This window comes from Nonomuraea sp. NPDC051298 (assembly GCF_055586305.1).
Genome location: NZ_JBVJIM010000020.1, coordinates 57,672 through 115,080, shown reverse-complemented (window position 1 = coordinate 115,080; position 57,409 = coordinate 57,672). Strand labels below are relative to the sequence as shown.

The 57,409-nt window shown below is 67.3% G+C and carries 53 protein-coding genes and 2 pseudogenes (2 of these 55 only partly in view); 18 read left to right on the top strand and 37 right to left on the bottom strand.

What is annotated here, in order from left to right; all coding sequences use genetic code 11:
* On the top strand, positions 1–752 hold the end of the coding sequence (locus ACZ6S0_RS39875; protein WP_465924518.1) for a hypothetical protein. 1,225 nt of this gene lie to the left of the window's left edge; 752 of the gene's 1,977 nt are visible here — the last part of the coding sequence; its start codon lies off the left edge, out of view; it ends in the stop codon at positions 750–752.
* A gap of 237 nt (positions 753–989) precedes the next feature.
* Positions 990–1,163 (top strand): hypothetical protein, encoded by a 174-nt coding sequence (locus ACZ6S0_RS39870; RefSeq protein ID WP_465924517.1) that lies wholly within the window; start codon positions 990–992, stop codon positions 1,161–1,163.
* Positions 1,164–1,256: 93 nt separating this feature from the next.
* Here ACZ6S0_RS39870 and mobF read toward each other — a convergent pair whose 3' ends face one another.
* Complete coding sequence (gene mobF / locus ACZ6S0_RS39865; protein WP_465924516.1) at positions 1,257–5,783, bottom strand: MobF family relaxase; 4,527 nt, start codon at positions 5,781–5,783, stop codon at positions 1,257–1,259.
* A 188-nt stretch (positions 5,784–5,971) separates the two neighbouring features.
* Here mobF and ACZ6S0_RS39860 point away from each other — a divergent pair, with 188 nt between their 5' ends.
* Positions 5,972–6,442 carry a hypothetical protein gene (locus tag ACZ6S0_RS39860; RefSeq protein ID WP_465924515.1) on the top strand — a complete coding sequence of 157 codons (471 nt, stop codon included), beginning with the start codon at positions 5,972–5,974 and terminating at the stop codon, positions 6,440–6,442.
* Positions 6,443–6,501: 59 nt separating this feature from the next.
* On the opposite strand, the gene ACZ6S0_RS39855 is transcribed toward ACZ6S0_RS39860, so the two are convergent.
* The 20 genes from ACZ6S0_RS39855 to ACZ6S0_RS39760 all read right to left on the bottom strand — a co-directional run bounded on the left by ACZ6S0_RS39855 (position 6,502) and on the right by ACZ6S0_RS39760 (position 24,602).
* Entirely contained in the window at positions 6,502–6,870 is a 369-nt protein-coding gene (locus tag ACZ6S0_RS39855; protein ID WP_465924514.1) for a hypothetical protein, read from the bottom strand.
* A gap of 92 nt (positions 6,871–6,962) precedes the next feature.
* Positions 6,963–7,319 (bottom strand): hypothetical protein, encoded by a 357-nt coding sequence (locus ACZ6S0_RS39850; protein ID WP_465924513.1) that lies wholly within the window; start codon positions 7,317–7,319, stop codon positions 6,963–6,965.
* Between the two features lie 211 nt (positions 7,320–7,530).
* Positions 7,531–8,370, bottom strand: coding sequence for a hypothetical protein (locus ACZ6S0_RS39845; protein ID WP_465924512.1), 840 nt, complete (start codon positions 8,368–8,370; stop codon positions 7,531–7,533).
* A gap of 128 nt (positions 8,371–8,498) precedes the next feature.
* The gene (locus ACZ6S0_RS39840; RefSeq protein ID WP_465924511.1) at positions 8,499–8,951 is read right to left on the bottom strand and encodes a hypothetical protein; all 453 of its coding nucleotides are present in this window, start codon (positions 8,949–8,951) and stop codon (positions 8,499–8,501) included.
* A 105-nt stretch (positions 8,952–9,056) separates the two neighbouring features.
* Positions 9,057–9,452, bottom strand: coding sequence for a hypothetical protein (locus tag ACZ6S0_RS39835; protein ID WP_465924510.1), 396 nt, complete (start codon positions 9,450–9,452; stop codon positions 9,057–9,059).
* 363 nt (positions 9,453–9,815) lie between these two features.
* Positions 9,816–10,061, bottom strand: a complete 246-nt coding sequence (locus ACZ6S0_RS39830) for a hypothetical protein (protein WP_465924509.1) — start codon at positions 10,059–10,061, stop codon at positions 9,816–9,818.
* Between the two features lie 505 nt (positions 10,062–10,566).
* Positions 10,567–11,436 carry a hypothetical protein gene (locus tag ACZ6S0_RS39825; RefSeq protein WP_465924508.1) on the bottom strand — a complete coding sequence of 290 codons (870 nt, stop codon included), beginning with the start codon at positions 11,434–11,436 and terminating at the stop codon, positions 10,567–10,569.
* 268 nt (positions 11,437–11,704) lie between these two features.
* On the bottom strand, positions 11,705–12,658 hold the full coding sequence (locus ACZ6S0_RS39820; protein WP_465924507.1) for a hypothetical protein: 954 nt from the start codon (positions 12,656–12,658) through the stop codon (positions 11,705–11,707).
* Between the two features lie 129 nt (positions 12,659–12,787).
* On the bottom strand, positions 12,788–13,555 hold the full coding sequence (locus ACZ6S0_RS39815; RefSeq protein WP_465924506.1) for a hypothetical protein: 768 nt from the start codon (positions 13,553–13,555) through the stop codon (positions 12,788–12,790).
* 401 nt (positions 13,556–13,956) lie between these two features.
* A complete protein-coding gene (locus ACZ6S0_RS39810) occupies positions 13,957–15,045 on the bottom strand; it encodes a hypothetical protein (protein WP_465924505.1) in 1,089 nt (362 codons plus the stop codon).
* A gap of 172 nt (positions 15,046–15,217) precedes the next feature.
* The gene (locus ACZ6S0_RS39805) at positions 15,218–15,817 is read right to left on the bottom strand and encodes a hypothetical protein (RefSeq protein WP_465924504.1); all 600 of its coding nucleotides are present in this window, start codon (positions 15,815–15,817) and stop codon (positions 15,218–15,220) included.
* Entirely contained in the window at positions 15,814–16,257 is a 444-nt protein-coding gene (locus ACZ6S0_RS39800; protein ID WP_465924503.1) for a hypothetical protein, read from the bottom strand. The genes ACZ6S0_RS39805 and ACZ6S0_RS39800 overlap by 4 nt, the downstream gene beginning before the upstream one ends.
* A gap of 700 nt (positions 16,258–16,957) precedes the next feature.
* Positions 16,958–17,647 (bottom strand): hypothetical protein, encoded by a 690-nt coding sequence (locus tag ACZ6S0_RS39795; protein WP_465924502.1) that lies wholly within the window; start codon positions 17,645–17,647, stop codon positions 16,958–16,960.
* A gap of 622 nt (positions 17,648–18,269) precedes the next feature.
* Positions 18,270–18,641 carry a hypothetical protein gene (locus ACZ6S0_RS39790; protein ID WP_465924501.1) on the bottom strand — a complete coding sequence of 124 codons (372 nt, stop codon included), beginning with the start codon at positions 18,639–18,641 and terminating at the stop codon, positions 18,270–18,272.
* Positions 18,642–18,784: 143 nt separating this feature from the next.
* Positions 18,785–19,543 (bottom strand): hypothetical protein, encoded by a 759-nt coding sequence (locus ACZ6S0_RS39785; protein WP_465924500.1) that lies wholly within the window; start codon positions 19,541–19,543, stop codon positions 18,785–18,787.
* 148 nt (positions 19,544–19,691) lie between these two features.
* Positions 19,692–20,033, bottom strand: a complete 342-nt coding sequence (locus ACZ6S0_RS39780; RefSeq protein WP_465924499.1) for a hypothetical protein — start codon at positions 20,031–20,033, stop codon at positions 19,692–19,694.
* 306 nt (positions 20,034–20,339) lie between these two features.
* Complete coding sequence (locus ACZ6S0_RS39775; protein WP_465924498.1) at positions 20,340–21,140, bottom strand: hypothetical protein; 801 nt, start codon at positions 21,138–21,140, stop codon at positions 20,340–20,342.
* A 94-nt stretch (positions 21,141–21,234) separates the two neighbouring features.
* Positions 21,235–22,116 carry a hypothetical protein gene (locus ACZ6S0_RS39770; RefSeq protein ID WP_465924497.1) on the bottom strand — a complete coding sequence of 294 codons (882 nt, stop codon included), beginning with the start codon at positions 22,114–22,116 and terminating at the stop codon, positions 21,235–21,237.
* Between the two features lie 369 nt (positions 22,117–22,485).
* A complete protein-coding gene (locus ACZ6S0_RS39765) occupies positions 22,486–23,547 on the bottom strand; it encodes a DUF4007 family protein (RefSeq protein WP_465924496.1) in 1,062 nt (353 codons plus the stop codon).
* 677 nt (positions 23,548–24,224) lie between these two features.
* Positions 24,225–24,602, bottom strand: coding sequence for a DUF3427 domain-containing protein (locus tag ACZ6S0_RS39760; RefSeq protein WP_465924495.1), 378 nt, complete (start codon positions 24,600–24,602; stop codon positions 24,225–24,227).
* A gap of 153 nt (positions 24,603–24,755) precedes the next feature.
* Here ACZ6S0_RS39760 and ACZ6S0_RS39755 point away from each other — a divergent pair, with 153 nt between their 5' ends.
* Positions 24,756–25,328: a hypothetical protein gene (locus ACZ6S0_RS39755; protein WP_465924494.1), complete on the top strand. Its 573-nt coding sequence runs from the start codon at positions 24,756–24,758 to the stop codon at positions 25,326–25,328.
* Positions 25,329–25,398: 70 nt separating this feature from the next.
* Positions 25,399–26,943, top strand: coding sequence for an ISKra4 family transposase (locus ACZ6S0_RS39750; RefSeq protein WP_465924493.1), 1,545 nt, complete (start codon positions 25,399–25,401; stop codon positions 26,941–26,943).
* 1,491 nt (positions 26,944–28,434) lie between these two features.
* On the opposite strand, the gene ACZ6S0_RS39745 is transcribed toward ACZ6S0_RS39750, so the two are convergent.
* The 4 genes from ACZ6S0_RS39745 to ACZ6S0_RS39730 form a co-directional block, all read right to left on the bottom strand.
* The gene (locus ACZ6S0_RS39745) at positions 28,435–29,076 is read right to left on the bottom strand and encodes a hypothetical protein (protein ID WP_465924492.1); all 642 of its coding nucleotides are present in this window, start codon (positions 29,074–29,076) and stop codon (positions 28,435–28,437) included.
* Positions 29,077–29,394: 318 nt separating this feature from the next.
* Positions 29,395–30,156 (bottom strand): GP88 family protein, encoded by a 762-nt coding sequence (locus ACZ6S0_RS39740; protein WP_465924491.1) that lies wholly within the window; start codon positions 30,154–30,156, stop codon positions 29,395–29,397.
* Positions 30,153–30,395 (bottom strand): hypothetical protein, encoded by a 243-nt coding sequence (locus ACZ6S0_RS39735; RefSeq protein WP_465924490.1) that lies wholly within the window; start codon positions 30,393–30,395, stop codon positions 30,153–30,155. The genes ACZ6S0_RS39740 and ACZ6S0_RS39735 overlap by 4 nt, the downstream gene beginning before the upstream one ends.
* Before the next feature lie 283 nt (positions 30,396–30,678).
* On the bottom strand, positions 30,679–30,987 hold the full coding sequence (locus ACZ6S0_RS39730) for a hypothetical protein (protein ID WP_465924489.1): 309 nt from the start codon (positions 30,985–30,987) through the stop codon (positions 30,679–30,681).
* Between the two features lie 986 nt (positions 30,988–31,973).
* Between ACZ6S0_RS39730 and ACZ6S0_RS39725 the strand changes: the two genes are divergently transcribed.
* Entirely contained in the window at positions 31,974–32,276 is a 303-nt protein-coding gene (locus tag ACZ6S0_RS39725) for a hypothetical protein (protein ID WP_465924488.1), read from the top strand.
* The gene (locus ACZ6S0_RS39720; protein ID WP_465924487.1) at positions 32,273–33,700 is read left to right on the top strand and encodes a zeta toxin family protein; all 1,428 of its coding nucleotides are present in this window, start codon (positions 32,273–32,275) and stop codon (positions 33,698–33,700) included. The genes ACZ6S0_RS39725 and ACZ6S0_RS39720 overlap by 4 nt, the downstream gene beginning before the upstream one ends.
* A 68-nt stretch (positions 33,701–33,768) precedes the next feature.
* Here ACZ6S0_RS39720 and ACZ6S0_RS39715 read toward each other — a convergent pair.
* The 9 genes and pseudogenes from ACZ6S0_RS39715 to ACZ6S0_RS39675 form a co-directional block, all read right to left on the bottom strand.
* Positions 33,769–34,197, bottom strand: a pseudogene (locus ACZ6S0_RS39715) (DUF4184 family protein).
* Between the two features lie 751 nt (positions 34,198–34,948).
* Entirely contained in the window at positions 34,949–35,095 is a 147-nt protein-coding gene (locus ACZ6S0_RS39710; RefSeq protein ID WP_465924486.1) for a hypothetical protein, read from the bottom strand.
* Between the two features lie 42 nt (positions 35,096–35,137).
* Positions 35,138–35,485: a hypothetical protein gene (locus ACZ6S0_RS39705; RefSeq protein ID WP_465924485.1), complete on the bottom strand. Its 348-nt coding sequence runs from the start codon at positions 35,483–35,485 to the stop codon at positions 35,138–35,140.
* Between the two features lie 168 nt (positions 35,486–35,653).
* Complete coding sequence (locus ACZ6S0_RS39700) at positions 35,654–36,637, bottom strand: hypothetical protein (RefSeq protein ID WP_465924484.1); 984 nt, start codon at positions 36,635–36,637, stop codon at positions 35,654–35,656.
* A 274-nt stretch (positions 36,638–36,911) separates the two neighbouring features.
* On the bottom strand, positions 36,912–37,709 hold the full coding sequence (locus ACZ6S0_RS39695; RefSeq protein ID WP_465924483.1) for a hypothetical protein: 798 nt from the start codon (positions 37,707–37,709) through the stop codon (positions 36,912–36,914).
* Positions 37,700–38,131, bottom strand: a complete 432-nt coding sequence (locus ACZ6S0_RS39690; protein ID WP_465924482.1) for a hypothetical protein — start codon at positions 38,129–38,131, stop codon at positions 37,700–37,702. Before ACZ6S0_RS39690 ends, ACZ6S0_RS39695 begins: the two co-directional genes overlap by 10 nt.
* 680 nt (positions 38,132–38,811) lie before the next feature.
* The gene (locus ACZ6S0_RS39685) at positions 38,812–39,249 is read right to left on the bottom strand and encodes a hypothetical protein (RefSeq protein WP_465924481.1); all 438 of its coding nucleotides are present in this window, start codon (positions 39,247–39,249) and stop codon (positions 38,812–38,814) included.
* A 99-nt stretch (positions 39,250–39,348) separates the two neighbouring features.
* Positions 39,349–39,807 carry a hypothetical protein gene (locus ACZ6S0_RS39680; RefSeq protein WP_465924480.1) on the bottom strand — a complete coding sequence of 153 codons (459 nt, stop codon included), beginning with the start codon at positions 39,805–39,807 and terminating at the stop codon, positions 39,349–39,351.
* Positions 39,808–39,844: 37 nt separating this feature from the next.
* The gene (locus ACZ6S0_RS39675; protein WP_465924479.1) at positions 39,845–40,624 is read right to left on the bottom strand and encodes a hypothetical protein; all 780 of its coding nucleotides are present in this window, start codon (positions 40,622–40,624) and stop codon (positions 39,845–39,847) included.
* A gap of 325 nt (positions 40,625–40,949) precedes the next feature.
* Here ACZ6S0_RS39675 and ACZ6S0_RS39670 point away from each other — a divergent pair, with 325 nt between their 5' ends.
* A complete protein-coding gene (locus ACZ6S0_RS39670; protein ID WP_465924478.1) occupies positions 40,950–41,381 on the top strand; it encodes a helix-turn-helix domain-containing protein in 432 nt (143 codons plus the stop codon).
* Between the two features lie 247 nt (positions 41,382–41,628).
* Here the strand turns inward: ACZ6S0_RS39670 and ACZ6S0_RS39665 are convergent, their stop codons facing one another.
* Together ACZ6S0_RS39665 and ACZ6S0_RS39660 are read right to left on the bottom strand one after the other, a co-directional pair.
* On the bottom strand, positions 41,629–41,859 hold the full coding sequence (locus ACZ6S0_RS39665; protein ID WP_465924477.1) for a helix-turn-helix domain-containing protein: 231 nt from the start codon (positions 41,857–41,859) through the stop codon (positions 41,629–41,631).
* Positions 41,860–41,868: 9 nt separating this feature from the next.
* A complete protein-coding gene (locus ACZ6S0_RS39660; protein ID WP_465924476.1) occupies positions 41,869–42,237 on the bottom strand; it encodes a hypothetical protein in 369 nt (122 codons plus the stop codon).
* 1,013 nt (positions 42,238–43,250) lie between these two features.
* Here ACZ6S0_RS39660 and ACZ6S0_RS39655 point away from each other — a divergent pair.
* From ACZ6S0_RS39655 to ACZ6S0_RS39630, 6 genes are all read left to right on the top strand, one after another.
* Positions 43,251–47,840 carry an SNF2-related protein gene (locus ACZ6S0_RS39655; protein WP_465924475.1) on the top strand — a complete coding sequence of 1,530 codons (4,590 nt, stop codon included), beginning with the start codon at positions 43,251–43,253 and terminating at the stop codon, positions 47,838–47,840.
* Positions 47,837–49,066: a hypothetical protein gene (locus ACZ6S0_RS39650; protein WP_465924474.1), complete on the top strand. Its 1,230-nt coding sequence runs from the start codon at positions 47,837–47,839 to the stop codon at positions 49,064–49,066. Before ACZ6S0_RS39655 ends, ACZ6S0_RS39650 begins: the two co-directional genes overlap by 4 nt.
* A 420-nt stretch (positions 49,067–49,486) precedes the next feature.
* Entirely contained in the window at positions 49,487–50,185 is a 699-nt protein-coding gene (locus ACZ6S0_RS39645; RefSeq protein WP_465924473.1) for a hypothetical protein, read from the top strand.
* A gap of 451 nt (positions 50,186–50,636) precedes the next feature.
* Positions 50,637–51,539, top strand: a complete 903-nt coding sequence (locus ACZ6S0_RS39640; RefSeq protein ID WP_465924472.1) for a hypothetical protein — start codon at positions 50,637–50,639, stop codon at positions 51,537–51,539.
* Between the two features lie 110 nt (positions 51,540–51,649).
* Positions 51,650–51,898 carry a hypothetical protein gene (locus ACZ6S0_RS39635; protein WP_465924471.1) on the top strand — a complete coding sequence of 83 codons (249 nt, stop codon included), beginning with the start codon at positions 51,650–51,652 and terminating at the stop codon, positions 51,896–51,898.
* Positions 51,899–52,147: 249 nt separating this feature from the next.
* Positions 52,148–52,702 (top strand): NUDIX hydrolase, encoded by a 555-nt coding sequence (locus tag ACZ6S0_RS39630; protein ID WP_465924470.1) that lies wholly within the window; start codon positions 52,148–52,150, stop codon positions 52,700–52,702.
* Between the two features lie 168 nt (positions 52,703–52,870).
* On the opposite strand, the gene ACZ6S0_RS39625 is transcribed toward ACZ6S0_RS39630, so the two are convergent.
* A complete protein-coding gene (locus ACZ6S0_RS39625) occupies positions 52,871–53,059 on the bottom strand; it encodes a hypothetical protein (protein WP_465924469.1) in 189 nt (62 codons plus the stop codon).
* A 406-nt stretch (positions 53,060–53,465) separates the two neighbouring features.
* Between ACZ6S0_RS39625 and ACZ6S0_RS39620 the strand changes: the two genes are divergently transcribed.
* From ACZ6S0_RS39620 to ACZ6S0_RS39605, 4 genes and pseudogenes are all read left to right on the top strand, one after another.
* Complete coding sequence (locus ACZ6S0_RS39620; RefSeq protein ID WP_465924468.1) at positions 53,466–53,804, top strand: PadR family transcriptional regulator; 339 nt, start codon at positions 53,466–53,468, stop codon at positions 53,802–53,804.
* Between the two features lie 214 nt (positions 53,805–54,018).
* Positions 54,019–54,888: a hypothetical protein gene (locus ACZ6S0_RS39615; RefSeq protein ID WP_465924467.1), complete on the top strand. Its 870-nt coding sequence runs from the start codon at positions 54,019–54,021 to the stop codon at positions 54,886–54,888.
* 284 nt (positions 54,889–55,172) lie between these two features.
* A pseudogene (locus ACZ6S0_RS39610) lies at positions 55,173–55,682 on the top strand (class I SAM-dependent methyltransferase); the annotation flags it as partial.
* Between the two features lie 501 nt (positions 55,683–56,183).
* A protein-coding gene (locus ACZ6S0_RS39605; protein ID WP_465924466.1) for a polymorphic toxin-type HINT domain-containing protein crosses the window boundary here: on the top strand, positions 56,184–57,409 show its 5' portion. The gene runs 6,673 nt beyond the window's last position; 1,226 of the gene's 7,899 nt are visible here — the first part of the coding sequence; its start codon is at positions 56,184–56,186; its stop codon lies beyond the right edge, outside the window.

The window sequence follows — 57,409 nt, the reverse complement described above, 5'->3', positions numbered from 1 at the left end:
CGACCAAGACCCCGGAGGAACTCGCCCCCCACCGGCAACACATCGCCACGATCGCCCTCGGGCTCTGTCACGCCTTGGAAGCGCTCACCGCCCTGGCCAAGCATCACAAGGCCCACCTCGACGACTGGCTGAATCCTGCCAGACTCGCCTCGACGACGTCTGCGCTCACTTCACACCTGCCCTTCGTGGCGCAGGTGCGGGAACTCGTCGCTGCCTACCGCAAGCTCATCCTCTCGCAGAGCTACACCACCTCCCTGCTCGCAGACGTCGCCCTGTGGGCCCAGCCGCCGTACCAACGCCATCAACTGCTCGGGCCGCTGCTCGGCCTGCAACTGCGCGATGACCAGCGTTACCTCGACGACCTGTTTGCCGCCGAAGAGACCCACGTCGAGGTATCCGCAAGTGAACAGGCTGCGCTCGTGACCACGAACGGGCCATCGAACGGCGTCGAGGACACACTCTCGCCGGACATGACGCCAGTCGTCATGGGACCGGCAGGATGGGCCTTGCGCCGAATTGGCATCACCGACCACGACCTGCTGAGAGCCGCCGAGCGCCTCGATCGGACCGTGATGGACACGCTGCAGCCCACGCAGCAGACGCCCCATCCCTTGTCGTCAGCCGCTCACAGCGCCCTACACGAAGCCGTCGACTATCTCACCAGCCTGCCAGGGCGGCCGCCCGAGCCCTACACCGTGCCCGAGTCGGAGCCCTCTCAGAGGGCCGGCAGGTCATACCCTCCAGCAACCTGATCCCGAAGTACCACGCCGATGGCTGTCCGCGACGGTCGGGTTGGGCAGGCCAGGAAAGGCGATCCCCTCGCCTGATCCCGGGCCGGCCAGCAGCAGCCTTGACTCCGTATCGGCGGTGCTGCTCCAGTACGTCATCCCCTCATTCTGGGCGGTTCTGGTGCGATATCGGTTGCGCCTTGTCTCGCATGGCGTCACAATCACGTTCCATCATCGGCATCCCGATCACGGGAGGAAACCATGCGAGCGCTCAAGATCACGGCCGTCGTCTCCGGGACGACGCTGCTGATTGTCGTCGCCGGAGTGGCACTGCTCGCGCTGGGACTCATCATCGCTGCCGTGCTGCTTGGCATCGGCGCGATGGCTCCGGCCATGGGCGGCGTGCGGATCGGCGGACCGCGCCGCCGGTGGTAAGCCGACGCAGAGCAGGCCCGCCACCGGCCACCTGTACGACGGCCCGCGTGGTTCCACTGGCCCCGCCCAGCAGCGCTCGAAAGCGCACCTCACCTACGTCAGGGTGACGCCGTAGCGTACCGTCCCCGGCTCGGCCTCGTGGCGGCCTGCGGCTACCCCAGTACGCTCATCGGCTTCCGCCGCCTGTTCGTCGTCGAAGGCGCCGCTCATCCGATGGGCGGCGCGCTCCACGCTCTCCCGATTGGCCAGGTTGACGTCCATGTCGGTCCTGAGAGCGCTTTCCATCTGGAGATGATGCAGGCGCATCTCCAGATCCTGGAGCTGGTGAGTCAGCAGGCTGTGCTGCCGCGCGGCGCGGTCGGCATCGGCGGTATCCGCTCGACCTGCCCGATCCTCGACCGTCACCCACTGCTGCTGCCGGCGAGTCAACCGCTGACGGACTCGCTCGAACTCTGACGACGGCCCGGTCGCACGACGCAACTCCGCTCGGCGTGAACTCAGCGCCGCCAACCGTTGACCGTACGCGCCTATCGCGGTTTTGAGCTCACCGTCGTCTTCGTTGGTGATGTGGGTGACTGCGTCCAGTCGCCGCTGGCGCAATGACCGCTCCTCGACGATACAGTTGCTGATCTCGGCCTCCACTGCCGCGAGTTCGTCGATGGCGGCCACTCGCTCACGCAGGCGCTCCAGCTCGCGCCGGACGCCGAGCATGGCGGTCCCCTGGCCTGCCTCAGCCGCCCGGCGCAACGTAGCAGAGAACGCCGAGGCATCCTCGACGGCTTGGCGTACACGCGGCAGCGCCTGCTCGATGACCGAGATCTGTCGCTCGATCTCCCCGTCGGAAAGCGGACCGAACAGCCGCTGCTGCCAGTCCAACGCAGATCCTGGCATCCGCACCCACCCAGATCCGCGCCCGCGGTCCGCGCCTGGGGTGAGGCCCTCCTGCGGCAGGGGCGGGGACAGCTGACCGGTCACCATGTTCGGCAACTGGGCCAGCGCCACCTGCGTGGCTTCGTCGAGATCAGGGAGTGCAACGATCTGCCGCCGGGCACGTGGCGCCGCTTCAGGCTGCTGTTCCTGCTCCAGCAGGGCATGCACACGCCAGGCCAGAAGCCTGGGCAACGACCGCGCCCCAGCAAAGGGGTCGCCGCTGGCGGCATCGCGCAGGACCGTCTCCGGGTCGCCGCCCGACTCAAGCACCGCATCCAGCGCACCGGCCAAGACCGGCCAGTCCGGATCCAGCAGGATGGTCGACGCCCACGGTCCTGCAGCCGCCCGTACGACCTCGGCGAGCGGGTCCGGGCCAGCCAGGATCGGCGACATCGACTCCCCCCGCATCCGCGAGCCGGCGGCGTGGCCGTCGATCGGCTGGATCCGGTCACCGAGTTCGGTGATGACGAGGCTCTCGTTGTGGTCGTGCTCGATGCTGTCGGCAAAGGCGTTGAGCGCGCGGTCCAGCTCTTCCTCCAGCGAGCGCGGCATCCCGCGCTCGGCCTGCTTGTCCTGCCCCTCGAGCTCGGTGCGGGGCTGGAACAGATGCGCCTCGCGCACATCGCGACTTAACGCCGTGTAGGTGGCGTTGGCGTGCAATCCCACCCCGTACGTCAACGCGTAATCGGCACTCAGACCCTGCGTCTTGTGCACCGTCATGGCCATACCGTGCGACAGACCACCGGCGGCGATGTAGTCCGGAGTCACCCACTCGCGCACGAAGGTCGCACGGCCGTCCTTGCCCGCACGCCGCCATTCCACCTCCGCCCCGCGGGCGCGGTCAACGTTGACGATGATGCCGCGAAACCCGTTGAGGACGTCGGATTGAGCGCCTCGAGAGTCCCGTTCCCGATAGTCGTTTTGGCGAATGAGCACAATGTCGCCCAGCGCCAGCGCGAGCCGGCCACCATCGGCGAGAGCAAAGGTGACATCATCGCCGAGAAGCTCGCCCCCTGCGCGGCGGATGGCTCGGGCGGCGGCGTTGAGCTCGTCAACGTCCTTGTTGCGGCCGGCCAGCAACAGCACGTTGGCGATGGCGTCGTGGACGTGGGGATAGAGCTGGCGGCGTTCCTCCCACAAGGTGAGCATGGCGGCGAAGGCTTCTTCTCGCGTGCCGGTGGCGTGGACGCGGCCATGCTCGGCCCACACGCGCAGGGCCTGGCGGCGCTGCCCGTCACGCCACATCTGCAGCGCCTGGCGTTCGACCGGGTCCTGCTGACGGTAGTTGGTTTCCAGCAGCAGGCCGTCCACGAGGGTGTGCACAGCGGCGAAGCTGCCGCCCACCCCCGGCGATTGCAGTTGGGCCGGATCGCCGATGCCGACGACCTTTGTGCCCACCTGTGCGGCGTGCGCGAGCAACTCGGCCAACTGACGATCGTCGACCATGGCCGACTCATCCACGATGAGCACGTCCACCCCCGCAAGCCCCTGCCGCCTGCGAATCCTGTTCAGCCAGCTGGCGATGGTGAAGGACGGAATGCCGGTTTCGACCCGCAGATTGGAAGCCGCCACTGCGGCGGTCGAGGTGCCTGCGACCACCATGCCCTCGGCTTCCCACGCCATGCGGGCTACCTCCATCAGGATGGTTTTGCCCGCTCCGGCGACCCCGATGACGGCCTCGACACCGTGGCCCGCGCCCGTGACGCGCGCCAGAACCGCACGCTGCTCGGCGCTCAACGTGATGCCATGCGCCATCTCGTAGGCGTCCATGGCCATCGCGAGCGTGGCGGGCAAGACGACTGCGGTGGTGGTGGCATAACGTGCCCGAGCGGTGGCGATGATGGAGCGCTCGGCCGCCACAATGTCGGCCGTGGTGTAGCGGTCGGCGTGGCTGAAATGGTCCGCTCCTCGCGGCGCCAATCGCACGGTATATCTCCCGTGCCCGAGCACGAGGTCGGTCAGCCGTTCGGCCTCGGCCCGCTCGGCTACTCCGCCCGGCAGCGCGTCCATCACCGCAGCCAGAGCTTGAGCGTTCGTGAACGTTTTGCGGTGACCGGTCAACCCATCATCGGGGCGAAAGACCCAGGCGCACAGCTCGTCCAGGTCGCGCGGGGAGGCGCGCAGCGCGCCTGGCCGGTCCCTCGGATCAAGGGTGGGAGCCAGAACATCGGCCATGATCCGGTCCGGATCCTGGCCCGCCTGTCGTGCTTCGGCTTGCCAGTACGTACGCAGCGCCCGCGTGGAGGCGGCCACGGCATCGCGCACCTTGCTGCTTTTCAGCACCTCGGCCGCGGTGTGCTGCTGCTCGGCCGTAGCCGTGGCGATGTCAATACCCCAGGTCTCGAACAGGCGAAGAATCGCGGCGTTGCGCTTGCTGAACAGGCGAATCGTGGCGTCGGGGATGCCCACGATCTCCCACACGCCAGTGCGAGAATTCCGCTCCCAGATCATGCCCCACCGCTGATGCGTCAACTGCCGGATGCGCGCCTGCAGCAGCGCATCGACCGCCAGAATGTGGCGAAAAAGATCGCGGCCGCCACCGGCGACTGTCGACCACTTGCCGTCCAAGCCGAGCGCCATGTTGGCCACCGTGACGTGCGCGTGCAGGTGCGGATCGCCGATCGGCGCGCCATCGGCGGGCCTGGCTGCCCGGTGCACGTTGACCCATCCGATGAAGCCATTGGCGGCGACGCGGTCGGCCTGCCGGCCGTCGCCGTGATGGCGGCGCAGCCCGTAGCAGGTCCACTCCTCGGCCGCCTCCACCGCTTCGCGCACCGCCTGCATGAACACGTCCTCGACCTGGTCGCCGAGATCGCCGTCGGCGAAGGCCCACAAGATGCTGAATGCCTTCGGCACATTCAAAGTGAGGTCGTAGCCGCGATTGCCAACCACCACCGTCTCGTGTTCGTAGCGCAACGCCTCCTCCAGCGCCGATCGCCCATACACCGCGACCACGTCTACACCAGCGGCGTCGGCCAAGCGCAGGACCGTGCCCACCTTCACCCGGTGCGTCTCACCCAGCCGCTCGACCTGGCGGCTCATCTGCGCGAACGCCGCGCGCTTGCGCGCGCTGCCGAACATGGCCTCTGGCGCGATGCCGAGTACCGTGGCCCGGTCACGGATCGCCTCCAGCAATCGAGCAGCCGTCAATTTGGAGCGCGGATCGGCCGCCCGTTTCGGTGCGACCAGCACTTCCCCTGTCCGCGGATCGACGCCCCGCATCACCCGTCGGGCGGTATCGAAGTGCTCCGCGGTCAGCTCACCGCCGGCGGTGATGCCGAGATCCGCGCACCCTGAACCGATCCAGACCAGTGGCTTTTCCGTGTCGGCCATTCGATAGGCCACCTGTGCGTCATGCCCTTGCAAGGCGTCCAGCGCTGAGGGCGAATAGATCGATTTCAGATCAATGCCGGCGGCGGCGGCGATCCGCGCAGCCGTTCCCGCAATCATCCGAGCACTGTCGCCGTGCAAGTCAACACGAAGTGCAGCATCCGTGAACAGATGCCGCTGCCGATCGGAGGCGAGCAGATCGCCCACCTCCACACCCATCTGAATGGCCTTGTCACGCACTGCCTTGACCAGCGCAGCGGCCCTAATCTGCCCGGTCTCGGCGGCCCCGCAGCCATGAAGACCAGCTAATCGATATTCCACCTGAGCGTCCGACGGCCCGATGACGGTGATCCATGACATGCACCGTCACCTCCCCGGTGATCCTCCTCCTACGGTGCGGGAGCACACGCCCACGTATCGTCACGAAGTGACGATACCTTAGCACTCTACGTCTGAACTAGACTTCGAGTAATGATTTCCATCAGTGATCGTCTTCTGCTATCTGATCATGGGTTGCCATTCCTGGTGATTAGCGATCAAATGGCTTCATGACTGACGAAGTGAATATCAAGTCAGGCTCAGAGTTGAGACAGATCCTGAAAGATCAGGCTGCGCTTCAAGCGCGTCAGGCTGAGCTTGCCGTGACCGACTGGCAGGACGCGGTCACGAAGGAGAGGAAGCTTGGCCGAGCGGTCACGGCCGCGTTGGCCGCCCAGAAGAAGGGTGAACAGGAGAGCGCCACCCGCTTGGCGGCGGCCGTCCACGTGTACGGCAATCCCCAGGCCCTCCACGCACTTGTCGGGGTGCCGGTGGAGGCCAGCAGGGCCGCGATGAAGAACGCTGACCCAGCACGACTGGAGCAGCTCCTGCGCGATCTGGCGGAGCGGGCGGTACGGGGAGGGCCCGCCCGCAGGCGGTCGCAGCGTACAGGAGGGACATCGCAGGACGAGAGCGGCGAACCCGCGCCAGTGCACGAGCAACAGCCCCAGGCCGGCAGATGGCCTGGGGCTGTGCAGTGACGATATGGGGCCTGCGTGGGCGGCGAGAGTCCGCCCGCCCGGGGGCGGGCGGACTCTCCCTAGCTGTGGCTGGCGATTTCACGCGCCAGGTCGTTGTTGATCTCAGTGAGCCATTCGGTCAGGCGTTGAACCTCGGTACGGATCTCCCCACGCTTCGGGTCGCCCGGTGGGAGGTCGGCGTGTTTGAAGGTGACGAGTTGCAACAGGTGGAAGGTGTCGTGCGCCCGGTGTAGGTGTCTGTGGGTCCACTCGGGTTTGAATGCATAGGCATATTCGAGGGCCATGCACAAGTTCGAGTTGTCGAGGACCAGGTCGTCAGTGTCCTTGGTGAAGCTTTGGGAGATCATCACGGGGACGTCCACCCCGTAGAAGATCGCGAGTGTGAGGCTCGTTGCCTCGTCGATCAGGTTGTTGGTGTCCTTGCTCATACTTACGCCTTTGCTGGTCTGTGGGGGATGGTAGGGCGGGGCCGCTGGCGGGTGCCGGGTTGCGGCACGCGCCAACGGCCCTCAGACGTTGGCTAGGCGTAGCGCTTCAGCTGCTGCTCGACACGGTGGCGTGCGAGCCCCGCGCGCCGGTGGGCGAGGCGAAGGAGGGTGCTCGTGAGGGCGGCCAGGTCGGAGGTGAGGCCGTCGTTGTTGGCCAGCTCGGCCAACTCTCGGAAGGTGGCCAGCGCGCACACCGCCAGGTCTCGCACGTAGGCGTCTTCCATGGCCAACGCCTCGTCCATGGCCTGCATGTAGGCGTCGGAGTTGAGGTGGAGGCCATTGGCGGGCGGGTCGAACAGCTCCGCGTGGAGATTGTCGTGGCGGAGAATGCCGACGAGTGCTGTGCGGGCGTCGGTGATGATCTGGTGCTTGTCCAATCCGATTGTCATCGGTGTTGCGTCCCTCTCCGTGGGGGTGTGGGTGTGTGGTGTGTCGGTCGAGGTGCCAGCTCGACCTGACACCCATATTTTACTTGGAAATCCATGTTTATTGTGGTGATGATTTCCCGAACGCCGGACGACGGGGACGGGTCCGCCTTCTGAGGTCGATCGGACAGAGGACTGCCGTGCCTGCCCCGCGCGGGCGTGGTGCCGGGCGGGTTCAACGCGCGCGCAGGGTGAGTGCTCGCGCAAGCGGAGTGGCGAGCATCCACAGCACGGGATCGGCCATGCTGGCGCGGGACAGGAGCGGGGCGATGCTGGCGGAGTGCCCGGCGTGCTGCGCTTGTGCTTCTCCGAGCAGCATGTCCATCACCTGGCGGGCGATGTGCTCGGCGTTGGCGGTCAGCCATCCGAGCACCAGAACGAGATCGTCCAGGCTCAGGTCTGTTATGGGCCGCTGGCGGCCATACGGGTCGGTCCAGTTGTGGGTCTGGTACAGGCGGACCAGCCAGTCGGACGGGGTGGGAGCGGAGGCGAGGCGCGTGTTACGGCTGGGTCTGGCGGGCCAGAGCCCGTATACGGAGATCGCTCCGATCGGGTCGTGATTCCATACGCCATCACGGTGCATGATGTCGCCCGTCGGGTGATAGTAGCCGTGCCCGATGTCTAGACCGAGCGGCGCATAGAGCCGGTGGTCGGCGGGAACCAGCACAATCGCGTCCGGGTGGTGGAGCGCGACCTCGCCCAGGGCGGTGATGAACTGGGCTACGGTCGGTGCGCTGTCGATGGCAGTCCCATCCGCCCGGGCACAAGAGGTGACGGTGAGCGCGGCGGCGCGTTGTCCGTCCGCCTCATCGAAGGTGAGGACTCCCACGGGGCCACCGTGGGCTTCGGATGCCACGAGTCGGAAGTACCCCAGGCGGATTGCGGAAGTGAGCGGGTCGGCGTGCTCGCCGGTGTCGGAGGAAACCATGATGTGGAGATCGTGGTGGTAGTCCACGACGCTCAGCGTCGCGTGCAGTTGTGCCGTGGTGAAGGACGGAGGAATCACAGGGGCCATGAAGGCGCTCCAAGGGGGTTACGGGCCTGTCGAAAGGGTGCGAGCTTGGGCCCGGCTGGGTGGCAGCCGGGGACGGCGCAGGCGTGCGCATCTGCCCCGGATCGGGGAGCACGGCTGGGGATGCTGGATCAGACCCAGGCATACCCGTGCTTGGCGTCGGGTGAGGGGCGAGCGAAGACAGCGCGCTCGGCCCAAACCACCGCTGCACCGTCGGGCATGACGAATGTTGCCGGGCGCTCTGGGGCGGGGTTGTAGGTGATCCGAGTCAGTGATGCGAGATCGTGCTCGGCGTTGACGGCGGTGACGGTGCCGACGACCCAGGCGTGCACGGTGCGGTGCCCCAGAGCTTGGGAGCGGGCTCTGCCCGCGGCGGAGACGTGGAAGAAGACGTCGGCCAGTGCGATGGTCGTCGCGTAGCCGATGACGCGGCCACGTTCGGCTCCTGTACGGGCCACGATGGACCACAGGTGTTTGTGTAGATTCCAGTGAACGCGGACCGTGATCCCGACCAGCCCTGCGAGGTCTCGGTCTTTCAATGCGAGGTCACGGTTTCGCCGAGACACCTCGCGGCTGACAGCCATGGTCGTCTCCTCAGTCCAATGGCCGGATGGTCAGAAATGCTGGCGAGTGGCGAAAGTGCGCGACCAGGGCGGGGTGGGCCCGTCCTGGTCGCGAGCGGCCGAACCTCAGTCCGTGGCGGACGTAGCCTGGCCTTCCAGGTCCAGTTGCCTGATGCGCAGGCTGATCAGTTGGCGCGCCTTGAGCCGGAGCTGGCCGTGGCTGAGTTCGTAATGATCGAGGACGTAGGCCAGGGTGTAAGTGACGGTCTCGCGGCAGGCGCGCCGGGCCGCCAGTGCCTCCTTCAGTGCGCGTCCGGTCCTCTTGCGCTGGTGGCGGTGCGCGTTCTCGTGGTTGTGCTTAGCGATCTCGTAGCGGCGGTTGCTGTAGGCGGCGGCGCTGATGAGGCCGTCCAGGATGTCCGTCGAGGCCACGCGCGCTACTTCGTTGAGGGCGAACCTGTAGCGCGTCGTTACGGCCTCGAGGTCGTCGGTGTCGGTCGGGGGCAAGGGGGATTCCGCCATCAGTGGCCTCCTGGTGTGGGTGAGTTAGTCGAGGTGCCTTCTCGACTCCGCATGCCTACATTTTACTTGGAAAAGCATGTTTGATGGGTGATGGCGGTCGCGGGGAGGGTGCGGTGGTGGTTGGCCGGTTGGCGTCACCGCAGTTGGCGGACACGGCCACGGGGATCACGAGCGCCGTTGCGTGCTGGCGGCGGTGATGACGTCCAGGACCTCGTTGTACCTGGACAAGGGAAGGCGCCGTCGCCCTGATGAATTAGGGCGGAGCTTGTCTAAAAGTCCCATCGGAGTGTGGTTGGCCGCTCGATAGCGGGCGGCCAACCTTCTATGGGCGTTGCGGTCGCCTAGTGCTGGGTGAGGGCGCTATTAAACCTCGTCCTGACCGGAAGGCTCGTTCGGATCGTCCAGTAGTACCGGTCGTCCCACTCCCGCCTTGAACAGTTGCTCGAATGTCTTCTTCATCAGGCGGCGCTGTTGTGTCAGTTGCGGAGCGCTGAGCATGTGCCCGTTGAGCATTCCCCACGAGGACCGCTTGAGGATGAGGTGGAGCTGCCGTCTCTCCAGGTACGGCTTGCAGATGTCGCAGACGGCCCATGGCTGGGAGTAGTCCATGACTATGGTCCCGCGTTCTGTAAGCATGATCACCTGAAAGGGGCGGTGCTGGTCGAATCGCCACTTCGGTGGCTGCTTTGCGCAGATGTCACACGTCACAGGCGATGACCTCCGGGCTCGTGGTGTCCTGGCGTGGACGTTGGGTCGCCTGCGCTGGCGGATGACGCATTGGGGCACTCCTTGAAATTGGTGGGATTGGGGTGCGCTGGCCTGGGGTGCCAATCCCGTCTGCCAGCACCATTAGATTACTTGCAAATACATGTTTATTGGATAGATAGAAGGTATGGTGTCCCACGTGATGAGCTGTCCGCAGACGACGGCAGCCAGGTGCACCCGCCCGCCCGCCCGCTGACGCCCAGGGCGCCTCGCTGCACGCAGTCGAGCGGTTTCGCCCGCGCCCGGTGAGGCTGTGCCGAACGCGGGTCATGGATTCGGGGTCGGAGGTGGCCGGTGTCGGCGGGAGCCAGCATGTGAAGTTGGCAGTGCCCCGCCCTCCGGGAGCGGGTCAAACCTCCGGGGCGTGCAGCGTGCAGGTGTAGACGCGGCAGTCGATGACGAAATCGACTCCGTGGCCCGCGCCAGAGACATCGTGGTGGAAAATCCAGGCGCTGCCGGCTTGCATCTGGCCGGTGTCGGTCAGCGAGTCGAGCGGGACCGGCAGGTAGAGGGAGCCGCTGAAGCTGAGGCCGTAGTCGCTGAGGTGGAAGCTGCCGTCGTCGCTCGTCTGCGCCTGCTCGTCGGACCAGATGTAGCTAATGCGGCGGGTCGTGCCGTTGACGAAGGTGACGTAGTCGCCGACGCGTGGCCCCGCCTGCTCATCGCGCCGGGCGACGCGGTCGGCGATGATGGCGCGATCGCGGTTGTCGAGTTCGATACGCGGCCAGAACACCGGCCCGTACTGGCCTTGGCCGAGCGTGAGCCTGCCGCCTTCATCAGTAGTGACGTGGACGCCTTCACCGTCGGCGGCGTGCGCGAGAAAGACGCTCCCGGCCGGGACCCCGCCGAGGGTGCGGGTGGTGGCGATGGTGCGGCCGTACATGTCCAACTTGCCCAGGAGCGCATCCAATGCCTTTCCGAGGAACAGGATGGCGCTGATGTGCTCGCCGCGCGCGTGATAGCCGACCGCCGTGCAGTAGCTCTGGCATGCGCGCTCGAACGGGTACGCCTCCCTTGCGGGAAGGGCGTCCTGTATCGGCCCGACGGTCGCGTAGTACGTCGTCACGTTGTCGGGGGCGGCGGCGAGGCAGTCGGCCGCGTCGGCGGCGGCACCTCGGCCAAGCTCGCGCAGGGCGGCGGCGAAGCGGCCGTGTTCGCGCTCCCAAGCGATACCGGCGGCCGTGCTCGTGGTCAGGTAGGTCGATCTGGTGTGCGTCATCGCGCGTCTCCAAGCTGGTTGAACGGGTGGCGTGCAGGTGGAATGGCTCGTGGTTGAGGGGTCATCACGTGCTTGGCGTGCGGGACCGAGGGAGAGCTAGCTCGCCTGGAAGGCCGACGCTGGTCGATCGCTACTTCGGCGGCTGCCTGTTGTGCAGGGGTTCTGGCGCTGCACTCGTTCCCCGGCACGTCTAATTTACTTGTAAATTCATGATTCTAGTGAAGGGGCTACGCGGCCCTCTCCCGGATGTCGGGAGAGGGCTTGACGCTCAGTTGATCGGTCGCAGGACCAGGAATCCCGGATCTGGGGAGGTGCTGTCAGGGGCCGGGTGGCGGTCGAGATTCACCGACATGACGCCGATGCCCTTGGCGATCGGCGTGAGCGTCTCTGCATGGGGGTCGCCGGTCTGCGGCATCAGGAGGAGGCGGCGGCGGTCGAACTGGTGCAGAGTGGCGAGGAGTTCCGCGCCGGTGACGGCGGCGGAGACGTTGTCCCCGCTGATGCTCAGTGCTACGGCGGCCGGTCCTGCTGTCGCGTCCTGACTCAGGTGCCCCTGGCGGAGTGCTTGTCCATCAGTGGATGTGGCGTAGAAGCCGCCACGGGCGGTGATGGCAAGTGGATAGAAGCCGCGCACTCCGTTCGTGAGAAGGGCGGCGAGGATCTTCACCGTGTCGAGAGCGTGCAGTCCGTGCAGGAGGTCGCGCAGATTCCCGACGGTGGCGCCGTCTGGCGGGAGCGCGAAAGGGTGTGAGCGAGCCGGGCGCCGGGCTTCGAGGACCTCGCCGGGGGTTGCCCCGTAGATCGCCTGTGGGTGGTCGTCCCAGACGACCATGATCGACCGCCGGTTGCAGCTGGCCACCCGGTGCCAGGTCTGCTGTATTAGCACTAGGTCCAGCGGGCGCAGATCGGCCAGCGTGTACGTTCCGCACGGGCTTGGCGGTATCGGAGTGGTGTCTTCATTTTCGGCTACGTCCTCGGGGTGGACCCACGGCTCGATGTCGATGCGCATCCAGAAGGCGGGGTGTAGGTGCCCTTTGAGCTGAGCCTTGAGCTGGTAGAGCCTGGCCCTGTCGGCGGGCATGTACTGACTGTCGGGCAGCAGCCACGTGCCGTCGTTCTGCCGGACGAAATGGCGGCGCAGGATTAGCGGGATGCCCTCGGGGCCGTCGAAGATGCAGTCGAGGCGGGTGCCTTCGGCCAGGGTGTGCCGAATGTGGATCATGCGATGTCCTTGGGGGTTGTGGGTGTGCCCTGAGTGCCGGTCAGGGCGTGTTCCATCATTTTACTTGGAAATACATGATTGGCGCGGAGTGTGTTGATGTCCTTATCTGCGTCTCATGTTGCAGGCGTGCTAGAGCCGTCGGGTTGTCGGCCAGGTTGCCAGGCTGGCGTTGACCTCGAAGAGAGCCACCTGCCCGGCCGTGGCGCGCGCTCGGCGCGGCGTGCGCGAAGGGCGGCCCCTCATGCTGGGAAGTGTGCGCCGTCGCACGCGCGGCCGGTCATATCCCCCGTCCCACGGGTCGTAGTCCTCGAAGCCGGAAAGTGGCGGTGAAGCGGATTCCGGGGTGTTCAGGATGGCCTCGCGCCAGGCGAGAACCCGGGGTAGGAGCTTGTCGGGCGCCCGGGTCAGGAAGGTGCCGTCAACGGTGTGAACCTGGGCCACCTCGTGGGCGTAGCGGTAGCGCCGCCAGGAATTCACCCGGCCCATATGCACGTGCTTGAGAATGCTGCCGGCGACCCGTGCCAGGTTGGCCGCAGCCGGTGACAGTTTCCAGGGCGTCGATCCGCCGATGAACAGGCAGTCCGCGGCATCCCACTCCCAGAGCGGGCAGAACTCGGCGTAGTCCTGGGCGGCGAAGGCGGCCGGGTAGCCTAGGTCGCGGATGCGGCTGAGCATGTCGTAGCACCGGTTGGCGGTAGCGAAAGCGTTGGCGACGACATCGGGGGCGACGGCGAACAAGCACCAGGGAGCGAAGGGCTTCATACGGGACAGCCAGGCGAGGTACTCCTCGTCTCCCGGGTAGCGTCCCGTGAAGATTCCGTTGTCCGCGCACCACCACCAGCCCTCCTCCCAGCGGTTGCCCTGGGCGGGAGTGGCGATCGCTCCCAGGCTTCCCATGCGGATCTGGCCCCGTATCGCCCTGGTGGAGGGCGGTGTCATGTAGAGGGGGGCGGCGAAGCTGAGCGGGGCGTCGGGGAGCAGGGTGGCCCGGCGGGGAGGACGCGGCGTGGATGTGGGTGCGTGTCCGTGGCGTCGCAAGTAGTCGGCTACGGGGGTGGGGAGTCTCATGGTGGAGGCGCTTCTCGTGGTCGGGCCGCCTGGCCAGGGCGAGTAGGCATGGCCGTCACCAATATGACTTGGAAATACGTGTTTGTGTGGTGTTGGTTGGGGCAGGGCGGGATGGGTGGCAGAGAAGAGACCCCGTCCCGCCGCACGGCGGGACGGGGGCGTGGTTGCGAGGTGTTCTCGGCCGCTATCGGCCAACGGCGGCGGTCGGGCGGGTCCTCTCGCGCTCGTTGTCAGGCGGGGTGGGTTCCTGCCGTGTTTACTTCGGCGGCCGATCGGAACGGCCGGGTCCGACCGGGGGTACAGGTGGTGCATGGCTCGCTGGGAAGCCGGTCGTCGTGCACTTCGTGATCGCACTGCGGGCACAGCCGCTGGTGCCCTTCGTCGTGGCGGCCCTCGGACAGGGCGATCTCATCCTCGGCCACGAAATAGAGACAGGCGAAGGCTTCGGCCATGGCGAGCGAATCGGGCTCTAGCGCGACGTAGGGGGTTTCGAGGGGGGTGGAGGCATATGGGCTGACCAGATCCACGCGCCAGCCGGTCAGTTCGCTGCGGCGGGCGGGCAAGGTTGCGCCTGGGGAACTGCGCGCGGTCACGAAGCGATCGCCCGGGAGTTCGGCGGTGATCGCCAAACACCCATCTCCACGGCTGATGTGCGCCACCACGGCGAAACAGTGCAGCTCCGACAGCACATCTGCGTAGGTTCGATAGCGGTCGGCGATGGCGTCGGCGTCGGTGCTCCCGTTCGGCGCGTCACCGGTGGTGAGGTCGTCGGCATAGTTGTTCAGACGGTCGGCACGTTGGCGAAGCTCGTGGACGTGCACCGAGCTTGCCTCGGCGGACCGACAAAAGGCGTGTCTCAGGTCGCGCACGCGCATCTTGGCCTGGCGGTGCAGCGCCTGCGCGGCCCATCGGTAGAGGTGCTCCGGGTGGAGGAAGGCGTGCCATTCGAGCCAGCCGTGCTCGGCGTCGCGCCAGTGAACGCCCAGGTGCAGCAGGGTGTGCGGCCCCTCCTCCCGGGTGAAGGCGGTCGGGGTGATGTGGTAGGTGAAGCGTTCGCCTGGATCCTTCCAGCTCTGGTCTTGCTCCGCGTCGTCCGGAGCGTCGAGGCGGGGCAGCGGGAGGTCGGAATGCTGGGCCAGGTAGGCCCGGTAGGTGCGCGGTTCGACGGCGCGGGCGTGCTGGTGGCAGTCGGCGACATAGTCGGCCAGGAGTGGAAGAAGCATGGCTGGCGTGGCGTGACTGCCGACGGCGTGGAAGCATTCACGGCCCATTGCGTACGGGCTGGAGAAGGTCAGCAGGCCGCGGGTGTGTGATGACATGGTGGCTCCAACGAGAGACGTTGTGGCTGCGTGGGGCAACGGGCGCTTGTTGCGTCCCGATGCGGCATGAGGCGTCCGTGTGCCCAGGGATCTTCTGCTGGTTCGGTGAGGAAGGGCCGACCCCGCTCGGTCTGCGGGGTCGGCTTGTCCGGGTGGCCGCAGCGTTAGGGGGCTACGACTCGACCCATGGAAGGCCAAGCATTGCCATGAGGAACCGCTCGCGCAGGCTCGGCCGACCCGGTTGGACCAGTGTGATTTCGGCGCGTTCTAGGTGCCGAAGAGAACTCGCTTGGAGCCCCTGAGGCGTGAGGCAGACGCGGTAGTCGCTGATAGGTAGACGTACGGCAAACCACGGCTGTGCGGGTCGACCGGCGCGGGCGATTTCGTCACCACTCACAGGGGGCTGGCGCTCACACCAGCAGCGAGAGGTGCCGCACGGCTGTCGTGAGCGGATCCGCTCGCGGTGCTGCGGGAGCTGGCCCGCCAGCATGGGGCAGGCGCGGGCGGCGTAGTCGGCGCACAAGGCGTGTTGTCCGGGCTCCCCCACGCCGCCTTGGACGAAATCCATCGGGCGGGCCATGAGGATCACTGTGTCCAACATGGGCTCCTTGCACAGCTGGCACAGGTTCGCCGCGAAGCACTCCTCCACGATGTCGTAGTCGATTTCGCCCAGTACGGGCAGCCCGTTGGCGTGTCGCAGGGTGATGGCCGGAACGATCCGTCCTCCGTGTGTGTGCAGGTGGGCGAGCGGGGCGGGGATCTGCATCGTCATGCGATTTCCTGCTGGGCGTGAGCGTGGGGCACCGCGCCCATGGCGCGCGTGAGTGCGTACGTGGTCCTGGCAGCGGTGGGTCCAGCCAAATCGGGCCAGAGCCGTCGTGCGCTGTCCCACAGATCCAGTACGAGGGAGCACGCCGGATGGTTGTGCGGTTGCAGGGGCGCGGCGCCGCACTGACAGGGGCTGAACCGATGAGGGGCGTCGGGACGGAAGAGCCTGACCTCGGCGCACGCCTCGACATGGAGAGAGGTGTGTTCCGCCAGCAACCGGACGATGGAACGGTCGTGGAAGCTGACAGATTGGGCGTCGGCGAACTGTTCTCCGATGGCAGGCCCTTCGAGGATGACGTCGAAGCGCCGGACCTCGTGGTGGAACCGTGTCTCGAACCATCCCGGCCGGACCGGATCTGGAAAGGTGCGGATGACGTGCACCATGACCTCCTTGCGATGAGGGGATTGCGGGTGGTGGGCCGGGGTGCCATCCCGACCACATCCATTATTTTACTTGCAAAAGCATGATTGATGGATGTTGTCTGACCTCTTGCATGTCGGGCGACGCCAGGATGTGCGACCGCCCTCACGCATGACGATCAGCCAGATTGGACGGCGTACGCGGCCTCGGTGGAAGTTGCGAGCCTGGATCTTCTGCATGGCTCCCCCACAGCGGGTTGATGGTAGGTCGCCGGGAGGATGGCGGGCTTGCGGGCCTAATGTCGTGCGGCCCTGGTCGTGCCCTCGCGGTAGGGAGGCCGATGGGCATGAGCGTGCGCTGTGTCGAGGGAGAGCCGATCGGGGTTGGGCGCGGGGAGACGGCTGAGGAGATTACGGCTGGGAGAATCGCTGCCGGGGCCCTGGCCGAGAACGGGGCGGCGTACTGCTGCGAGCGGTATCCGCGATACGGCATTGGGCGCCGCCCCTGCCCGGGGTAGAGCCCATTGTCGTGCTGGTGGCTGTCAGCAGAGGGCGATTGGCGGGGTCGGCCTTGGAGATGAGGCGGGCGTGCTCGATGACGGTGAGCCCGCGCTTGGTGGCCTCGGCCTCCAGCTCCTCAAGTCCCTTGTCGGTGTAGGCGTGGCCGTTCACCTCGTAGGTGCCGTTGATTAGACCTTGGACGATGACGACCGACTTGTCCTGCTCACTGGTTGGTCTCCTTCACGATGCGGACGTTATCGATGAACGTCTCTTCCTCGTCGACGTCGCTCATCCCCGGGTCAAACTGCTCGTACCAGTCGGCCTTGTTGGCGCGGAGCCACATGCGTACCTCGGGCACGTCGTTGGCGATGGCCTCGGGGACCACGGCGCGGGCCGTCACGTGGTGGATGGCGGTCTCTTTGTAGTCGAATGTGACGACGATGGCTACGTGGCCGGGCTCGATCTCCTCGGCCGAGTCGGGGGTGCCGTACTCATCCAGGTTGGCCAGGAGCTGCGCGGCGTCGTTGACGACGTAGGTTTCGAAGCCGGTGAGGTACTTGTGGACGTCTCCGTCGTTGCCAAACAGCTCGATTCCGACGCGGCCGAGGGCGTGCACCCAGGAAGGGGGCCGGTAGCGGATGAACGGCGTCGTCCCGGCCTGGTCTTCGCCCCACGCCTCGGCGAGCGTATCGGCGAGGAACTCGGGCACGTTTACGCCGTCGTCGGCGAGTGCAGTCAACACATCGTGCAGGAGCTGTTCGGCGGCCTGACGGCGGCCGTTCGGGGTGAGGAGGCTCGGGATGGTGCCGCCGGTCTGGCGGGTGAGGGAGTCGGAGCGGAGCGCGTAGGCGCGGAGCATGGCGCGGCCTACGATGGCGCGTTCGTCGGGCTTGGGGATCTGCTCGAAGATCATGGGTTTGTCCTTGAGGGTTGGGCCCGCCCTCGGGGGTGGGGCGGGTGCGGGTGGGCTAGCTGGCGGTGTCGCTGCTGGTGTCGGGCTCCTACACCTCGGCCGGCTCCTCGTCGGCCACGTCGTCGTTGCGGAAGACAGCGGCGAGCCGCACCACGGTGCGGCGCTCGGTGGCTGCCGGGCTAGGCGAATCGCGGGGGGCTAGCGGGCTTGGCGGACGTCAGGATGCTCGTCTGGCCGGGGGGCGGGGAGTGGTGCCTCTTTGCTATGGGGGTTCCAGGCCGGGACGTCCGTGATGTCGATGACTTTGCCGCAGGCCAGGCAGACGTAGATGCCGTCCCGGTCGGTGCCCTCGGGCAGGGTGACCATGCCAGGCTCGTTGGGCAGGAACTCGAATCCGGAGCCGTGAGGGTCGTTGTTGCCGGGCGTGGCGCAGCGGAGCTAGTCGTACCAGTCGATCACGACGGTCGGGTGTGGGGTTCCTTCGCGCCAGGCGCAGACGCGGGCGGGCTTGACGATCTCGGGGAAGCTCATCGGGGGCCTCGGGGGCGGGCCACCCCGGGCCTGGACCAGCTTGGCCACGTCCGACGGGCACGTGCACAGGTGCTGGATGGCCCTCGGCGAGTCACAAGGGCGGGGCGGCAGCATAGGGTGGCGTTGGCGTGCTGGTCGCAGTGTTGTCCGGATGGAGTGAGCACCAGGGCTGGTGCGAAGGGCTGATATGGCTGTCGTCGTTCGTGACGTCGGCTTCGCACTCGTCGCAGTAATCGCGCTGCTCACATCGATGGGTGAGCGCCGCGTTGAGTGCGGTGATCAGCTTGTCGCCGGCGTGCACGACGGCGATCGTGTGCCCGCAACTGGTGTGCCGCACATGGCGGGCCGCTGCGGCGCTTTCGGGTGTGGTCCAGTCGAAGTCACTGAGCAGAACAGACAGTGCGGCGATCAGGGCCGTTCGGGTGGATGGCACGATGATCCTCACGTTGGTGGCTTCGGCCACGGCGACATGCCGCCGTGGCCGAAAGGCGGGGCGGTGCCGGGCACGCCTTCCGTCAGGGACAGGTCGTGCAGGCGGTTGCACACTTCTTCGATGGCAGGGGCACACGACCGGATGTGCACGATCGTGTGCCTCTGCCGGTGGCGCTACTGGTCGGGCTCCTCGTCGATCAGGCCCCTGGCGGCGATGGTGGCAATGCGGTCGGCGGCGGCGTTGAGCTCGGCGAGTTTGCGAGGCGAGATGTCCCAGCCCTTTTCGAGCAGCGGCTCAATGTGCTCCCGCCACCGGGCGTCATGCTCGTTGTCGGGGATGTCGTGCCCGCACCGCTGCGCGAGAGGTCCGGAGAGTTTGCCCCAGATCTGCAGGCGCGCCTCGGTCATCGCGTCTTGCATGCTTTCGTAGCCTTCACGCGCCCGTGATTCGGGGAAGGTCCAGCGACCGCGTTCGAGCAGCATGACGGAGAAGACGACCTCGACGCCCTCGACAAGCTCCCGGCGTTCCTCCGGCTGGGGGCGGTGCTCCCCGACGGCCCGGTAGCCGAGCTCGTCGACGAGTGGGGCGTAATCCATCCAGTCGACCGGACCTGACAGGCGGGGAAATCCGGGCGAGGCGAGCATGCTGCCGTACCAATCCCCCGGGTCCCACTCCGGCCGTTGGCCCTTCAAAGGATTGAAGTCGTCGTTCTCTTGCTTGGCCTTCGTCTCCTCATTGAAGAGGACCTGGGTGACGGCTTCGAGCAGGTCAGCTGCGTTGGACAGAACCCATCGGCGGGCCCAGTAGGCGTCCACTCGCGACATCTCGCGGACCGGTACGCTCCGGCCGTCCTCGGTCCGCCACACCTGGCGTTGATTGAGCAGCTGATACCACTGCAACTGCACAGCGTAATCAGACAGATCCCAGCTCATGACGATGTCCTTTCGTGTCGTGCGGTACTGATGTGGGAGAGGCGGGCGGCCCGCCGAGCATGTCGGACGTGATGCAGCGGCGGGCCGCGTCGCCGAGACGCAGCTCTGTCGGCTGATGCCTCCGGAGTCTGCGGGTGAGGGCGGCGTGCTAGGGCTCCGTCACCAGGCGCAGCTGTCCGAGGGGCGACCACACCTTCAAAGGCTCGTCGCTGAAGCAGTCGAAGCGGTGCGAGGCAGACCGCTGCCGCACCCCGGCGCTGGATTCCTTGTCGAGTTCGACGAGCGCCTTGTCGACGCCCCGTCCGCGCTTGACCTGCTCCACCGTGCCACGGCAGCCGTTGTAGTAGGCGGGGCGGCCGGGGAGCATCTCCACCACGGCACCCGGCTCGATGGTGGCCGCGCGACGGTTCTTGCAGGCGCGTTCAATGGTGTTGAGATCTTCGGGTTGTGCCTGCTGGATGAAGGTGAGCAGAGTGTCCAAGGACGCCATGGGGCTCCTTCCAATGGGGGGATGGTGAGTGTTCGGGCGTGTGGTCGGCGTGCCCGGCCAGAACCACCGCTCTTTGCATTAATAATCTTAGCGCGATTATGGGCCATGTGGGGTTGGCCGTCAGAGCCGCAGATGGTGCGGCACCGATAGGGAGGGAAAGCCGCGGTGGAAGGGCGAATGCCGCTGTTTGCGGCCACGTCGGCGCGCTGCGCTGCGCTGTGACCTAACGCTGACCTGGCGCTGGCCCGTTGCGGTGGTGGCCGGACAGCGTCAGGGCCGAGATGCGGGTGGGGCTGGTCCGGCGGGCTACTTGTCGGTCGGCGCGTCTCTGGACATGCTGGCTCGCCTCGGTGTCCGTCCACGCCCAATCCTGACGTGGTCCCAGAAGTTATCGAGTTCTGCCCGGGGCCAGAGCGGGGCTCCCCGGTGGTTGACGTTGCTCGCCTTCCAGAGCGCTTTCAGGTGGGGGTGGTCGGCGTACTGGATGACGGTCATGTCCGCAAGGCCGCGCAACTGGGCGAACTGGTAGAGGGTGATGAGGGAGTCCGGTCCGGGCTGCCTTTCGACAGGAGCGCGGCGCATCAGGTAACGCACGACCGGCTCCAGCGGATAGACCGCCTTGCGCAGCGATGATGGGAAGTCGACGTCCGGATCCTTACCCCAGCGGGTGATCGTCGTGGTGTCCACTCCGGCCAGCGTGGCGGCACCCCTGGTGGTGATCTCGTCGTCATCGATCTTGTAAGGGCCCGCCTGCTCGCGGGCCACACGCCGAGCGTTGCCCAGGTGCGCGGCGAATATGAACTGCTGGACCTCTGCCAGAGGAAAGACCCCGGCACGCAGCGGTTCGGGAAAGGCGGGTTCATTTGTCCAGTGGGAGAGCGCGGACGGGGATACCCGGCCGAGCGCTGCGATACCCGCTGTGGTGATGTCGTCGGGGCCGAGCGGTGATTCACCGGCATGTGCCTGAGCGACACGTCGCGCGTACTCCAGATCGCTTTCCACATCCTCATTGTGCCGGGCGTCCGGCATCGTGACGTCGGGCGGGCGGCACTGCCGTCTGGGGGCGGCGCTCGTGGCGATCGTGTGTGTGAGCAGCTTGTGGGTCATGGTTCCTCGAACGCTCGGCGGCTCCAGGGCCGCGATCAGAGCAGAGGGCTGCGGCGCTGGCCGTCTGGGGCGACGGGGCCAGCGGCGCAGCAGGTCAGGCGGCTGCCTCGCGAGCGGCGCCCTGGGGGATCTCGGTACGTCGGCAGGCCCATGGGGAGCAGCCGGGCGGATCCTCTTCGAAGGCGGCGACATCGAGATCGATCTCACCTTGGCGCATCGCCCACTCCTTGGCGGTCACCACGTCGAGGGGGGCTTCTTCGAGCGGCACCCGCGATCGGTGGAGGTAGGCTTCGCCGTCCAGTTCGGTGCCGGCGGCGGGATGCCCGTTCCGGATCTCGTGGTCGAAGGCGACGGCGTCGAGGAAGTCCTCGGGCCGATTGTTGCGAATGTCTCTCCACCTTTGGTTGCCGTGGAAGGGGCAGCCGATGCAATCGCTGGGAGGGACGTTCTCGAATCCGTTCTCCTTGAGGATCTTGCCGCAGTCCTGTCGGGTCAGGCCCATTTGGACCAGGGGGTAGAAGAGTTCGAGATAGCGGGGAAGCCCTTCGCTGTCCTTCATGCGGCGCGCTTCGTCGGCGCTGATGCCGATGTCTTGGAAGGCATGCCGCCCGGCTGGCACTCGGCCGATGTTGCCGTCCCCGCTGATCGGTGCGCCCAGTGCTGCGCGCACCCCCGCCATGATGGGTTTGATCTTGTATTCTTCGGTGCACTGTCTCCTGAGGATCTTTCGTGTGCCATTACGGCCCATCACGTGCAGCGGCATGGTGGCGTAGTGGCCGCTGGTGCGCAGCGCGTCATCACGGATGTTACCCGCGCTGACTCTCAGCAGCGGGATACCGGCGTCCGCGGCGAAGGCTTCCAGCCGATCAAGGTGGGTATAGGTGAGATGGCTCTCCCAGCCTGGATCGGCGAAGATCATCCCGTCGTAGCGGGGGATGATATCGGGAGCGAGTCTCAGGGCGGAGATGATCGCCAATGTGGTGGACTGCCAGCCTGCTCCGCAACTCAGGAATCCAAGCGTCTTTCCCTCGGCGGCTTTGTCGCGCAGTCGTTCGAGGCTAGCCGGGGGCAGGCCCGCGAGTACGACGTCACAGGGCTCCTTTCGGGTAAATCCCGCGGGGTGGGTGAGGCGAGTGCCGGTCGCCGCACACTATTTGACTTGCTTATGCATGATTATGAGTGTGTGCTGTGCACGAGAAGTACCGGCACCATGCTGCCTGGAGCCTTGGCGGGTCGGCGAAACGCAGCGGCGTCATGGCGGCAGAGGGGCGCTGGTCGGATGCCAGACATGACAGCGGCGCCCCCCTTGGGCGGGGTCGCCGGAGAAGCTGTCGGTCGAGCGTGCTCAGTCGGCGGTGGCGTCCTCATCGAGCGGCGCGGCGCGGCCTAGCCGCTGCCGGGCACCGTGGTAGTGGCTGTCGAGGAGGTCCCAGGCGAGGTCGGCGGCGGGTGCGGTGAACGCAACGCTGACGCCATCGGTGGATTCGACAAGGTGGAAATCGGGATGTTCGATGCGTTCAAGCACGGGGCGCAGCTTGCCGCTCCACCAGCGCAGCACTCGGCCCGGGCTGCCCGGCTCGGTGGCCAGGCGGCCGAGGGAGATGCTTCCTGGCCCGGAGGTGAGGGCGCGCGCGAAGTCGAGACACATATATCCGACGACCGCGGGCGGAAGGGCGTGGGCGGGATGCAGGTGGATCTGGCTCTTCTCCTCTACCGAGATGGCGTTGAGCAGGGCGAAAGGGCGGGTGAGTTGATCCTCCAATGACACGCGGGACTGCTCGAACTCTCCGCCGCTCGCGGTGTACATGCGCACCAGGCAGTACACGTCGCGCTCGACGATCTTGTCGGTCGGATTCCAGCCGGCCTCGCGCGCATTCCGCGAGATCCGCTGGCACAGTTCGACGCGGGTGGTTCGCGCGAAAGGATGGTGAAACGCTTCCCAGAAGGCCGGGACCAGGCATGACGGGCGCAGAAGCCACCAGTGGAGAAGCCACAGACTGCTCGCGTCCTCCAGATAGGGATCGGCTCCGTCGTCGGAGAAGAGCCAGTGGGCGCGATCGGTGAGATTCACCTGGTGCGGTCCACCCTTCGTGCCGTTCGGTGTCTCATGTGTGAGCTTGAACGCGCGCATCCAAAAGCGCAGAGACTGAACCTGGCTGTGACCGATGCCAAGAGTAATGGGGGCGTCCTTGCGGATAAAGGCCATCGGGTCCTCCTGCAAGGCGAGGTATGCCTTGTGGAGCCAGCCCATCTTCGGCGGGTTAGAGCCGTGGCGGGCGAAGGTGGGCTGGCAGGAGGCGGCCAGTGGGGTCGAGGCCGAGAGCGGTGTCGCCTCTTCGGCGAAGAGTGCCAGCTGGTCTGCGGCTGGTGCGCAGGAAGGGGGCGACGCAGCGCCTTGCGGGCTCATGGGTCTCCTCGAATCAGGGAAGGGAGGGACGGGATCGGTGCAGAGTGCGACCCCTGCTGGAGGTCTCGATGTACATAATGTACTTGGAAATACATGTTTTATGTGATGGTGAGGCTCGCCTCTCTGAGAGCCGGCGACGAGGCGCCGCGTCCGGCCCTAGACTGAGGGCCAGCAGTCACGCGAGGACTTCTTGCTCCTGGCGGGATTTGTGGGTGAAGTAAGGGCCGGCGGATCGTGCCAACCCAGAGCGTGCGCGCTCGGGAGGTCCGCCGGCCGCCCCATGTTGCTGGCGTGGCATCCAGCGAACTCGACGCGGCGGCATGATCCCAACAGCCGAGCAAACCGAAAACGACTGGCTCTCAGTGCAACCGCAGACGTACGCTCGACCTTGCCGCGCCGAGGAAGCCTCAGGGAGGGCACCCTGCCTCACGCGGCTCCAATCGTTCACGCGACGTCGGCGTGGCGGGTGCGCGCCGCACCGACTGCCGGACGTCGATGCCAGGGGTTGCGACAAGTGGTGTGATACACGGCCAACCCGCCGCCGCGCGGCGAACGGCGCGCGATCGCCGACGGTGCACGAGTTCGACGCCCGTCCCGTTCTCTCGCGTGCACCTTCCGAGCCGCCCGGCGCCGCCCGGCCCCTGCAACGAAGGAGCCGGGCCGGGTCCGATGCCGGTCTATTCCGTCACGAACGCGTACTTGAAAACCTCAGGTGGCAGATCACGGTCCATCCGCCAGACGAAGGTGATGGGCTGCTCCCCCTTGTGCGACACGTAGCGCATCGTCCCGGCGTAGGTGTAGGGCGGGGCGCCCAGGCCGGTGTCACGCTTGGTCCGGCGGATGAACAGATGGACCGTCGAGTGGCCGTTGATGTAGCGGTGAGCGGGCGCCGCCGTGGCGCGGAGCCTGCCCTGGGACTGCCATTGGAAGTCGGTCTCGCTGATCGCGTGATCGTGGTAGCGGGTGGTTTCGGAGTAATCTCCCTCTGCCTTCTCGATAGTCACGAAGAACACGTCCGCCCGGTGCTCAGGGAAGTACTTGACCCCTTCGACCACGAAGGCGGGGCGGTCGAGGCCAAAGGCGGCCAGGGCCTCGTTTGGGTGCGGCTCTCCCTCAGTGAGTGCCTGAGCTGGGCTTTTGTAGACATGACTGTTTGATCCAGGAACCGCCTTTTACTGTGAGTGCAGACCCGTGAGGCGGTGGTGACGATGAGCTCGTTGCTCGAGGAACTAGCACGGCGCGAAGCCGCTGCCCGCCGGCGAATCGAGGAGATCCGCGAGCAGATCGCCGCGCTCACCTCACAGATGCAGGACGAGCAGGACCGCTTGTCACGGCTGACGATCACACGGGAGACCGTCGAGGAAATCCTGGGCGAAGCGGCCCAACTGCTCGATGAGCCCAATGGACAGGCCGAGGCCGCCGACGCGGCCGGCAACGCGCCGTCGAAGCAGCCACCGGTGCTGGGTGTGGTGACGGTGCCGCACTGGCAACCCGGCATGAATACGGCGGTGCTGCCGCGCGCGTACCGGGACGCGGTGGAGATCATGGCCGATGCCGGGCGGGCGATACGGGCCGGGCAGATCGCGGTGGCGATGGGACTGCCGGATGAGGCCGCCAAGCGGGAAGGGCTGCGCTCCAAGCTGAAGCGGCTGGTGGAACGCGGCTGGGCGAAGGAAGAAGGGCCGGGACTGTTCACGGTGACCGATCCGGTGGCCCGCGAGATGGCCGGGCAGGATGGCGTGGCGTCACGAGACGCAATCGCGTCGTCACCGGGCGGGTGATTGTGGCGGGGCTCTCCCGCCGTCAGGTTCGAAGGTGCCACCCAATCGACCCCGACGAAGGAAGAGCCCTGTGCAGGCACCGTACGACACCGAGGCCACCGCTGACGTCTTTGCGAAGGCGAAGAACACATTCAACTGGCTCATCGGACACCTCACCGACGCGCAGACCGGGACGCTTGCCCATAACCGCCTGGAGGAGACCATCACCGAGCAGGGCCGGGAGCTGCAGCGCCTGCTGCTGCAGGCCCACCTTGACCTGCGCGCGCTGCGCGAGCTGGAGCAGGTACGCCACGCCCGCCACCAGGACGGTGGCGCCGCGGAGGTGATCGGCGCGGACGGGGTGCCGCGGCGGCGGGTGGAGCTCGGGCACCACCGCCTGCTCGCCACGGTGACCGGGACGGTGACGGTCACCCGGTGCGCGTGGCGGGCCCCTGGCGTCCGCAACGTTTATCCGGTGGATGCGGCGTTATCGCTGCCGGCGGTGCGACACTCGGCCGGGCTGGCGAAGCTCGCGGTCATCGAGACGGTGCGCGGCTCGTTCGACGCCGCCCTGGCGGCGATCACCACACGGTGCGGTCAGGTGATCGGCAAACGGCAGATCGAGCAGCTGGTCGCCCAGGCCGCGGCCGATGTCGACGCCTTCTACGCCGCGCGAACCGTGCTGCCGTGCACGGCGTCCACGGTGCTGGCGATCAGCGTGGACGGCAAGGGCATCGCGATGCGCCCCGAAGCGCTGCGGCCCGCGACCGCGAAGGCCGCCGCCCGCGCCCGAGCCACGTTCCGGACGCGGCTGGCGGCCGGGGAGAAACCGGCGCGCAAACGGATGGCGACGCTAGGGGTGGTCTACGACGCTGAACCGGCGCCGCGGCGGCCGCACGATGTGATCGCCGTCCCGGGCGGGCGATCCGGCCGGCGCCTGCCACGGGGCCGGCCGAACGCGACGCGCAAGTGGCTGTGTGGCTCGGTCGTCACCGGCCCCGGCCCTGTGATCGCCAAGGTGTTCGATCATGCCGAGGCCCGTGATCCCGCGCATGCCCGTCCCTGGGTCGTGCTGGTCGACGGGGCTCGCCACCAGCTCGACCTGATCATCGTCGAAGCCGCCCGGCGCCGCATCCGCGTCCACATCGTGATCGATTTCGTGCACGTGCTGGAGAAGTTATGGGCTGCTGCGTGGAGTTTGCACCCGCCCGCGGCGCCGGCCGCGGAGGACTGGGTCGCCGGGCATGCCCTGGCCCTGCTGGCCGGGCACACCGGCCAGGTCATCACCACGCTGAGGGCGCAGGCCGCCACAGCCGGCGCGCAGCACCGTGACGGCATCGACGCGTGCATCCGCTATCTGTCTAACAACGCCGGGCATCTGCGGTATGACCAGGCGCTGGAGGCGGGATGGCCGATCGCGACCGGGGTGATCGAGGGCGCGTGCCGTCATCTGATCGCCGACAGGTTCGACCTGGCCGGGGCACGGTGGGGCCTGGCCGGGGCCGAGGCGGTGCTGAAGCTCCGCGCGCTGGTCGCCAACGGTCATCTGGAGGAGTACTGGACTTTCCATCTCGCCCGGCAACACGAGCGTGTCCATCAGACCGGCTACCAGGACGGATACGCCCTTACGGCTTGATCGCTTCAGTCGCTCAGGAGGAGCCGCACCCATCGATGGTTTGGATCAGCGGCCGGTCTCGTCCTGGCTGGGCGCGGGCGAGGTGACACTCTGATTCAGGACACGGTGGCGATGGGGCCGTCGAGATGGGTGCTGCAGGTGCGCCAGTCCCCACCGGTGGGTGAGAGTGCAACTGAGGCGGTGCGGCCTGCACCAGGTAATGTACTGAAAATCATGGCGGAATAATGGGTCATGCGAGCGGGTTTCGGGTTGGACCGACAGAGGGGTCGACCGGGGTGGGGTCCGGTTTGGCCAGTGACTGAGCGGTTGATGGCGCACGCTGCCACTGCAGTGAATGCTGCGGTTGGCCACGTGTCGCGGTCAGCGGTGCTGCCGGGTGATGACAAGTCGCCTGAGCATCTTCAGACGGGTGGCCGAGCTCGCGGCCTGCGACCCTGGCAAGGTGATGGGGCGTCGTCTACCGGCTGCCGGACCGTGGTGCCGGGATCACCCTGCGGAGGCTTCCGAGACCGTGGCGGGGGTTTGTCTCGCCTTGGCGACGAGTCGGCTGGCGGTGGCCTGACTTGCGCTGACGATGCTGGCGACTTCCTTCAAGGTCACTTCTCGCTGCTCACGAGTTGCGTTGTCCAGCACCTGGCGAACCAGCTCTACACGTTGCTGGTGCAGGAGGTCGCGTTCGCTGGGGCGCCGCGGTCGACTGTCCGACCTACCGCGGGGACGCCCTGCGCCAGCACCCCTCCCTGGTCGCCGGAAGCCCGTGATGGCAACTCGTGACCAGTGCCGTGTCTCACACACGATGACGGTGTGCTGAGGTGCGTAGCCCTCGGCCACGTTCTTCAGCCAACGCGCAGGGCTGATGCCCCAGACCCGGGCCGCTTCCCGTGCATCCAGCAGATCCTGAGGGTCGTCGGTGGACGGCACTGGCGGCACCTCCCGCCCAGCGAGGTAAGCGGTGCACTGGTCAAGGTCCCACAACCGCTTGCGGGTCGCGTTCACGGGCTGTGGCAAGCGGGGATCGGTGAAGAGCCCATGCCGTCGTGCCGTTCTGGGGCTCATACCGGCGAGTGACGCGAGTCCATCGGCGTCAATCACCGAGCGACCTGCCCGGATCAAGCTTGCCCCCATTTCTGAGCTGCACCGACGCCCACATAGACCGCGCGCGCTGCCGATGCCGACTGCTGTTGGCAGTTTAGCGAAGGCGGGCTCTTGCAGCGCTGTACGGAGTAACGGATCGATCAGAACAGGTCACTGCGATGTGGGCTGGCTGTGCTCCGACTTACCGCAGGGGCGGTGTATGGATGCACATCAGAGGGCTGATGGTATGCCTAGCGCAATCTGGTCACCAGTAGCAACCTGTCTCGCATGGGTGCGGAGAAGCTTTCGTAACGTTGGGTAAGAGCGACGGGCTCCGCCGAGTGCAGCGGAGCCCGTCGCCGACCCCCGCGCTGCCTGCGGGAGAAACGTCAGGTAGGGAGCGCACCTCGGGCGAACCTACGACCAGGTGGGAAGTTTCCGGCAGGACCGGCATCGTCCTGAGCCATCGGGCGCCGCGCTGCCGCATCCGGACAAGCAGCGCCATTGCCAGCGGCCATCACGGGAAACTGCGGCCAGGACGCTGGCCACGCTGTGCTCGCCGAACGACTGGCAAGAGTGAAACACGTCCTCCACCGCGCCTTCGTGATCGTTGATGACGCGATTGGTGATCGTCCAGTTCCCGGCGTTGTCCCAGAACAAGGCCGCGCCATCGAAAGCTGGCGCCGGAGGGCAGTTATGGCGCCAACCGCTGTAAGGTTCGGCCAGGGGGATGTTGTGGGCGTGGTCTGCAGAGGCGTTGCCAGCGGTCAGATGGTCGTCAGCCAGGCCATGTGCATCGAGATCGGCAACCAGAACCCATCGCAGGGTGATGGAGCCGCAGAATGGCGCGGAGATGATGCGCACGGGTCCGTCATGCGTGGCGGTGTAAGGATGGCCATGCTCCTCCAGAGCGGCAGCGACGGTTTCCATCCACTCCGCGCGCTCACGCGGAACGGTGTGGGTCAGATGAAGGGGCAGCGCCGCCGTTGGCAACCTCTGCAGGAACTGGGCCAGCTCATAGAACTGGTGGAGCTGTGGCGGGGAAGAGGGTTCGGACACGGGGAATCACTCCTACTGCCGGGGGAAAGATAGGGAGCCAAACCAGCGGATCGCTCGCCTGCCGCCTCGTTGCCACCGTTTCCAAGCTGCACGATGAACAAGCAGTAAGCGGGTGGTGGCTGTCCCGCACTCAAAGATGAGACGCTTTTCCCATACTTGTGAGAAGCGAAGGTGCGTTTCGTGCCTTCCGCATATGGCGCGAGCGTATCCGTCTTTCATCTTGGCTGTACGTGTTCCAGGTAAGGAATTCTAAGGGGCTGAAGAGTTCTCGTGCGGATGCGCTGATCTGCTAACTATTACATGAGACGCCTTCGCGGCTTACGTAGGTGGGCGAGATACTCTATTTCTAATCGAGGCTTGCCACTCGCTTAGTCGACGGTTACCTTGCCGCTTCTTAAAGTGCGGAATGTTGTTGGCTGCCATGCCTACGGGTGCGGGGCCGATTACCGCAAGCAGATCATTCCCTCTCTGTGAATGGAAGCCCGCCGCGGTGATGTCCTCCTCGGTAGGAAAAACATCAGCCACACGGTCCACCCGTGGATTCAATAGACTGTCTTCACGCCCTCCCATCGAATAGACGAACAGGAAGTTTGATGGCTGGTCGGGCTCGACCATCTCCTTGAAGAGGATCACTTCCTTGGTGTAGCAGTAGAAGCGGACCTGTGGGCATGCTCGCATGATGCGTATCCAGGCCGCAAGGTAGTCCCGGCTGAGAAAGTCGCCGGCGTCATGGATCCTGACCCATTTACCTGCGAAGCGGCGGGTGCTGAGTTCGTTGCGCATGGCGCGCTCCCAGCCTTCTAGATCTTCGATCACAAAGGCGAGATTCGCTATATGCCGTCTCCTTACGCTCGGGATATTGTAGGTGCCCTGCAAGGCATAGCAAATCTGGGCGCATACCCCAGCGGCCGGGCAAGTTTTGATAGTGCGGCCATCGGGAAGGCGCGCTGCCAAGGCTGGCAGTGACCAGTTGAAGACTCCGATTTCCTTGAGGCGAGAATTCTGAGTTAGCAGGGGATATGGCCGATCGCTCGACTCAAGATCGAAAGCGGTGAGTTGCATCGGATCTATTCCGCTCATGCCAATCTCCGTGGTTGGTAATCGGCGCGCAAGAAGGCATGCCAGTTGAGGGCGGCGCGCCCTTTGCTGCTGATGTTCCACTCGTCGTAGTCGTGACCACGGGCGAAGATGGGTTCCCGCTCGGCTAGCCACTTGCGGGTGTTGGGTTTAGCCCAGTGAATGCCGCCGCCCTCGGAGGCGGATTCGAGTGCCGCGCGTTGCGCGAGGCTGAGGGGACGAGGCATATCGCTCTTGATCATTGTGGCTTCTGGCATCTCGGTGGTTGGGGGTGATGCCGTCGGGCAGGTACCCGGCGGCCGGGGCGGTCAGTTTCCGTGCGAGCAGCGACTTTGTGCCGGGGGCTGCTTGGGGATGATGCTGAGGTGGCCAGGGCGGTTTGCCGCTTGGCCTCTCCCTCGCGGTCTCAATAGTCGGCGGGCTCTGGCGTCTGGTGATGTCGGACTCGTTCAGGAGGTGGCGCATCGCCGGGTCTGCGACGTCATCGTCGCCGTGAAGCCGTGATCAGCTCTGCGATCACGGAATTCACAGAATCTCCCACTCTTCGCTTGTGGCGTTGCGGTAGCGGATCTCCGCTGACCCGGTATCGGCCCGGGCCCAGTCGAGGGGAGCAAACCACAGAGCACTGCCCTCCTCCCCCGCCGGGACAATGATCCGTCCGGTGTAGTCGAGCTCGCCGTCGCCGTCATAGAGCTGGAAAGGCGCGCCCTCTCCGCGCGAAAGGCGTGCATCGAGGTCGGTCTTCTCGTCGGGGCTGCCGACCATGTAACGGCGGTTGGTGTACGTGCCGCCGCAGTGGTCCGCGGTGATGATCCAGCCATATGGCCTGGCCATCGTTATCTCCTTCGCTAGTTGCTGGGTGGCAGGGGGCGAAACAGGCCCCCTGGCCATACGTGCGAGATTTTTTGCGGGATTGGGTGGCGATGCACTCATCGACCCTGCACGCTGGCGGCGGTTGTGTGAGCCGCGCTCGCTGCTGATGGCCTTTAGCTGCGGGCTTGTAGAGATGCGCGTGCGGCCGGGCGGGCTGTGCAGCAGCCTTAGCTGGCCGATGGACGAAGCGGTCTCCGGCTGCGCTCCATGATGAAGCCAAGACCTGGCCCAACCGGAGACAGAGGTGTTACGAGTGCCACTCGCCGTTGGATGTCGAACACGTTCTCTCGTTCAACACTGGTGAATATAGGACATTGTGGTGATGTTGTGGGCTTACGTGGGCTTGGTCGGTTGGTCAAGGCTGGCCCTGATCCACGACCTCGTAGGCGTAAGCGGTCCGCCAGTTCGGAATTCGGAAGCGCAAGTCGCTGCCTTGGATCCGGAACGTCGACCTGGCCACGAAGAAGAACGTGTCGCGCTCGTGGCCATCACTGAACGATGCCGCGGTGATCGACTTCGATCGACTGCGCGCGACTGTCGCCGGCCCGTGCCCTGGCGGCCGACGCCGACATCCTGGTCCTGCGCGATCCGGCGACGGACGTGGACGCGGTCCCCGAACAGCTCATTGCGCGCAACGTCACGGAGTTACGCCGGGGCCGCACCATGATCGTGAGCACCAGCAGTCCGGCGCTGCTCGACGCTGCCCGCGTCGGCCTTGGCGCTGCGGAGACGACGCATTCCGCCGTGCCCAGGTTTCTCGACAACACCGCCAGGCTGGGCGCAGCCTGAGAGGATACATGAGACCACCGAGCTGCTCTGAAATGCTGAGGGAGATGGTCGGGCGATCGTTGCCTGCGGCCCCCAAGTCAGCTTTCGAGGTGATCATCAAAGGGCTGCTACGGTAGCGTTCAAGGTATTTGCAATCACGGACCTTACGATGGAGCGAAATGGACCCCGGAATCTCAATTACCGGCCGGATGGAGCAGTTCTCCTGGTCAACGAAAGAATCAGTGGGCTATGAAGCCGCTATCGAGGCTGCCAATCACCTCATCGGCGCTTATACCGCACGGATTGCGCAGCAACAAGCCCACGAGAAGCCGGATCATTCATTGATCAGTGAGCTGCAGCAAGCCCGCACTGGTGTGGTGCACTCCCGTGACACGCTTGTGGCCCATGACAGCGATCAGGTAGCAGCCCAGCGTGCCATATTCAATGTCCAGTTGGCTGAACTTGAGCGGCGTGCGGAATGACCGAAGCGCAATCCGGTGGATATATTCTGTCCGAACGCGAAAGCGAAGATATCTTCCGATCGGCCATAGTGCCGACCGAGTTGTCTCGAGGGGCGCGCCAAGACGTTCCCGTGGTTGTCTACATCGCCGGCCAGCAGGGATCCGGAAAGACGCGCACGACCGCCTCCATCATGGAGGCGCTCGCCCAGCGGGGTGGTGCCAGCCTGGTCAACAGCGACTACTACAAGCCCTACCATCCTGCCTATCACCACCTGATGACCACCGCCGACCAAAACATGGCGGCCCATTTAGGACCCGACGGGCAGCGCTGGTCTCGCAAAGCTGAGGCATACCTTCGCCAACAGCGCGTCGACGTGGTCATTGAAACCACCATGCAAAACCCGGACTACTTCCGCGACAGCGTGCGACAATATCGGCAATACGGCTACAAGGCCGAAGTCGCTTTTCTGGCCGTGCCAGAAGCGCTCAGCAGACAAGGCATCCTGCATCGCTACGCTGAGCAGGTAGCCGACCGTGGACACGGCCGCCTCACGGATCCTGGCAAACATGAGCGCTCTTACCGTGGGATCCTGGCTACCGCCGACCTTATTGACGCCCAGCACCTGGCGGACACTGTGGTGGTCCTGCGGCGAGGCAACACCATCCTCTACGCCAACCACGTCGAACAGAACATGTGGGCCTCTGGACCTGCTACACGTGCCGCTATCGAAGTTGAACGATCACGCTCCTGGACCCCCGACGAGGCTCGGCAATTCTGGCAAATCCAGAACCATCTGAGCATCTGGCTGGGATCTGGCTGGCGGAGCGAACTCGACGCCGTCGGCGCACTCACCCCCCAATCTGCACAGGACTCCACCATCCTCGCCGCAGGGCTTCTCACGCCACAAGAGCGCACACCCTCACGTGCTGCAGCAGCGAGCGCCCAGACGAGCACCACACAGGAGTCCTCTCGACCGCAGCCCTATCAGGCTCCTGCGAGCGCGTCCGCCGACGCGACCCGGGAGGCGCATCCGAGACAGAGTTTCCGATGCCTTCGCATCCGCAGGCGGGCAGTGCAGCGTGCCGACTTGGGGCACATGTTCACCGCCTCAACGTCCGGTTCTCCGGCTCAGGGAGGTGGCTGGCGTGTGCTGAGCGCTTCGGCCATGAACGGCGCATGCGTGGATTGCGTGCGCCGCCCGAAGCGGTACACACCCATAATGGGTGTGAACGCGCACCCGGGTCCCCTCTGGCTGTACCTCTGTCTTTCCCCCGTGTGGCCGCGCGTTGTCCCGTCCGGCCTGACGTCCGCACTATGTCGTCCATATGACGTTCGAGGTCGCTCGGGTCGGTGGTTTCCTCGGTGTCTTCGTCGAGAGAGGGACAGCATGCCGAGGCCGATTCGCCGCGTGCGCTCTGTGCCGCTGGCTGACCGTGGTCCATGAAGACGTTCGACGGCAGGGAGAAGAGCTTCCTGCCCGAGCCGATCCTGCACCGCGTCAAGGCTCCCTACTCAGTGACCCAGGACGTGGGCTATGAGCAGGCGCTCCGCGGGGCTGCGCGAGGTCGCCAGCGGTAAGGGGGGTCCGCCGGCCTGTGTAAACCCGTCCCAGAGCAGGTGCGTGGCCATCCCGGCAAGCAGCGCCGCCACCACCGCCCCGGGCGCTGGCCGCGGTGCATCGGGTAGTCGGGCGCGCAGCCCGGCGAGGGCCAGCGCGGCCAGCGGTGCCCATACCACCTGGTGGAACAGCACCAGCAGCATCGCGCCCGCTGGTACCCCCAGCAGCGGCGGCCCCCATCATGCGTGCGTGCTCGCCGACGAGAACGGCATCGGGAGGTAGTACGGCAGGTCGGACACCATCGCTCCGACCGCCAGCGCCGACGGCGGCAACCACCGGCGCACCGGCATGATCGCCGCGACATGGCTCAGCGTGAATGGCACCCTCCATTAGCGGCACTCGCCGCCCGGACGATGATCTATATTTTCCATTTGTGGCACCCGCCTGTGTCTTGCGCCCCATGCGTCGGCTCGGCCGCCGCCTCGCCGCGCGGTTGTCACCGCGGGCCAACTCGCGCATCTCCGACAGCACCTCAGGTCGGCCGCCCGCGCCGTTGGGCTGTGGCCGGGCGGTCGGGGCCCTTCGGGACAGATGAGTAGCCAGGCGGTGCAAACCCGTCATGGTCGCCATGGGCAGGAAGTTCTCGCGGGACGTTCGGATCGGTGCGCAGGCGGTCAAACCGGTCGAGCAGGATGCTGAAGGCGATCCGGTTCTCCAGCCGGGCCAGGGGCGTCCAGGCAGAAGTGGATGCCGCGGCCGAAGGCGAGGTGTCGGTTGGGGGTCGCGATCTGGGTCGAAGACGTCGGGGCCTGTGAGTTGCACGACCTTCAGAAGATCGTGCAACTGGCTGATCTGCGCGAGGTCGACGGGTGAGGCGTCGACCGGTTCGCTCGCCCAGGCCAGGGCTGCCGACACGGTGACGGTGCGCTGCCCGGCCCGATCGAGCCGATCGGCGAAGGCCATCAGCATCCGGCCCTCGCCTTTCAGCTGATAACCCAGCGAACGGCGCATGGCCAAATAGTCCTCGACACGGGCCCGCATCATCATCGGGATCACCGGCATCGTCTCGGGGACCGTCATCGAGGATCTCGACGCGGAAAGGCAAGATCCTGCGCTGGTGCTCGGCTTCCGTCCTCACCACTGCCTGCCCGCCCGCAGGGGGTACGCCTCCGACAGCGCGCGGGCGACCGTGGCCAGCCGCGGCGCCCATACACAGCCCCGCTTGTCGCTCATCAGGAGCGCCTGCTGGGGGATGTCGTCTCCACCGCGGTGGCGGATCACGTGCCACAGCCCACCGTCGCGATCTGCCGCTGCTAGGCACCGCTAGTCGTGCCCCTCGCCCGCCTCCGGGTAAGCCCACTCATGCAGCAGGCCCACGGCCAGGAACTCGTGGTCGGCCAGGTGGACGTCGAGCCGTGCCGGGTTGTCGGCCAGCAGACGCAGGTCGTGCTCGACGTCGCCGGTCGCGCCGGGTGCCCGCATGCCGGGGGCGTCGATGAACACGCTCCACTCCCACGTCCCGACAAACCGGGTGACCGCGTCCGGGCTAACAGGACTGGCGCAGATGAGCAGCAGCCTGATGGGCTCGTCGCACCAGGCGCGCTCGCTGTGGTGGCTCTGCTCGGCGGCGATCAACCGTCCGCCGAGCCTGTTTCGTTTGGTGCCATGCATGATGTCTCCTTCACAAGGGTGGGGTTCGGGCTACTGAACCCGGACGGCGTTGCCCGATTCGGGCGGAAAGCCCAGGAGGAGCGTTCGGCGTCCCGGTCGGGTGGCCGTCGGGGCGCGACGCCGAGGTGTGCTCGCGTCGGACGAGCCGGCGCGGGCGATACGGCTCCCCTACTCACTCAGCGCGAACTTCGGGATGATGATCTGCCGCCGGGCGATGGGAACGACGGATCCGAGCTCATCGCCCTCCAGCGTTACGGCGGTCCAGATCTCGCCGTCACCGGTGGGATTGTGCTGGCGACACCAGTCGAGCACGTCTCGGTCGACGTTCGGGATAGCGGCCAAGGGCAAGAGGCGCGCAGCCCCCACCTTCTCCCTTTGGCCCTTGAGGATCGTCAGAGTGAGCCTGACGGCAGGAGTGGCGATCCGGACCCCGCACACGCAGCCGAAGAGGGATTCCTGCCACAGGTCCTCATCCGGTTCGACCACCCAGTCCGCGTTTCGATCAGCCAGGACAGGCATGAAGCCTTCGGCGTCGGCGGTGTTCCCGCATCTGCAGATCAGCCGCTCACCTCGATCCAGCCGGGCCGCGCGGGGCTCCTCGGTGGCATCGTCCACACGGATCGGCGTGATCGTCTCGTACCAGATCGTCCAGTCCCACCCGGCCGGCAGATCGAACTCGGCCTGTGCGAGCGGTGCGCGGGCGCCGGTCTCCACCGTGCCCGGCGTGATGGCGACCCAGATGTCGGCTTCGCCCGGGGCCGGTGTGTGAGCGGCGATCCAGGCGATCATGATCGGCGGCAGATCCTCCATCTGGTCGGGCGTGCGAGCCCAGGTGGTGATCGTGTCGCGCTCGCCCCTCAGGACTGTGGCGACCAGATGGTGCGAGGGGCGGCAGTCGATGCGCAGGTCGCAGTAGGCGCACGCCCAGGTGCCATCCCATTCCGGGTTGGGGCCGTCGAGGAGCATGACGCCGGTGCGGCGATCGGCGGTGGCGAAGTGAACGTCGCGGCCAGGGCCGTTACCGCAGCCGCAGTAGAGCTCGTCACTGGCGAGGATGAAGACCTCACCCTTGCGCGGGCGCGTGGTGTAGGGCAGCAGAACACGACGAGGAACGAGAAAGCGGTCGTCGGTTTCGGACATGGCAGTCTTCACTGGGGCCTCCTGAGCGCGGGGATTGGAGCAAGGCGGGCTACGCGCTTGCGCGGGAATGGGTGTCGACTGATTGGTCGGTCGAGCTTGCGCCGCCGGGCTCGTGGCGGGCGTTCAGGTGAAGCGCGGCGGGGCAGGCGACAGGCCGGCGTGCCGCTGGGGCGGGCCCACTGCGGCACGCCGGATGGGGATCACGGTTGCGACTCGCTCCCGTCGACGAGTTCGACGGCGTCGGCGTCGCGGTTCTGGAGCCTGCTGGTCGGCGTCCGGGCCGTGGTCAGTACTCGTGCGAAAGCTGAGTGAGCGTGGCGGCGATGGCCTGGATGGTCGCCCTGTGTGCAGCGCTCTCGTCGTGGTCGGGCTGGAGGCCGACTTCCCTCATGGCGGCCGGCCCCATGGGGTTGTCGGCCTTGTCGACGAGGGCGGCCCTGGCGGCGGCGAAGTCGGCGAGCGGCGGCTCACCGTAGTGCCTGACGCCGTCCTGGTGGCGCCTGGTGGCGTGCAGCATCTGCTGCAGGGCCGCGGTGGCGCGGTGGACCCTCGGGTCGGCTGTCGCGGATGGTTCCGGGAGCTCGCTGAGGATGCCCGTGCCGCGTTCGTAACGGACCAGGACGTCCACCAGGTCGTTGCGCTGCAGGATGAGTTGAGTCGCCAGCACGTCGCCGGGCAGGGCGAGCGCGCGATGGTGCAGGTAGTAGACGTAGCCGATGATCAGCTCGTGCAGCGTGATCGCTGGTGCGTGATCGAAGGGGAAGCCTCGGCGGTCGCCTGCGATCGCCTGGTGGATCCACGGCATCACGGCGTTGTGGTGTGCCCACACGTGCCAGTCCACTGACGTGTTGCGCTCGCGTTGCGGGTCGAAGGGGCTTTCCCGGTCGAACAGAATCGCCTGTCCTGCGGGTGTATCGATCACCCATTCGGCACCGCCTCCCGTTACCGCCAGGACGGCCTCGCCCAGGACCTCGCGGATGGCGTTGTAAGTGGCCTCGATGAACCCGACGGTATCGGTGGGATGGTCCATGTGGCGGGGGTAGAGCTGGGGCTGGACCTTGAGGTCCGCGGCAATCAGGGGCATGACGATGTTGTCCTTTCAGTAGGGAACGCACGTGGCAGGTGTGGGGTGCTCGCCTTGGTTGACGAGAGTCGGTACGGTGCGCGGCGCTTCGGTGGATCATGGTCGGCAGCGGGGCACCAGGGCGTGAGCGCCACGGACGCGTTGCTCACGACGAATGCGCGTTGGCTGGCCTCTCGCCCCTGGCGGCCTGCTTCCGGGCCCAGGGGCAGCACGACGAGCTCTAGTTCGCTCGGGAGCGACGTGGGGATGTAGTCGGCGGGTTCCACAGTGGTGTTGGGCACGTGGGCGGCATTGCGCATCTGGTCCCGCAGAGACGACCGCCAGGCGTCGCGGGTGCTCGCATGGTTGAACGGGCCGGTGTGCAGCCCTCGGTAACCGGGGATGGTGATGGTGATGGCCAGGTGGGGAGACGTGTTGCTCATGATCAACTCCTGGTTTGTGGTGGGTGAGGTTGGTGCGCCCCGGATTTCTGGACGGCGGCGACTGCTTCCGCGCCCAGGTCTCATCGAGGCCGCGAGGGCGGGGCTACCGGGCGCGCCGCGGTAGAGTCTCCTGCCGCCGCATGCTGTCGAGGCGGGGCTCGACGTCTACCGCGAGGAGGGGCCGCGCCTCGTCCGTCTGGCTCGCGCTCTTACGCTTGTCGAGCAGGCCCAAACGGACGGTGCGTTCACCGAGACGCTACGCGGGTGTGGCCGCTCCGTGTCAGGTTCAACCTGAACAAGGTTGTCAAGTGCGGCCCACGAGCGGGAAGACGGATTGAGGGCGAAATCGTGCCATCTCGGCACATTCCTGCGCCGCCCACGCATGGTGGCCATCCCCGAAGCCCTTTGGGTCACGACATCGGTGGCAGTGGGCTGGGCGAGTCCGATGGCCATTCGTAGGTGGAGGTGGTCGGGTACCGATCGCCGTGACCGCCCCGGTTGCCCTCGGCGATCTCCTGCAGGATGAAGCGGATCCTGCTGACCAAGTTGCGATCCGCAGGACCGAAGTCAGCCGGCCACTTCTCCAAGTGGTCCAGGAGTCGTGCGCTGGTCACCTCGGCGGGGTGGCGCCGGTCTCCCTCCATCGTCTTTCCGCCTCTCCCCCGCCACCGCGGGTGGTCTTAAGCGATCTGTGCTCTGTAAGCTGCGGTGCGCATACGGTCGATCATCCACAGCGTCGGCAGGGTTGGATGGTGGATCATCAGGTGCTCCACGATCGCCGCGGCGATCTCCGGCCGAGGATCGTCCTCGATCGGGAACTTCTCGCGGCAAGTCCCCGCAACCTGGCTCGGGCAGGGCAGCCACTCCAGCACGACGGGAGTGCTGCGAGGCTCGGTCACGTGACCGCAATGACCGTTCAGGCACACGCCCGCGAGCAGTGGCGCACCGGGCAGATAGCCCTCTTCGTACACGCTTAATGCGTAGATGGAAGAGGTTGGGCCGAAGTCGTCACCGCCGCACGCCGGGCAGCGCATCCGCCCGTCCGGCAACAGCTCAGCTGCTCCGATGTGGACGGCCACCCGGGCCCGCAGGTCGTCGAGGTCGATGTCGTGGCGCAAGGGATATGGCTCCTTCTGCTCAGGAAGAAGGGAGGTGATTGCTGGAGAGTGTGGCGTGGATCGCAGCGACAAGACGCGCGTGATCAGCGATAGCAGGGCCTATCGGGTGGTTCGTGCCAGGTTAAGGAGGTCGCGACCATGCTCGCCGATCCATGCCTCGAAGCGGTGGTGGTGCGCGTTGCGGGGTGATGTGGGCCAGATGGCCCGCCAGCATAGGATTCCCTGATCGACCCAGCATTCGTGCAGGTGCTCGGCACCGTCGTGGGTGGTCCCGGGCAGAACGTGCTCGATCAGGGTCAGAGGGGAGCCGTATCTGCTGGTGAGCTCGGCCCAGATGTGCTCGGCGCCGTTGACGATGCTCAGGCCCGTGTCGGTCTCGGACACGATGGCAAGGTGGCCAGGGATGTTGCCGACGTGCAGGGCCTCCCACAGGGTGAGGTGGGCAATCCCTCGACCCATTGGCATGCTGGGCGCGCGGTACGTCCACCACGGCTGAGCGACGACGACGTCGGTGGGGCGGGGAAGCGGGCGCATTGTCATGATCTTCTCCGTGATCACGCTGGGAGGAGGCGGACGTGGTGAGCGGGGGAGATGCTTACCTGGCTCGGGCGGGTGCGCGGTCGCGCTGGCGGGCGGCGTCGCTCAGTTGTTGGGTGCGCTGCGCCCCGCGGGCGGACAAACGTACCTGGGCGGTCCCGCGCTCCTCGACCGGCTCCAGCCAGCCTCGCCGCTCCAGCAGAGCCAGCACGTGGCCGACCGCCTCGCCGCTCCAGCCCGTTGATTGGGCGAGGCTGTTGGCGTCGTGGGGGTACACCACCGTCAACAGAGACCAGGTCACGGCGCAGGTCAAAGCGTTGACGGGCACGTGGTCGATGGTGCGCACATCCGGGCGGCGCAGCAGGCGGGCGATCACTCCGCGCCGGTATCTCAGGGAGGTGTCGATCACGCGCCCGCAGCGAGTGCATCGGCAATGGCCGCTCCATTCGGTGGTGGGCGGGCAGGCCATTCCAGTGGGGGCACAGGTCGTGTAGCCCTGCTGGTAGCTGGTGTTGTGGCAGGTGCAGGTGAGCAGGCCATCTTGGTCGATGGCAGGGCGCTTGCGGTTGTGCAGCACCTCGCCGCGCAGCGCGGCGTCCAAGGTGAGCGCGCGGTGCAGGTCGTCGTCGACGATGGTCCACCACTCCCACCTGTGGTGCGGATGGGCGGTGACGATGGGCTGCAGCAGGCTGGAGTAGGTGCTCAGCACGCCGTCGCCGTCGGCCGGGGTGATCTGGGTCCCGTCGTGGTACGGGGTCAGGAGCAGCCGTGGATCATGAGAGGTGTCGGGAGGCAGTGCGGGGTGCACCAGGACCTGGGCTTGCAGAAACTCGGGCATCGGGAGCCTTTCTCTGATGGACGGAGCTGGCCTCGGTGACTGCTTCGCGTCGGGGCCGACGCGTCCGTCCGAGCGGGCTGTCGGGTATGCGGGGGTGCGCGCTAGGGAGCCGATGAGCCGCGTGTTGGGCAGGGCTTCGTGCGCAGCGCTGATCACTTCTTAGCTGTTGGGCTGGCGACCGGGTGGAGTCGGCCTCTGCCGCTATAGATCATTAATGTTCACTATAGTGAACATCATAGGGCTTCTACGGGCGGGATTTGCACTCGGATAGGGTGCGAGCGTGCCCTCACAAGTCGATTCGCCGGTCGCTGAGGTGCGGAGGCTGGTGGGTGCCCGCATCCGGTCTCTCCGCGAAGAGCGCCGTATCTCCCAGGTGGACTTGGCCTCCCGCGCGGGCATCGCTCGCCCTTTCTACAGCGGGGTGGAGACGGGCCGGCGCAATGTGTCCCTGGACAAGCTGACCGCGATTGCTCGGGCACTGGGCGTCGCCCTCGAGGAATTGTTCGTCGATCCGGCGCCGGTCATGGCATCGATGACGCAACCGTCAGGAAATGCGATCAGCCGAGACGACGGTGAGACTCTCCTTCGGACGATGATGGAGGAGCGGCGCGGCGAGCGGCTTGGCGTTCTGGACTACGGCGAGGCACACACAGTCGCCTCGCTGCTGGATGAACTTGCCGCGCGATTCGACGGCGAACCGCTTGGCCGGCTGGCACACGAGATGGCGGTCAGGCTGTACGACCGGATTGAGCTCTGAGGGCTGTTGAGCAAAAGTTGTCGCCAACCCCGCTCGGTCGGTGAGGTCAGTTAGATCCATCGGTGGCACGTCGCAGCCGTGGCAGCTGAGCGCTTGCGCGGCTACGCACCCAGGACGGGTCGCTCGGCTGATGCCCCTACGCGCGGATCCTGTGCACGGTGACCGGGGCCACGGTGCGCGTGCTCGGCCTGAAAGGTGGCCGCGAGGCGGGCCACGCCGAACTTCGTGGCCCGGCGTATCTCCTCGATCAGGTCGGCGACCTCGTCCGGGGCCCGGCTCGACGAGTGCTCTGGCGTCGATGGCGGCCTTCCAGCCCGGCGGGGCCGTCGGCCAGCCAGCGGGTGCACCACTTGGCCAGGCAGCGCCGCGAGACGCCGACTTCGGCCGCGACATGGGCGATCGGGCGGCCGGCGTCGATGCGCTCGCACAGTGGGCGGCGGCCCGAGCGGGTGAGGGGCGCGTTGGGATGTCCGGGCACCCCGGGGGCTCAATCTCTGATGAGGGCGAGAACCTGCGGACGCAGTTCGTGGAAGCCGCGCCTGCCGGTGCCCGCCGCGGCTGGCCATTCGGGATTCGTTACCTCGTTACGGCCTCGGTCGCGCAGCACTTGGGTCGTCGCATAGACCCCCGGCCTTTCTCTGAGCGCTTTCTCCAACTGGTCCAGCGCGGCGAGGTCGGTCGTGACGTAGAACGCGCGCACCTCGTAGTGGTCGGCCGCCCACGCGGCACACTTACGCCCGGTGCGGTCGCGCGGCATCACACGAACAGTCGGCGAGTAGGTCCCGTTCTGTCGAGGCAACGCGTACTCCAGTACGCGTTTCAGCTCAGATGGCAGCCCGAGTCGATACGTGGTCATGACAATCTCTCCCTGTCGCAGGGGGGCGCGAACTTGAGGTCTTGGCGGCTGCCTGCGACATGACCGGCGAGCGCGGACTCTCTGGCGCACTGCCTGGTCAGCACAGCTGTCCCATAAATAAGAATAGCGCCATCCAACGGCAATTGGCAACCATTAATATCTTAACGTAATGCGTCTTGATAGGCGCCTAGGCAATAAGTGTTTTGCGGAGAAAAAGTCACTCATACAATCCGTGAATGACTAAATTAAAGCATGCCCCGAACGCCTGGCATCCATGTCACCAACGAGGTGGAACACCACGGCTAGCGCATCAAGGTGGACAGGCGCTCGCCGATCATCATGCACGACAGAGCGTTCGGCGCCCGCAGCGGCACGGGACCATGGAGGCGTTGAGCGGCATGGCCAGCCATCGCCACCACAAGGCAGTCATCGCCGACGCCATCGACCGCCCACCGTGAGCCAGGGGGCTCGGGCTGACCGGCAGCCTCTGGCGCAGCTATCTCGCGTTCGACTCAGGCGGTGCGGGCCCGATGTTCGGTGGTCACGGCGAGGTCGCGGTGGGCCTGGCGGAACTCCCAGCTACGCGCCGTCGCTTTGAGCCGTGTGGCTCGATTCTTCCTCTTCGACGCGAACCTACGGCCCGGGTAGCGCTGCCACGTGCCCGGGTCTCCGTCGACGACGGTGCGTGCACATGCCGATGCTGGATCCATCCTCGAAGTGGAGCCGGACTGCGGCAGATGACCGGGACGAATCTCATCGACCAGTTCTTGTTTGCCGATGCGGGAGGCGACGACCGTCAGATAGCCCGCGAAGCCGTGCTCGTCCAGCGCTTGGGTGAACGGCGTGCGCTCCGGGCGTCACCTCGGTTACGGTGCTTTGAGGTGCGCCGCCCACCCGCACGAGCACGTGTGTGATCTGACCGGCGCTGCCGGACCTGGTGGTGCGCCGCCCTGGCTCGGTTGACCGTTGACGGCCTGTGCGGCCCATCCAGCTACCCGGAGGTTTCGCCAGAAGTGACGACCCGGCCCACTCCGCTGACGACCGGTGATTTCCTCAAGAAGCGCGCCCAGGACAAGGAACGCCGGGAGCTTCACGGCGGTGACGCGGCCGCGTTTCGGCGGCTGGAGGACCGGGAGTTCAGCCGCTTGTTGTCCAGGGCGTGCGCGGACGGCCTGTGGCCCGGGGTGTTCGCCGCCGAGGTCACCCGGCGGGCCGGGGCGGGCCGGTTGCGGACGCGGGACCTGCGGGCTCTGCTGCTGGACAGCACGATCGAGCACGCGCAGGTGCAGTCGGCCCGGTCGGCCGCGTGGACGGCGCTGGCCTCGGCTCCGGAGCGTGCCACCGCTGTTCTCACCTCGCAGGCCCAGGCGGTCCAGGCGGTGTTCGTGCTGCGCAAGTTGCCGGCCAGGGACGGATTGGGCCGCTTCGGGGCGCAAGCCGGGTGGCGTACGCCCGGCGGGTTCGCCCACGGCATCGCCGCCTACGCCGACCAGCGCAGGACGGCCCAGCATCGAGCCGCGGTGAGCCTGCTCGGGCATCTGTGCGCGGTTCAGCCGGTGGTTCAGGAGTCGGGCGATGGCGCGGAATGGGAACCAGTCGGAGCCGACGACACCGCATCCGTGGCGGCTTCGGCCGTGCGGCTGGTGGACGGCTTCCACGCGCAGCTGGAGCAGGCGTGCGCGCAGGCCGCCGTAGCGCCGGCCCTGGTGGCGGAAATCGCGGCCCGGGCCAGGGCTGGCCTTCTGGAGGCGCGTGATCTGTACCTGGTGCTCTTCCAGGCGCCGGCACCGCAGTGGGAACCGGCCCGCCGGGCCATGATGGACGCGATCGCCGCTGGCCGGGGGGCCGCGCCGGCGATCCTCAACCTCCACGCAACCGGTGCCGGGCAGCCCACCCCTGTCTACGCCGACACCGTCATCCCTGGAGCCACCCAGGAGGCGACGCGGTTCCAGACGCGCGTGACCTACGACCCCGGCACCGGTCTCCTGCTCGCCGACAGCGGGCCGGAGCGTTCGAAGAGGCGCTCCCGGCGCTCGGCCGCTACCGCCGTTCTGGCCCAGTTGGCCGGGCTGCCGCTGCCGGAGCCCTCGCGCGTACCAGAGCCGGGGACCTCGGTGGGGCCGCTTGCGCCCGATCAAAGTCCGATCAGCGCGTTGAACGAGCTCGCGCAGATCGAGTTGATCACCGACGTGGCCTTCGAGGTCTCGCCCGGGTTCAGCGGCAAACAGCCGCTGTTCACCTGCCAGGCCACCTGCCGCTCCAAGGGCCGGGATCTGGAGACGGCGGGCGAGGGGTTGAGCAAGGGCGCGGCCCGCGAGCAGGCGGCCCGCGCGCTGCTGGCTCGCATCGTCGCCGACGATGAGCCCCGGCCGGCCGCACCGGTCCAGGCGGTGCCCGCCATCAAGCCACTGGCTCCGGGTAAGGACCCTCTCGCCGCGCTGAACTCCTTACGGCAGACCGGCGTCATCACCGAGGTCGAGCCGGACTACTCGACCACAGGCCCGGCGAATCGGCTGAGGTTCCTGTGCACCCTGTCGTGCCGCTACCAGGACCAGACGGTTGCGGCCCAGGGACGCGCGCCGAGCAAGCGCGGCTCCTATCAGGACGCCGCGCGGGCGCTGCTCGCCCGCCTCGCGCTGATACCCGCCGGCCCTGCCGCGCAAGCCGAGGACGCAGCGCCGCAACCGGCCAAGCCCGCGTTCGCGCCGCACCATCGCACCGCGCCCGCTGCGGGAACACCCGCCCAGACGCTGCTGGCCGCGCGCCTGCTGGAGACCGTCCTTCGGGCGGGCGCCGCGGTGAGTGCGGACCTAAGCGGCAGCGCCGCCCGAATGGTGGTCTACCACCCGGACGGCAGCCCCCTGCCAGGCACGCCGGACACTGATCCGCCCGCGCCGCTGCGAGCCGAAAGCGTCGAGCTGGTGCTGCCCGGGATGGGCGTCGGGGTGCGCGCCCAAGCAGTCCCGGTGTGGCCGGTGCCGCTGAGGCTCCTGTCCGGGGTGCTGGCCCGACTGGCCGGTGACGGCCTGCACCCCAGTGCGCAGACCTGGCGAGCCGTCATCCGCCTCGGCATTACGGCCATCGCCAACGAGCGCGTGTACCCGGGCACCGACTCCACCGGCCACGACGCCTGGCACCTGGGGCCCCTCACCTCAGGGCAGCAGGCCACCGCCGCCGAGCTCGCTGAGGCGATGCCCCCATACGCGCACTGCGTCCCGGCCGCCCGCAACCCCTACCGCTTGTGGGCGCCGCACATCGTGGTGCGTCGCGTCCTGGACGCTCTGGCCGACGCGGTCGTGCGCGGCCCGGGAACCGCGCACGCGCTCGGCTCAGCCCCCTACACAGCCCCCTCCCGGCGCCCGCAGAGCCCGGACCTGGTGGCGTGGACGGACCAGATCAACACGATCCTCGACCCCCGCCCGCCGCTCGGCCTGGTCGTGACGATCAAGCCGCCACCCGCCAACAGCCCCGGCGACACCGAGTTGCTGTGGGCGGTGCTGCGGATCAAGACCGCCTCGCCCGGCGGCCAGTTCCGGCTCGTCGACGCCGCCGAGTACCTACCCGAGCACGGCGCCGACCCGCGCGAGCTGGAGCGGGTCCGCCGGTCTCTGCGCGCCGCCGCCCGCCTGTGGCCGCCGCTGCAGCGGCTCCTGGAGTCCGACCGCCCGGCCAGGTTCACGGTGCGCGCCTCCGAAGCCGCGCTGCTGCTCGGCGAGATGGGCCAGGACCTGGCCCGGTCCGGCATCGAGATCACCTGGCCCGAGCAGTGGGCCCGCGCCCTGGGCGTGCGGGCGCTGATCGGCACCCGCTCCACCCCCGGCACCCGCGAGCCCGCCTTCGGCCTGGACAACGTCCTGGACTTCCGATGGCAGTTGACCGTCGACGGTGACGGCCTGACGGAGGCCGAGACGGACGCCCTCGCCACCGCCGGCCGCGCTCTTGTCCACCTGCGAGGCCGCTGGCTGCTGGTCACCGCGCAAACCGCCCGCCGCGCAGCGGACCGCGACCTTGGCACGCTGTCCGCGGCCCAGGCGCTGACCGCAGCCTTGGCCGGCAGCCTCACCATCGACGGCGACCTGGTGGCCTGCGAGCCGACCGACGCGCTGGCCGACCTGGTGGAGTTCCTGCGCGTCGGCACCCACCAGCCCATTCCCTCGCCCGCCGCGCTGAAGGCGACGCTACGCGATTACCAGAGCCGGGGACTGACCTGGCTTGCCAACCTTACCCGCCTCGGCTTCGGCGCCTGCCTGGCCGACGACATGGGCACCGGCAAGACCATCACCGCCATCGCTCTGCACCTGCACCGCCGCGAGCAGGCCGAACGCGCCGCACCGACTCTGATCATCTGCCCGGCATCCATGCTCGCCACCTGGGAACGCGAGTTCGCCCGCTTCGCCCCGGCCACCCCCACCCGCCGCTACCACGGCGAAGGCCGCGCCCTCGACGGCCTGAGCGCTGACGAGGTCGTCATCACCACCTACGGCACCCTGCGACGCGACGCCGACACCCTTGCCGCGCTGCCGTACGACCTCATCATCGCCGACGAAGCACAGCAGGCCAAGAACCACCGCTCGCTGACCGCCCAGCAACTACGCCAGCTGACCACCAAGGCCCGTGTCGCGCTGACCGGCACTCCCGTCGAGAACGACGTCATGGAGGCATGGTCGGTGCTGGACTGGACGAACCCCGGCCTGTTCGGTACCCACCGCACCTTCAAAGACGGCTACGCCCGCCCCATCGAGCAAGACCCCGAAGGCGAAGCCGCCCGTCGCCTGGCCCGCGTCTTCGCCCCCTTCATGCTCCGGCGCCGCAAGAGCGACCCGCACATCCTCAAGGAACTGCCCGCGAAGGTCACCACCCGCCGCCACGTGGCCCTCACCGGCGAGCAGGTCGCCCTTTACGAGGCGGTAGCAGGCGACACCATGGAACAGATCTGCGCTGCCAAGCCCGGCGAGCGCCGCGCCCTGGTCCTCACCCTGCTCACGCGACTGCGCCAGATCTGCAACACCCCCGCCCACTACCTGCGCGAGACTCCGGACCCGCATCACTACGACCCGGACGCCGAGCGGCGGCGCTCGGGCAAGCTCACCGCGCTCGACGAGCTTCTCGCTCAGACCACCCCGGCGGGCGAGTCGGCGCTGGTGTTCACCAACTACACGGTCATGGGCCGGCTGCTGGTGACCCACCTGCGCGCCCAGGGCATCGAGCCGTCGTTCCTGCACGGCCAGATCCCGCCCGGGCAGGCCCGCCAGGACCTCGTCGACGCCTTCCAGGCCCGCCGCAACCCGGTCATGATCCTCACAGTGAAGGCGGGCGGCACCGGTCTGACCCTGACCCAAGCCAGCCACGTCATCATGTTTGATCGGCCCTTGAACCCCGCCGTGGAGTCCCAGGCCATCGACCGCGCCCACCGCATCGGTCAAGCTCGCACCCTGAACGTTCACCTGATGCAGACCGAGTTGACGATCGAGGACCGCATCGACGCCCTCCTGGAACGCAAGCGCGCCTTGGCCGACGCCGTCCTGGCCAGCGGAGAGACCGCGCTCGCCGACCTGTCGGACACCGAACTCGCCGAACTCATCGCCCTGGGAGCGCGTCGATGACCGACACCACCTCACCGTGGGCCCTGGCCTGGGAGATGGCCCACAAGCAGGCCACCGGCAGCCCCGCCACCCTCCTTGCGGGCTACAACATCTACCTCGCCGGCGGCGTCCCCACCGGCCTGGACTCCCAGCCCGGGCAGATCAGTGCCGTCATCACCCCCCGCCACGGCGAACCCGCCCGCGCCACCATCCGCATCGCCCCGCTCAGCCGACAGGAACAGCAGGCACTCGCCGCAGCCCTGACCCGCAGCCGCCATAAGGACGCTGTGTTGAAGGGCCAACTACCTGCCGCACTCGCCGACCCCGCCCACACCGGCGACGTTCCCATCGCCCCCGGCGCCGCCCAGGTGACTTTCGCCTGCGACTGCCAGCAAGCACCGTGCCGGCACACCGCCGCCCTCGGACACGCCGTCGCCCAGCGCCTGCGAGCGAATCCCTCCCTGATGACGACCCTGCGGGGCCTTCCCCACCGTCACCTGACCAGCCTCCTTCAGGCGCCGGACCCCGCCGCCGCGGCAGCGCCCGAAAAGCACGACCGCCCCCGCACACCGTCACGCCCGGCAGGGTCCTACATCGCCGCCCACCAGGCCTACCAAAACTGGGACAACGGCACACTGTCCGTTCTCTCGCGCGAGGCCGCCGTCGGCGGTGACGCGTCCACGGCGAGCTTCGCGGGGATGGAGCTGCCCGAGCCACCGGCACCCGCGCCCTCGCTGCAGATGCTTCGCCACCTCGCGTCCGAAGCCGCCCGCCAGGCCCAAAAGCTCCTGGCCGAGGGGACCCTGCTCGAGACGGACCCGGTCGCCGACGCGGTGCGCCTGACCGCGTCCCTGCCGTCCGGGGCGGATGCCGAGATCGTGGCCCACCGGCTCGACATGGAGCCGCAGGCGTTCCGCCGGCTCCTGAAAGCCTTTGCGCTGGCCGGCGCGCCCGGCGTCCGCGCTGCCCTCCACTTCTTCCCAGATGACCCCCAGGTCCTCCAGCAGGCCGCCGCGGCCATTAATCCGCTGCGTCCGGACTCGACCGTTCCGCTGACCAGCGCCGACAACCGCGTCACCGACTCCACCGCCGACATTGAGATCCGTCACGGACATGACGGCAGGTGGTACCCCTTCGCCGCCGCCGGCCATGACTGGCAGCTCATCGCCCTTCCCAGCGACGACCCGGACGGCGCTTACCGGAACGCGCTCACCGCCCTCCACGCCCGCGCCCGCTCAGGACGATGAAGCCGCCAACTGGTTGGGAAACGTCAACCCCCGGCGATCCGGAGCGAGAAGCCGGCTGGCCGTGACTGGCCCGACAAGATTCCTGACAACAGCCATGACTTATTGTCAGAAGAGTTTGTCATGTGGAATTCTGGGCCAACAGCACCATTTGCGGCACTTGCCCCCTTGGACGTGTGACGCAATCTGCGCAGGTTCAGGCAGAACTCAGCCGTGCGCCCCGGCTGACTGCGATTGCGGCCGGGCAGCGGACCGGCGCCGACGGGGATGAGACGCTGCCGCACCTGCAGCAGCCAACCCCACGCCCCACCTCGAAGACGAACTCACTAGGAGGCCAGCAAAATGAGCGGTCCAGCGATTACCGCCAACCACCCAGCTGCGTATGCAACGACTCTGGACGCCACTGCCGACATCATTGATCAGATGATCATGAGTGATCGCCTCGAATTGCTTACGTCCATGAGGAAGGGGCCGGCCGCCGCGCAGCTCGGCGCTAGCGAGTGCTGGCGGAATCTCGAAGGCGTGATCGCCTTCTTTCGTGATCATGATCTGGGCACGCCGGGCACCTGGGTGTCTCTCGTGAACGCCGGCGTCCTGGAGAGCGTGCAGCGAGGCCTCGCCATCGCGAGCGGGCGCTCAACCGACGACTTCGGTAACCCTGGGGCGACGGCCTGGGCCGACTACCTTACACGCCTCAGCCGCAAGGAACTCACCACCAGGGGCGTACACGACAGGGCATGGGGGGCGGCCAAGGAAATCAGCACGCACCACGGCGTGGCTCTTGCCGAGCGGATCAGGGGGGTCAAGCCCACCGTCGAGGAGCAGCGATTCCTCCAGGCCGCCGAGTTCTACAACTGGTGCATGCAGAATCGACCGGCGCTGACCATGATGATCAGCCTCGGCGGTCACGTGGACGCCCGCCTCCAGAGCATCGAGCCTGAGTTTGTCGATTGGTTCATCACCGTCGGCGACCAGGAGACCGCGCGCATGGGGTGTGAGATCGCCTGGCGGCTGGCCCACGCCGAACTGCGCCCCGGGGCTGGCGGCCTCTTCGGCCTGCTCGATCTGGCGCTGTCGGAGGTCCCGCTTCTGCTGGAGAGCTATCGGTCGGCGCGTTCGTGAACAGGTGGGAAGCCCTAACGCGCCGTGTTAGAGCCGAATCCCGCTGTCGCCTGCCCACCGTGCTTTCGCCTTTTCGCCAGTAGGCGCCGCCAGTGGCTGCCGCTACCCACCCCCCACAATGTAAAGGGCCTGGCTTTGAGCGCTTCAACACCCCCCGCCGGCTATGTGTCCCTGGCCCAAGATCGGCACCCAGATGTTGACACCAATCGAGGTTGGCTCAGGAACCCGCAGAAGACTTGAGAATGCCTGCGGGGACCCTGGCTGCCGCGCTGTCGAGCCAAGCCGCGGTGCGGCTTCTCGCAGGTGCCCACGCCGACTCCTATACCGGACTGAAAAGCTGAAACCTGCGGAACGGAATCACGCGAACGCCTAGCGTGGTGATGGGCAGGGCGCGATCGCGATTGCGGTCTCTAGCTCTGCGATGGCGGAACAAGGCGAATCGGGTGAGGGCATGACCTCGCATCTACAACAAGCGGAGGTTCGAGAGAAAGCGACCGCCGCGCGGTTCGGCGGGCTGGTTGTCGAGTGGGGCGGACCGCGGTTGAGCGGTGAGGAGTTCCTGCGATTTCGGGGCTATCAGCTCGTCCGGCATCTGAGGCCGCTGGGGCCAGAGCGGGAGCGTCATGGCAGGTCGTGGGAGGCGCTGCCCTCCTGGAGACGCGCCGTCGAACTCGGCGGGTTCGACCCGGACGCTCCCACGTCCAGCGAACCGGCAGAAGCCGATCGCCATGGCGAGATGCTCAGCCACTGCGTGCGCGGGGCGCTCCTGCGCCGACGCTGGCGGCCGCTGAAGACCGCTCTGGACTGTCGAACCGGCGTCGTCGACCAGGCACAGGCGATCGCCGGCGTGCTCGATCCCGCGGCCGACCTGCTGGCGGCTCTCGCCGATGCGGCCGCCTCAGGTACCTGGGACCGACGCTGGCTCTACGCCACGTTGGAGTTCACCCCGAGGTCAGGGTGCCTTCTGCAGGGCCCCTTGGGCGATCACGATTTCGTGAAGCTCTTTCTGGAGCGTTGCTGCCGTCGGGGCAGCGGCCGCTGGGCCGACCTCGGCCAGGTAGAGGCGACTTTCGCGCGGCTCGCCGAGGCCGTCGGCGCGGTCTGTCGTCGCTTCGACCTCGCCCATCACCTGCAAGAGCTTGGCGTGGAGGTCGAGCCTCGCCGGGCGGACAGGCCAGGTGCACGCCTCCAGGGCATCAGCCTGCGGCCGCTGAGCGAATGCGAGGCCGAACTGCAGAGGTTTGTTGTCCGGTTCGTGCCGGAGGTGCGCACGTGGGCGGACACGCTGACCTTGCCGGTGTGGGCGCTGCGCAGGGAGAACGCGCAGATCGCGAACCTCGGGGCCTCGATCTGACGCGATGATGCGCTCTCGAGGGCCCGGCGACGGCGGGACCGCGAGCGGTTGTGGCGGCCACGGTCCTGCTCTTTGCTCCCCCTTGCCAGCCGTCCTGCCACCGTGGGCACGTGGACCACCCGGCCGACCCCGAACACTGGCTGCAGCCCTACCGCAAGCGCGCGGCCCGACTCGCCTTTCCCGATTGGACACCCGAGCCGGACGACCAGGTCGAGCTCGACGCCCGCCTGGACGGCCCCACGGTCATCTATCTCGCCCTGACCGTGCATCGCGGCGGCAGTCCGGCCTATCACCGCACCTACAACGGCGCCGCCGCGATGGCCTTCTGGCTGCAGGTCATGAGCGAGGCCGCGGAATAGCCCGCACAGCCTCAGTGCGGCCATCCAGTGGCAGGCGCTTGGTCCAGGCTGCCGTCGTCCGCCCGGCAGCTTGGGCGGACGACGGCAAAGAGCGAGCCGGTCACGCGGGGTCGGCGGGGCTACCGGTCGGCGCCGAAGTGGAGACGGCGGGTGCGCAGAGCCGTTGGTGCGACCTGCTGCTGGGCGGCCCGCATCCATCGTTGGGCGGTGTGCCAGGGCTGAGGGCCTGCTGATCCGTAAGCTGCCGCTGTGGGTGATGTGAGCGTCGGCGAGTGGATGCAGCTCAGTGAGATGGATGGGCCGGCGGGGTTCTTAAAAGTCCGTGGCCGCCGGTACCGCTATCCGGACGGCGGCGGCGAAGGCGTGTGGGACATCCTCGAAGGCGGCGCAACCGTCGCGGTCGTCGCCCTGACCGAGGGCCAGCAGGTGGTGCTGGCCCGCCAGTACCGGCCGGGGCCGGGACGGGTTCTGCTCGAGTTGCCCGGCGGAAACGCTCGCCGGGACGAGCCGGTAGAGGTCGCGGCGGCCCGGGAATTGCTGGAGGAGACCGGCTACGAGGCGGCGAGCCTCGAGGTGGTCATGCAGACGTATCTGGCGTCGTACGCCTCGCACCGCCGCCACGCGGTCGTGGCCCGCGGGTGCCGGAAGGTCGCTGAGCCGGCCCTGGACGACGACGAGTTCGTCGAGACCGTGCTCATGCCGGTCGGCGAGTTCGTCCAGCATGTTCTCGGCGGGCAGATGACCGACACCGACATCGCCTTCGCTGGGCTGGCCGCCGCCGGATACCTGAAGCCGACCATGTAACACAGCAGTCTGACAGCGAGGGCGCCTGTCCGAGAGCGTCACGAGCACGTTCGAGATCCGGGTTCAGGATCCTGTCCAGATCTCCGACGAGCTTCCCCTGGCGGACCGCGCGGCCGTGCTGGTGATGACGCTCCCCGACCTGACACCCGACGCGGCACCTCGCCCTATTCACGGCTGTTGGTGGCACGCGCAAACCTCGGCAACCTTGCGCTCAATCTCGCTGCAGAAGCCGACGACTCTCGCGAGCCGTACCCGATTGAGCGTGCGGCGGGCGCTCAGTTCCTCGCGATGGCGCTCGATGAGTTCGACGCGGCCCTCGCCGCCGGCGTCGACTCCGATCGGGAGCCCGCTGCTCACGGGCAGCACGGGCGCTGGATCGACCGTACAGCCGAGGAGCACGCGCGGCGCCCATTGCGCCTGACGATGCTTGGTCTCGCCGACCTTGAGCAGGGCCCCGTACGGCGTTGGCGGTTTGTGAGTGGCCAGGGCGAAGGGCGAGATGGCGATGACACGCAGCGCGATCCTTCTCCCCGTGTTCGGGGCCGGTGGCGGCGAACTGCCGGGTGATCCTCCTTCCCGGAGGCTGACCGGGGTGACCTTCTACCGTGTTGCTCGCGCGGACCTGAGCGAAGGGCCTCCCTCGATATCGGGCAGAGGTGATGTTCGGTGCTATCACCTCAAAGCGTCACGCTGGGTTGCTTGGCGCCACGTTCGGTCACTATTGTGCTCGATATAGGCCTCGATGACAGGGAGGCGACCCGGTGTGACCGCACCAGTGCGCCCCATCCGACTGACCATGCCGGTACGGCTCGTGCTCGACGCGCTGCTGGCCGCCCCCGCGGAGGATCCGCCGTGGGGCTACCGCATCTGCGCCGAGACCGAGCTAGGGCCCGGCACCGTGTACCCGATCCTGGAACGCCTGGAACAGGCCGGCTGGATCATCGGTCAGTGGGAGCCGGGCACACCACAGGCACGCCCCGCCCGCCGGCTGTACACCATCACTCCCGGCGGGCAGCAGATGTACGCCGAGGCGCAGGCGCACAGCCCACGCCACGGTGCCCCGATCCGTCCCGCCTGGCTCGGCCCGGCGGGCTCCCCCTGATGAGGATGAGTGACCACCAGCTCTTCTGTCAGCTCTTCTGCGTTCGCCGAGCAACTGCATCGGCAGCGCCGGAAGGCCGTCGCAGTGCTGTGCTCGGCCGCCGCTCTATCGGCTGGCGGCGCCACCCTGCTACTCGTCAACTCTGCGGCGACGCCGTGGTTCGTCGCGGGCCAAGCTGGCCACCACGAGCGGTGTCATCACGGCGGCCGTCGCGGTGCTGGCCCTGATCCACGCAGACGCCCAGCTCCGGCCCGCGCGCACCGGCCGCATCGGCGCGCAGCCGCTGCTGCAACGGTTCCCGCCGCGGCACGTGTTCGCCTTCGGGCTGTGTGAGCTGGCCGTCCTGATCGCTGGCCCGGCCCGGCAGTTCCGCGCCGCAGAGTGGCTGGCCGACCTGCGCGAATGCGCGTCACCTCTGGAGTATGCGTGGTCGCTGGTGGGTGCGAGCCTACGTATGCGGCTGGCCGACCTGGCCGCTATGGCCAGGCGAGTGGCAGTCTGGGTGCTGAGTTCCCAGGTGCGCACCTGGGGGCTGCTCATCCCGCTCATGGTGGCCGCGCTGAACCAGGTGATGCAGTCCCAAGGATGGGGGTCGGCGCTCTGGACACTGTTCACTGTGTCCGCAGTGGTGGAACTCGTGGCTCGCCTCCGCAAGCTTTGGAACGTTCCCGTCAAGCCGTTGAAGGCGCGACTGTTCCGCAAACCCACCGGCCGACACGTCCACCATGCGGCAACACGCCGCCCCCGTGCCCTCCCCGTACGCCTGCGGCCAGGTCACCGGCCGGGTCACCGACGGCACCGCATCTCCGGCGCGACGAGCACGACGAGCCGCCATCCCCATCATCCCCCCACACCGCACACCCCCACCAGCGTCACGGCGTCCAGGACCCGGCGGCCACGGGCGAGCAGCGCGGCAGCGAGCCATGACCCCCCACCAGCGGCCGCACAGGTGGCACCGCTCTGGCCGAGGTGCTCGGCTGGCCGGGCTGACGGCTGGATCGACATCGACCTGCTGGTGTTCGTGGACGACACAGATCTTGGCGATGACGCGATGCCGGGCCGTTTGCCTTCCGATCATCGATGAGCAGCTCGCTCTCCCTGCGCACGTACTCCATCGTGTTGGTGACAAAGCCCTCAATCTGCTCTGGCAATACCGCTCGTTGGCGTGGCCACGGCGTCGTTCCAGTTTGGCTCAGTTGTGAACGGAGGCTTGGGAGAGCAGGTAGGCGAAGGTATGGCGCACGGCGTGCGGGCGGCGCACGACGAGCTGGCGGTCGGCGTCTTGGACCTGCAGTTCGTGGATGGCGCCGATCTCGCCGACGATGGTGTTGATCGAGCGCGGCGACAGCCGCCCATCGGGCCGGCGGTGTCGACGCGGTGGTGTGCAACTCGGCGATCTGGAAGACGAACACCCCGGCGGTGTTCGCCGCGGTGCACCGCGTCCTGCGACCCGGCGGCCGGTTCGTCTTCAACGTCGGCGGCGGCTTCGCCGGCGTGACCCACCCCGACGAGCAGACCGGCCGCATCGGCCCCTCGCTGAACACGCTGATCCGCCAGGTCGCCGCACGCGATTACGGCTACACCCCGCCTCGGGCGGCCGACCGGGACGGCCGCAAGCTGTCGCTGGAGACCATCACGGAGCAGCTGGCCGCCGCCGGGCTGACCATGCTCGACACTGAGGTCACGGCCCAGCACAGCACAATGGCCGAGAAGAAGGCGTGGCTGTCCATCCCTGTATTCGCCCGCCCGGACGGCGACTTCACCCACGCCCAGCGCATGGACATCCTCGCCAAGGCGTATGCCCAGACCAGCCCCGACGCACCGACAGTCACGAGCTGGCTCGTCGTCCTCGCCCAGCAGCCCGAGGCCCGACCGTGACCCAGCGGCGTTCCGGCGCCGTCTCCGCGCTCTGCGACACCGGGGCTGGCGGGCCAACCGGTGTCGCAGACTCACCGGCGGTAGCGTCGGCCACCAGTGGACGATCTTCGCAACCCAGACCCTCAGGCAGCTTCACCCCTCTGCCCGCGAGGTGGGCGGGCCTGCGGGCGACCAACTCGGCCAGCGCTGCGGCGACCGGGTCGGCGTTTCATCTTCTGGGGTCTGGGGGTCTTCCGTCCTGCCAGGGGCTGAGTTTCGAGCAGGTCCCGGTATGCAGGGGGTGGTCGAGAGGGCGATGGCCAAGCTGCTGCATTATGTTGCACTCTGCGCTTCTTTGATCACTGAAGTCGCTCTTGTCGTGTGATCTTACGAAAGTTACGCTCTGTCCGTTTGATCAGTGCTCCAGAGCCGCACGAGTCGGGATTGGCCTGCCGGGTGGGGTGGAGCGACGTTTGGCATCCCTGCGGGTGTCCCTCGTTGTGGTTCGGAGCGTGATGCTTGATGCGCCGGTTCTTTTCGCGTGCCCTTTTCTCTCGGGCGGCCGGGGTTGTTCTGGTTGCCGGTCTGCCGGGGCTTGTTTCGGTGGCGGTGATGCCGGCTTCTGCCCAAGCGGTGCAGGTCGGCGGTGTGGTCTTCGAGCAGGGGGCTGTGGTCACGCCGAGGCAGCAGCGTGGTTCTGCGGGTGTCTTATCCGGTCTGCAGCCGGCGTCGGCTGTTGCAGCGGAGCCGCAGGCGTCGCTGGATGCTCCGGTGGATGGGGCGTTGCCGCGGGACGGTGGTGGCTGGCCGCGGGATGGGCTGGAGCCGGAGCCGGCCGAGGAGGGGTTGCCTGCCGGTGTTCGGCGTGCTGAGCAGGCGGATCGTGAGACGTTGATCGCGGGCGCGCTGATCAACGATGTGTATCCCGACTCGGGGTCGCTGGTGGGTAGCGTGACTCCGCTGCTGATGGTGCGCGCCACGAAAACGGGTGGCGGTACGTGGGCCAACCTGCGATTCACGTTCAACATCTGCGAAAAGCCGGAGCCGACGGACGTCGTCATTATTCCGCCTCCGCCTCCGCCGCCGTGCTGGGACTCCGGCGCGAAGCTGGGGCAGACGACCTGGCGGGTGCCGGCGGGCACGATGCAGTGGGGCAAGCAGTACGAGTGGTGGGTGCGGGTCGTGGACCCTGACACCAGTGTCGTGGCCACGAGTGACAAGCAGGTGATCGCGACCGGGGGGCGTCAGCCGGTCAACAGCGCGCATCTGGGCGAGCGACTCGGTGACGAGGAGGAGTTCTCGCTGGTCACCGGTAACTACACCACGACGGTGATGGACGCGCGGGTGCAGGTGGCGGGCCCGGCCCTGTCGGTGGTGCGCACGTACAACAGTATGGACGCGCGCACTACCGGGATCTTCGGCGCGGGCTGGTCGACTGCCTGGGACATGAACGTGACCGCCGAGCGGGCCGGGGCGAGTGTGACCGGGTTGCTGGTCACCTATGCGAGCGGTCGCCGGGTGCGGTTCGCGGCCAAGGGTGATGGTGGCTATCAGGCGCCGCCGGGGATGAAGGACGTGCTGGCGGATGTGGAGGGCGGCGGGTGGCGGCTGAAGGACACCTCCTCGGTCACCTATGTCTTCAGCGCGGCGGGCCGCCTGCTCAGGCTGGAGGACAACCGGGGCCGGGCGCAGACGCTGGATTACAACGCCGACGGCACCTTCGATACGGTGACCGGCACGGGCGGCAG

Coding starts and splice junctions, on each gene's coding strand:
- ACZ6S0_RS39870 (WP_465924517.1), top strand. CDS start 990: ATGCGAGCGCTCAAGATCACGGCCGTCGTCTCCGGGACGACGCTGCTG.
- mobF (WP_465924516.1), bottom strand. CDS start 5,783: ATGTCATGGATCACCGTCATCGGGCCGTCGGACGCTCAGGTGGAATAT.
- ACZ6S0_RS39860 (WP_465924515.1), top strand. CDS start 5,972: ATGACTGACGAAGTGAATATCAAGTCAGGCTCAGAGTTGAGACAGATC.
- ACZ6S0_RS39855 (WP_465924514.1), bottom strand. CDS start 6,870: ATGAGCAAGGACACCAACAACCTGATCGACGAGGCAACGAGCCTCACA.
- ACZ6S0_RS39850 (WP_465924513.1), bottom strand. CDS start 7,319: ATGACAATCGGATTGGACAAGCACCAGATCATCACCGACGCCCGCACA.
- ACZ6S0_RS39845 (WP_465924512.1), bottom strand. CDS start 8,370: ATGGCCCCTGTGATTCCTCCGTCCTTCACCACGGCACAACTGCACGCG.
- ACZ6S0_RS39840 (WP_465924511.1), bottom strand. CDS start 8,951: ATGGCTGTCAGCCGCGAGGTGTCTCGGCGAAACCGTGACCTCGCATTG.
- ACZ6S0_RS39835 (WP_465924510.1), bottom strand. CDS start 9,452: ATGGCGGAATCCCCCTTGCCCCCGACCGACACCGACGACCTCGAGGCC.
- ACZ6S0_RS39830 (WP_465924509.1), bottom strand. CDS start 10,061: ATGGACTACTCCCAGCCATGGGCCGTCTGCGACATCTGCAAGCCGTAC.
- ACZ6S0_RS39825 (WP_465924508.1), bottom strand. CDS start 11,436: ATGACGCACACCAGATCGACCTACCTGACCACGAGCACGGCCGCCGGT.
- ACZ6S0_RS39820 (WP_465924507.1), bottom strand. CDS start 12,658: ATGATCCACATTCGGCACACCCTGGCCGAAGGCACCCGCCTCGACTGC.
- ACZ6S0_RS39815 (WP_465924506.1), bottom strand. CDS start 13,555: ATGGGAAGCCTGGGAGCGATCGCCACTCCCGCCCAGGGCAACCGCTGG.
- ACZ6S0_RS39810 (WP_465924505.1), bottom strand. CDS start 15,045: ATGTCATCACACACCCGCGGCCTGCTGACCTTCTCCAGCCCGTACGCA.
- ACZ6S0_RS39805 (WP_465924504.1), bottom strand. CDS start 15,817: ATGACGATGCAGATCCCCGCCCCGCTCGCCCACCTGCACACACACGGA.
- ACZ6S0_RS39800 (WP_465924503.1), bottom strand. CDS start 16,257: ATGGTGCACGTCATCCGCACCTTTCCAGATCCGGTCCGGCCGGGATGG.
- ACZ6S0_RS39795 (WP_465924502.1), bottom strand. CDS start 17,647: ATGATCTTCGAGCAGATCCCCAAGCCCGACGAACGCGCCATCGTAGGC.
- ACZ6S0_RS39785 (WP_465924500.1), bottom strand. CDS start 19,543: ATGAGCTGGGATCTGTCTGATTACGCTGTGCAGTTGCAGTGGTATCAG.
- ACZ6S0_RS39780 (WP_465924499.1), bottom strand. CDS start 20,033: ATGGCGTCCTTGGACACTCTGCTCACCTTCATCCAGCAGGCACAACCC.
- ACZ6S0_RS39775 (WP_465924498.1), bottom strand. CDS start 21,140: ATGACCCACAAGCTGCTCACACACACGATCGCCACGAGCGCCGCCCCC.
- ACZ6S0_RS39765 (WP_465924496.1), bottom strand. CDS start 23,547: ATGAGCCCGCAAGGCGCTGCGTCGCCCCCTTCCTGCGCACCAGCCGCA.
- ACZ6S0_RS39755 (WP_465924494.1), top strand. CDS start 24,756: ATGAGCTCGTTGCTCGAGGAACTAGCACGGCGCGAAGCCGCTGCCCGC.
- ACZ6S0_RS39740 (WP_465924491.1), bottom strand. CDS start 30,156: ATGAGCGGAATAGATCCGATGCAACTCACCGCTTTCGATCTTGAGTCG.
- ACZ6S0_RS39735 (WP_465924490.1), bottom strand. CDS start 30,395: ATGATCAAGAGCGATATGCCTCGTCCCCTCAGCCTCGCGCAACGCGCG.
- ACZ6S0_RS39730 (WP_465924489.1), bottom strand. CDS start 30,987: ATGGCCAGGCCATATGGCTGGATCATCACCGCGGACCACTGCGGCGGC.
- ACZ6S0_RS39725 (WP_465924488.1), top strand. CDS start 31,974: ATGGACCCCGGAATCTCAATTACCGGCCGGATGGAGCAGTTCTCCTGG.
- ACZ6S0_RS39720 (WP_465924487.1), top strand. CDS start 32,273: ATGACCGAAGCGCAATCCGGTGGATATATTCTGTCCGAACGCGAAAGC.
- ACZ6S0_RS39705 (WP_465924485.1), bottom strand. CDS start 35,485: ATGCATGGCACCAAACGAAACAGGCTCGGCGGACGGTTGATCGCCGCC.
- ACZ6S0_RS39695 (WP_465924483.1), bottom strand. CDS start 37,709: ATGCCCCTGATTGCCGCGGACCTCAAGGTCCAGCCCCAGCTCTACCCC.
- ACZ6S0_RS39690 (WP_465924482.1), bottom strand. CDS start 38,131: ATGAGCAACACGTCTCCCCACCTGGCCATCACCATCACCATCCCCGGT.
- ACZ6S0_RS39675 (WP_465924479.1), bottom strand. CDS start 40,624: ATGCCCGAGTTTCTGCAAGCCCAGGTCCTGGTGCACCCCGCACTGCCT.
- ACZ6S0_RS39660 (WP_465924476.1), bottom strand. CDS start 42,237: ATGACCACGTATCGACTCGGGCTGCCATCTGAGCTGAAACGCGTACTG.
- ACZ6S0_RS39650 (WP_465924474.1), top strand. CDS start 47,837: ATGACCGACACCACCTCACCGTGGGCCCTGGCCTGGGAGATGGCCCAC.
- ACZ6S0_RS39645 (WP_465924473.1), top strand. CDS start 49,487: ATGATCATGAGTGATCGCCTCGAATTGCTTACGTCCATGAGGAAGGGG.
- ACZ6S0_RS39640 (WP_465924472.1), top strand. CDS start 50,637: ATGACCTCGCATCTACAACAAGCGGAGGTTCGAGAGAAAGCGACCGCC.